This is a genomic window from Methyloversatilis sp. XJ19-49 (assembly GCF_024580145.1).
Classification (GTDB): Bacteria; Pseudomonadota; Gammaproteobacteria; order Burkholderiales; family Rhodocyclaceae; genus Methyloversatilis.
This window is the reverse complement of sequence record NZ_JANINI010000012.1, coordinates 65582-122362: the sequence shown is the minus strand read 5'-3', so window position 1 is coordinate 122362 and position 56781 is coordinate 65582. Positions and strand designations below refer to the sequence as shown.

The 56781-nt window shown below is 64.1% G+C and carries 52 protein-coding genes and 1 tRNA gene; 34 read left to right on the top strand and 19 right to left on the bottom strand.

Annotation, left to right across the window (positions count from 1 at the left end):
* The first annotated feature begins 67 nt into the window (after positions 1-67).
* The 4 genes from sugE (at position 68) to NMQ16_RS14915 (ending at position 6351) form a co-directional block, all read left to right on the top strand.
* Positions 68-385 (top strand): quaternary ammonium compound efflux SMR transporter SugE, encoded by a 318-nt coding sequence (gene sugE, locus NMQ16_RS14930; protein WP_257081639.1) that lies wholly within the window; start codon positions 68-70, stop codon positions 383-385.
* Positions 386-705: 320 nt separating this feature from the next.
* Positions 706-2205: a lysine--tRNA ligase gene (lysS, locus tag NMQ16_RS14925; protein WP_257081637.1), complete on the top strand. Its 1500-nt coding sequence runs from the start codon at positions 706-708 to the stop codon at positions 2203-2205.
* 527 nt (positions 2206-2732) lie between these two features.
* Entirely contained in the window at positions 2733-4604 is a 1872-nt protein-coding gene (gene mnmC / locus NMQ16_RS14920) for a bifunctional tRNA (5-methylaminomethyl-2-thiouridine)(34)-methyltransferase MnmD/FAD-dependent 5-carboxymethylaminomethyl-2-thiouridine(34) oxidoreductase MnmC (protein WP_257081636.1), read from the top strand.
* 157 nt (positions 4605-4761) lie between these two features.
* Positions 4762-6351 (top strand): PAS domain-containing methyl-accepting chemotaxis protein, encoded by a 1590-nt coding sequence (locus NMQ16_RS14915; protein ID WP_257081635.1) that lies wholly within the window; start codon positions 4762-4764, stop codon positions 6349-6351.
* 335 nt (positions 6352-6686) lie between these two features.
* Here NMQ16_RS14915 and NMQ16_RS19285 read toward each other — a convergent pair whose 3' ends face one another.
* Complete coding sequence (locus NMQ16_RS19285) at positions 6687-8720, bottom strand: methyl-accepting chemotaxis protein (RefSeq protein ID WP_306441846.1); 2034 nt, start codon at positions 8718-8720, stop codon at positions 6687-6689.
* Positions 8721-8898: 178 nt separating this feature from the next.
* Entirely contained in the window at positions 8899-9867 is a 969-nt protein-coding gene (locus NMQ16_RS14900) for an NAD(P)/FAD-dependent oxidoreductase (RefSeq protein ID WP_257081634.1), read from the bottom strand.
* Positions 9868-10091: 224 nt separating this feature from the next.
* On the opposite strand from NMQ16_RS14900, the gene NMQ16_RS14895 reads away from it, so the two are divergent.
* The 5 genes from NMQ16_RS14895 to pgi all read left to right on the top strand — a co-directional run bounded on the left by NMQ16_RS14895 (position 10092) and on the right by pgi (position 17287).
* Positions 10092-12545 (top strand): circularly permuted type 2 ATP-grasp protein, encoded by a 2454-nt coding sequence (locus NMQ16_RS14895; protein ID WP_257081633.1) that lies wholly within the window; start codon positions 10092-10094, stop codon positions 12543-12545.
* 2 nt (positions 12546-12547) lie between these two features.
* Entirely contained in the window at positions 12548-13474 is a 927-nt protein-coding gene (locus NMQ16_RS14890; RefSeq protein WP_257081632.1) for a transglutaminase family protein, read from the top strand.
* Positions 13475-13606: 132 nt separating this feature from the next.
* Positions 13607-13819, top strand: a complete 213-nt coding sequence (gene rpmE / locus NMQ16_RS14885; protein ID WP_069037752.1) for a 50S ribosomal protein L31 — start codon at positions 13607-13609, stop codon at positions 13817-13819.
* Between the two features lie 183 nt (positions 13820-14002).
* Positions 14003-15658: a hypothetical protein gene (locus tag NMQ16_RS14880; protein ID WP_257081631.1), complete on the top strand. Its 1656-nt coding sequence runs from the start codon at positions 14003-14005 to the stop codon at positions 15656-15658.
* A gap of 39 nt (positions 15659-15697) precedes the next feature.
* The gene (pgi, locus tag NMQ16_RS14875; protein ID WP_257081629.1) at positions 15698-17287 is read left to right on the top strand and encodes a glucose-6-phosphate isomerase; all 1590 of its coding nucleotides are present in this window, start codon (positions 15698-15700) and stop codon (positions 17285-17287) included.
* Positions 17288-17339: 52 nt separating this feature from the next.
* Here the strand turns inward: pgi and pdxH are convergent, their stop codons facing one another.
* From pdxH to aceK, 4 genes are read right to left on the bottom strand one after another with little or no spacing between them, the layout of a single operon-like run.
* Positions 17340-17978, bottom strand: coding sequence for a pyridoxamine 5'-phosphate oxidase (gene pdxH, locus NMQ16_RS14870; RefSeq protein WP_257081628.1), 639 nt, complete (start codon positions 17976-17978; stop codon positions 17340-17342).
* Positions 17979-17989: 11 nt separating this feature from the next.
* Entirely contained in the window at positions 17990-18424 is a 435-nt protein-coding gene (locus tag NMQ16_RS14865; protein WP_257081627.1) for a DUF192 domain-containing protein, read from the bottom strand.
* Between the two features lie 59 nt (positions 18425-18483).
* Positions 18484-19077: a pseudouridine synthase gene (locus NMQ16_RS14860; protein ID WP_257081625.1), complete on the bottom strand. Its 594-nt coding sequence runs from the start codon at positions 19075-19077 to the stop codon at positions 18484-18486.
* Positions 19074-20852: a bifunctional isocitrate dehydrogenase kinase/phosphatase gene (aceK, locus tag NMQ16_RS14855; protein ID WP_257081624.1), complete on the bottom strand. Its 1779-nt coding sequence runs from the start codon at positions 20850-20852 to the stop codon at positions 19074-19076. Before aceK ends, NMQ16_RS14860 begins: the two co-directional genes overlap by 4 nt.
* Positions 20853-21050: 198 nt before the next feature.
* On the opposite strand from aceK, the gene icd reads away from it, so the two are divergent.
* Positions 21051-22295, top strand: coding sequence for an NADP-dependent isocitrate dehydrogenase (gene icd, locus NMQ16_RS14850; protein ID WP_257081623.1), 1245 nt, complete (start codon positions 21051-21053; stop codon positions 22293-22295).
* A 107-nt stretch (positions 22296-22402) separates the two neighbouring features.
* Here icd and NMQ16_RS14845 read toward each other — a convergent pair whose 3' ends face one another.
* Entirely contained in the window at positions 22403-22606 is a 204-nt protein-coding gene (locus tag NMQ16_RS14845) for a cold-shock protein (RefSeq protein WP_069037760.1), read from the bottom strand.
* A gap of 385 nt (positions 22607-22991) precedes the next feature.
* On the opposite strand from NMQ16_RS14845, the gene clpS reads away from it, so the two are divergent.
* From clpS to aceA, 4 genes are all read left to right on the top strand, one after another.
* On the top strand, positions 22992-23300 hold the full coding sequence (clpS, locus tag NMQ16_RS14840; protein ID WP_069037761.1) for an ATP-dependent Clp protease adapter ClpS: 309 nt from the start codon (positions 22992-22994) through the stop codon (positions 23298-23300).
* Position 23301: 1 nt separating this feature from the next.
* Positions 23302-25572: an ATP-dependent Clp protease ATP-binding subunit ClpA gene (gene clpA / locus NMQ16_RS14835; RefSeq protein WP_257081622.1), complete on the top strand. Its 2271-nt coding sequence runs from the start codon at positions 23302-23304 to the stop codon at positions 25570-25572.
* Positions 25573-25687: 115 nt separating this feature from the next.
* Positions 25688-26167, top strand: a complete 480-nt coding sequence (gene rraA / locus NMQ16_RS14830; protein ID WP_257081621.1) for a ribonuclease E activity regulator RraA — start codon at positions 25688-25690, stop codon at positions 26165-26167.
* A 409-nt stretch (positions 26168-26576) separates the two neighbouring features.
* A complete protein-coding gene (gene aceA / locus NMQ16_RS14825) occupies positions 26577-27875 on the top strand; it encodes an isocitrate lyase (protein ID WP_257081620.1) in 1299 nt (432 codons plus the stop codon).
* Positions 27876-27961: 86 nt separating this feature from the next.
* On the opposite strand, the gene NMQ16_RS14820 is transcribed toward aceA, so the two are convergent.
* Complete coding sequence (locus NMQ16_RS14820; RefSeq protein WP_257081619.1) at positions 27962-28912, bottom strand: LysR family transcriptional regulator; 951 nt, start codon at positions 28910-28912, stop codon at positions 27962-27964.
* Positions 28913-29212: 300 nt separating this feature from the next.
* Between NMQ16_RS14820 and aceB the strand changes: the two genes are divergently transcribed.
* On the top strand, positions 29213-30838 hold the full coding sequence (gene aceB / locus NMQ16_RS14815; protein WP_257081618.1) for a malate synthase A: 1626 nt from the start codon (positions 29213-29215) through the stop codon (positions 30836-30838).
* 135 nt (positions 30839-30973) lie between these two features.
* On the opposite strand, the gene NMQ16_RS14810 is transcribed toward aceB, so the two are convergent.
* The 3 genes from NMQ16_RS14810 to coaBC all read right to left on the bottom strand — a co-directional run bounded on the left by NMQ16_RS14810 (position 30974) and on the right by coaBC (position 33200).
* The gene (locus tag NMQ16_RS14810) at positions 30974-31357 is read right to left on the bottom strand and encodes a cytochrome c (protein WP_257081617.1); all 384 of its coding nucleotides are present in this window, start codon (positions 31355-31357) and stop codon (positions 30974-30976) included.
* 183 nt (positions 31358-31540) lie between these two features.
* Positions 31541-31990 carry a dUTP diphosphatase gene (dut, locus tag NMQ16_RS14805; protein WP_257081616.1) on the bottom strand — a complete coding sequence of 150 codons (450 nt, stop codon included), beginning with the start codon at positions 31988-31990 and terminating at the stop codon, positions 31541-31543.
* 7 nt (positions 31991-31997) lie between these two features.
* The gene (coaBC, locus tag NMQ16_RS14800; RefSeq protein WP_257081614.1) at positions 31998-33200 is read right to left on the bottom strand and encodes a bifunctional phosphopantothenoylcysteine decarboxylase/phosphopantothenate--cysteine ligase CoaBC; all 1203 of its coding nucleotides are present in this window, start codon (positions 33198-33200) and stop codon (positions 31998-32000) included.
* Between the two features lie 45 nt (positions 33201-33245).
* Between coaBC and radC the strand changes: the two genes are divergently transcribed.
* The 3 genes from radC (at position 33246) to rpmG (ending at position 34443) form a co-directional block, all read left to right on the top strand.
* Positions 33246-33923 carry a DNA repair protein RadC gene (gene radC, locus NMQ16_RS14795; protein WP_257081613.1) on the top strand — a complete coding sequence of 226 codons (678 nt, stop codon included), beginning with the start codon at positions 33246-33248 and terminating at the stop codon, positions 33921-33923.
* Positions 33924-33988: 65 nt separating this feature from the next.
* Positions 33989-34225 (top strand): 50S ribosomal protein L28, encoded by a 237-nt coding sequence (gene rpmB, locus NMQ16_RS14790; RefSeq protein ID WP_069037770.1) that lies wholly within the window; start codon positions 33989-33991, stop codon positions 34223-34225.
* 50 nt (positions 34226-34275) lie between these two features.
* A complete protein-coding gene (rpmG, locus tag NMQ16_RS14785; RefSeq protein WP_069037771.1) occupies positions 34276-34443 on the top strand; it encodes a 50S ribosomal protein L33 in 168 nt (55 codons plus the stop codon).
* A 139-nt stretch (positions 34444-34582) separates the two neighbouring features.
* Here the strand turns inward: rpmG and purM are convergent, their stop codons facing one another.
* Entirely contained in the window at positions 34583-35638 is a 1056-nt protein-coding gene (gene purM, locus NMQ16_RS14780; protein ID WP_257081612.1) for a phosphoribosylformylglycinamidine cyclo-ligase, read from the bottom strand.
* Positions 35639-35811: 173 nt separating this feature from the next.
* On the opposite strand from purM, the gene NMQ16_RS14775 reads away from it, so the two are divergent.
* The 5 genes from NMQ16_RS14775 to NMQ16_RS14755 all read left to right on the top strand — a co-directional run bounded on the left by NMQ16_RS14775 (position 35812) and on the right by NMQ16_RS14755 (position 39891).
* Positions 35812-36897 (top strand): AI-2E family transporter, encoded by a 1086-nt coding sequence (locus NMQ16_RS14775; protein WP_257081611.1) that lies wholly within the window; start codon positions 35812-35814, stop codon positions 36895-36897.
* Positions 36897-37586 carry a DnaA regulatory inactivator Hda gene (gene hda, locus NMQ16_RS14770; RefSeq protein WP_257081610.1) on the top strand — a complete coding sequence of 230 codons (690 nt, stop codon included), beginning with the start codon at positions 36897-36899 and terminating at the stop codon, positions 37584-37586. The genes NMQ16_RS14775 and hda overlap by 1 nt, the downstream gene beginning before the upstream one ends.
* Positions 37587-37601: 15 nt before the next feature.
* Positions 37602-38303 carry an HAD family phosphatase gene (locus NMQ16_RS14765; RefSeq protein WP_257081609.1) on the top strand — a complete coding sequence of 234 codons (702 nt, stop codon included), beginning with the start codon at positions 37602-37604 and terminating at the stop codon, positions 38301-38303.
* Positions 38304-38367: 64 nt separating this feature from the next.
* Positions 38368-38610 (top strand): hypothetical protein, encoded by a 243-nt coding sequence (locus NMQ16_RS14760; RefSeq protein WP_257081608.1) that lies wholly within the window; start codon positions 38368-38370, stop codon positions 38608-38610.
* An 84-nt stretch (positions 38611-38694) separates the two neighbouring features.
* Positions 38695-39891 carry a GTP-binding protein gene (locus tag NMQ16_RS14755; protein ID WP_257081607.1) on the top strand — a complete coding sequence of 399 codons (1197 nt, stop codon included), beginning with the start codon at positions 38695-38697 and terminating at the stop codon, positions 39889-39891.
* 4 nt (positions 39892-39895) lie between these two features.
* Here NMQ16_RS14755 and NMQ16_RS14750 read toward each other — a convergent pair whose 3' ends face one another.
* The gene (locus tag NMQ16_RS14750) at positions 39896-40135 is read right to left on the bottom strand and encodes a hypothetical protein (RefSeq protein WP_257081605.1); all 240 of its coding nucleotides are present in this window, start codon (positions 40133-40135) and stop codon (positions 39896-39898) included.
* A 288-nt stretch (positions 40136-40423) separates the two neighbouring features.
* On the opposite strand from NMQ16_RS14750, the gene NMQ16_RS14745 reads away from it, so the two are divergent.
* On the top strand, positions 40424-42574 hold the full coding sequence (locus tag NMQ16_RS14745) for a PAS domain S-box protein (protein ID WP_257081604.1): 2151 nt from the start codon (positions 40424-40426) through the stop codon (positions 42572-42574).
* Positions 42575-42608: 34 nt separating this feature from the next.
* Here the strand turns inward: NMQ16_RS14745 and NMQ16_RS14740 are convergent, their stop codons facing one another.
* The 3 genes from NMQ16_RS14740 to serS form a co-directional block, all read right to left on the bottom strand.
* On the bottom strand, positions 42609-43565 hold the full coding sequence (locus tag NMQ16_RS14740; RefSeq protein WP_257081603.1) for a methyltransferase domain-containing protein: 957 nt from the start codon (positions 43563-43565) through the stop codon (positions 42609-42611).
* A gap of 362 nt (positions 43566-43927) precedes the next feature.
* A tRNA-Ser gene (locus tag NMQ16_RS14735) sits at positions 43928-44017 on the bottom strand.
* A gap of 100 nt (positions 44018-44117) precedes the next feature.
* Positions 44118-45398 carry a serine--tRNA ligase gene (serS, locus tag NMQ16_RS14730; RefSeq protein WP_257081602.1) on the bottom strand — a complete coding sequence of 427 codons (1281 nt, stop codon included), beginning with the start codon at positions 45396-45398 and terminating at the stop codon, positions 44118-44120.
* A gap of 178 nt (positions 45399-45576) precedes the next feature.
* Here serS and NMQ16_RS14725 point away from each other — a divergent pair, with 178 nt between their 5' ends.
* A complete protein-coding gene (locus tag NMQ16_RS14725; RefSeq protein WP_069037785.1) occupies positions 45577-45843 on the top strand; it encodes a hypothetical protein in 267 nt (88 codons plus the stop codon).
* A 1079-nt stretch (positions 45844-46922) separates the two neighbouring features.
* Here NMQ16_RS14725 and NMQ16_RS14720 read toward each other — a convergent pair.
* Positions 46923-47597: a PEP-CTERM sorting domain-containing protein gene (locus tag NMQ16_RS14720; RefSeq protein ID WP_257081600.1), complete on the bottom strand. Its 675-nt coding sequence runs from the start codon at positions 47595-47597 to the stop codon at positions 46923-46925.
* Positions 47598-47811: 214 nt separating this feature from the next.
* Between NMQ16_RS14720 and NMQ16_RS14715 the strand changes: the two genes are divergently transcribed.
* The 7 genes from NMQ16_RS14715 to NMQ16_RS14685 all read left to right on the top strand — a co-directional run bounded on the left by NMQ16_RS14715 (position 47812) and on the right by NMQ16_RS14685 (position 54586).
* Positions 47812-48606: a DJ-1/PfpI family protein gene (locus tag NMQ16_RS14715; RefSeq protein WP_257081598.1), complete on the top strand. Its 795-nt coding sequence runs from the start codon at positions 47812-47814 to the stop codon at positions 48604-48606.
* Between the two features lie 24 nt (positions 48607-48630).
* Positions 48631-49992, top strand: a complete 1362-nt coding sequence (locus NMQ16_RS14710) for a CmpA/NrtA family ABC transporter substrate-binding protein (protein WP_257081597.1) — start codon at positions 48631-48633, stop codon at positions 49990-49992.
* Positions 49989-50840 (top strand): nitrate ABC transporter permease, encoded by an 852-nt coding sequence (gene ntrB, locus NMQ16_RS14705; protein WP_257081596.1) that lies wholly within the window; start codon positions 49989-49991, stop codon positions 50838-50840. The genes NMQ16_RS14710 and ntrB overlap by 4 nt, the downstream gene beginning before the upstream one ends.
* 1 nt (position 50841) lies before the next feature.
* Positions 50842-51705 (top strand): ABC transporter ATP-binding protein, encoded by an 864-nt coding sequence (locus NMQ16_RS14700; RefSeq protein WP_257081595.1) that lies wholly within the window; start codon positions 50842-50844, stop codon positions 51703-51705.
* A 30-nt stretch (positions 51706-51735) separates the two neighbouring features.
* Positions 51736-52179 carry a cyanase gene (gene cynS, locus NMQ16_RS14695; protein WP_257081594.1) on the top strand — a complete coding sequence of 148 codons (444 nt, stop codon included), beginning with the start codon at positions 51736-51738 and terminating at the stop codon, positions 52177-52179.
* Between the two features lie 389 nt (positions 52180-52568).
* Positions 52569-53543 (top strand): hypothetical protein, encoded by a 975-nt coding sequence (locus tag NMQ16_RS14690; protein WP_257081593.1) that lies wholly within the window; start codon positions 52569-52571, stop codon positions 53541-53543.
* 296 nt (positions 53544-53839) lie between these two features.
* Positions 53840-54586 carry a transposase gene (locus NMQ16_RS14685; RefSeq protein WP_306441845.1) on the top strand — a complete coding sequence of 249 codons (747 nt, stop codon included), beginning with the start codon at positions 53840-53842 and terminating at the stop codon, positions 54584-54586.
* On the opposite strand, the gene NMQ16_RS14680 is transcribed toward NMQ16_RS14685, so the two are convergent.
* Entirely contained in the window at positions 54560-54994 is a 435-nt protein-coding gene (locus tag NMQ16_RS14680) for a DUF2938 domain-containing protein (RefSeq protein ID WP_257081591.1), read from the bottom strand. The two genes, NMQ16_RS14685 and NMQ16_RS14680, sit on opposite strands and share 27 nt — an antisense overlap.
* On the opposite strand from NMQ16_RS14680, the gene NMQ16_RS14675 reads away from it, so the two are divergent.
* Positions 54993-55421, top strand: coding sequence for a helix-turn-helix domain-containing protein (locus tag NMQ16_RS14675; protein WP_257081590.1), 429 nt, complete (start codon positions 54993-54995; stop codon positions 55419-55421). The genes NMQ16_RS14680 and NMQ16_RS14675 overlap by 2 nt on opposite strands.
* A gap of 86 nt (positions 55422-55507) precedes the next feature.
* Here NMQ16_RS14675 and NMQ16_RS14670 read toward each other — a convergent pair whose 3' ends face one another.
* The gene (locus NMQ16_RS14670) at positions 55508-56188 is read right to left on the bottom strand and encodes a hypothetical protein (protein WP_257081589.1); all 681 of its coding nucleotides are present in this window, start codon (positions 56186-56188) and stop codon (positions 55508-55510) included.
* A gap of 239 nt (positions 56189-56427) precedes the next feature.
* Between NMQ16_RS14670 and NMQ16_RS14665 the strand changes: the two genes are divergently transcribed.
* Positions 56428-56781 (top strand): cold-shock protein (locus NMQ16_RS14665; protein WP_257081588.1); only part of this gene is annotated, 354 nt, incomplete at its 3' end.

Here is a 56781-nt window from a genome sequence, read left to right as displayed (position 1 = left end):
AAGCACCGGGACGACCCGGTCGCCTTCATTCTTCCGGGGACGGCCCCGGATGTCCGGAGCATTCATCATGTCGTGGATCATCCTGTTCATCGCAGGTCTGTTCGAGGTCGCCTGGGCGATCGGTCTGAAATACACCGACGGTTTCAGCAAGCTGTGGCCGTCGGTCGGCACGGCGGCCGCCATGCTGATCAGCGTGGTGCTGCTCGGACTGGCCATGCGCACGCTGCCGGTCGGCACCGCCTACGCGGTGTGGACCGGCATCGGCGCAGTCGGCACCGTCATCCTGGGCATCGTGCTTTTCGGCGATCCGGCCAATGCGGCGCGTCTGGCCTGCGTTGCACTGATCGTCGCCGGCATCCTCGGACTGAAGCTCACGTCGGCCTGAGTACCGCGGCGGGAGCCTTCGCTGTGGGAGCTCTTGCTGTGGGAGCTCTTGCTGTGGGAGCTCTTGCTGTGGGAGCGGCGGCCTCGCCGCGATACGCACTCTGCACAACGATGGTCGCGGCACCATCGCGGCGAGCCCGCCGCTCCCACAGGGACAGCGCCTATCGCAGCGAGGCCGCCGCTCCCACAGGTGCCGCTCCCATGCGCGACCCCGGCCATCCGGTAAAGACCGCACTTGTGCCGCCTGCCAGCAATCGGCGAAAATCCATGGCTTTGGCTTGCGCGCGAATTGCGTGCAGGCTTCATCCCTCCGAGCCCGCCATGACCGATTCCGCTGCACTGCCGCCCGACGACGAAAACCACATCATCGCGGAGCGGCGAGAAAAACTGCGCCAGTGGCGCGAAGGCGGCGCGGCCTATCCGAACGATTTCAGCCGCACGCACTACGCTGGCGAGCTGACCGCGCAGCACGCATCGACCAGCGGCGAAGCACTTGAGGCGGCACCCGAACACGTGCAGCTGGCGGGCCGGATGATGCTCAAGCGCGTCATGGGCAAGGCGAGTTTCGCGACGCTGCAGGACATGTCGGGCCGCATCCAGCTCTACATCACGAACGACGGCGTGGGCGAAGCGGCGCATGGCGCGTTCAAGCACTGGGATCTGGGCGACATCGTCGGCTGTTCCGGCGTGCTGTTCCGCACCCGCACGGGTGAGCTGACGATCAAGTGCGACAGCGTGCGCCTGCTGTCGAAGGCGCTGCGCCCGCTGCCGGAAAAATTCCACGGCCTGGCCGATCAGGAAACGAAGTACCGCTTCCGTTACCTCGATCTGATCACAAATGACGCCTCGCGCAACACCTTCATCGCGCGTAGCCGCCTGATGAGTTCGCTGCGCGCCGAAATGACGCGTCAGGGCTTCCTCGAAGTCGAAACGCCGATGATGCACCCCATCCCCGGCGGCGCGGCGGCCAAGCCGTTCAAGACCCACCACAACGCGCTCGACATGGAATTGTTCCTGCGCATCGCGCCCGAGCTGTACCTGAAGCGGCTGGTGGTCGGCGGCTTCGAGAAGGTGTTCGAGGTGAACCGCAACTTCCGCAACGAAGGCATCAGCCCGCGCCACAACCCCGAATTCACGATGATGGAGTTCTACCAGGCCTATGCCGATTACCGGCAGCTGATGGATTTCACCGAATACCTGCTGCGCCACTGTGCCGAGCAGGCGCTGGGCACGACGAAGTTCATGTACCAGGGCCGCGAACTCGATCTCGGCCAGCCTTTCCACCGGCTGACCATCGTGCAGGCGATCCAGAAGTACAACCCTCAGTATTCCGATGCCGATCTGGCCGACGAAGCCTTCGTGAAGAAGGCGATCAATACGCACGGCGAAACGGTCAAGCCGGGCGGCCTCGGTTCGCTGCAGCTGCAGCTGTTCGAGGCCTGCGCCGAGGCGCAGCTGTGGGAGCCGACGTACATCATCGACTACCCGGCGGAAGTGAGCCCGCTGGCGCGCCGCTCCGACACCCAGCCGGACATCACCGAACGCTTCGAACTGTTCATCGTCGGGCGCGAGATCGCCAACGGTTTTTCCGAGCTGAACGATCCGGAAGACCAGGCGGCGCGCTTTCTCGACCAGGCAAAAGCCAAGGACGCCGGCGACGAGGAGGCGATGTTTTTCGACGCCGACTACATCCGCGCACTCGAACACGGGTTGCCGCCGACCGGTGGCTGCGGCATCGGCATCGACCGGCTGGTCATGCTGCTGACCGATTCGTCCAATATCCGCGACGTCATCCTGTTCCCGCAGATGCGCCGCGAGTAGCCGTATCCGCCTCGGGAGCTGTGGCTGTGGCAGTGTGGCTGTGGCTGTGGGAGCGGCTGTGGGAGCGGCTGTGGGAGCGGCGACGGTTTTGTGGGAGCGGCGGCCTCGCCGCGATCAGTGCGGCGATGGTCGCATTGCAGAGTGCGGATCGCGGCGAGGGCGGAGCGGGGATTTCGGCGAGCACTGCTCGCCGCCCGCGGAGCCGGCTGGCCATGCAGGGCCAGCCGTGGAACGGAGCGGGGATTTCGGCGAGCACTGCTCGCCGCCCGCGGAGCCGGCTGGCCATGCAGGGCCAGCCGTGGAACGGAGCGGGGATTTCGGCGAGCACTGCTCGCCGCCCGCGGAGCCGGCTGGCCATGCAGGGCCAGCAGTGGATCGCCGCACCCACAGGCCGCCGCCCCCACAGACCGCCGCTCACCCACGCCGCTGCTCACACGGAGCCGCACCCACAGGCCGCCACCGGAACTCCGGCGCGTCTGCATTCATCACAGGTGCCGCATCCGCATTCGGCAAAAAGAGGGTCCTGAATGTCCCGTCCGCTTCAACCCCTGCAGCCCGCCACGCTGACCTTCGATGATGAAGGCACGCCGCGCTCGTCGCTGTTCGACGACCGCTATCACTCCTGTGAAGGGCCGCTGGCCCAGGCGCAGTTCGTGTTTCTGGGCGGCAACGGCTTGCCGGGGCGCTGGGCCGGACGGGAACGCTTCGTCGTGCTGGAGACCGGATTCGGTCTCGGCCTGAACTTCCTCGCCACCTGGCGCGCGTGGCTCGACGACCCGGCGCGCTGCGAGCGGCTGCATTTCGTGTCGGTCGAAAAGCATCCGGTCGCCCAGTACGACCTCGCGACCTACTACCAGCGCGCCCTCCCGCAGGACATGAGCGACATGGCGCAGCGGCTGGTCGAACGCTGGCCGCTGCCGGTGTCGGGCGTTCATCGCATCGAATTCGACGGTGGACGTGTCGTGCTGACGCTGGCCTTCGGCGACGTCGACGCACTGCTGCCGCAACTCACGCTGCGTGCCAACGCGCTGTATCTCGACGGTTTTTCGCCGGCGCGCAACCCGGACATGTGGTCCGAGCACATCTGCCGGCACCTGAAGCGTCTGAGCGCGGACGACGTGACGCTGGCGACCTGGACCGTATCAGCGGCGCTGCGCCGGGCGCTGGCCGACCACAGTTTCGTCACCGAAAAGCGGCTCGGACTGAAGCCCAAACGCGACATGCTGACCGGCGCGCTGCATCCGCAGGCGCAGGCGGCCGCGCTGCGCCACCGACCGCAAGCCGGCACGCCCCGGTGCGTGGCGGTGATCGGCGCCGGGCTGGCCGGCTGCGCGGCGGCCGAGCGGCTGGCAGCGCGCGGCATCGAAGTGGTGCTGATCGAGCGCCACGCGGCGCCGGCGCAGGAGGCGTCGGGCAATCCGGCCGGCGTGCTGCGGCCCATGGTGGCGCGTGACGACAGCATCGCTGCACGCTTTTCGCGTGCCGCCTTCCTGCATGCCTCCAGCCATCTGCGGCGACTCGACGGCGAGGGGCGCCCACTGAAATGGGGCCCGACCGGCGTGATGCAGATCGCGCAGGACGCCGAACAGGAACAGATGCAGCACGCACTGTGGGCGTCGCACGCCCTGCCGGATGCACTCGTCCGTCACCTGTCCGACTGGGAGATGACACGACGCGTCGGCTACACGGTTCCGCGCGGCGGCTGGTGGTTTCCGCGCGGCGCCTGGGTCAATCCACCCAGCCTGTGCGAAGCCAATCTCGCACGGGCCGGCGACGCCGTGACCCGGTTGTTTTCGAGCGAGGCCATCGGTCTTGCACGAGACGGCGCCAGCTGGCGGGTGAGCGCCGGCGATCGCACGCTGGTGAGCGCCGACGCGGTGGTGCTGGCCAATGCGTCGGATGCGGCTGCGCTGTCGCCGCTGGCGCTGCCGCTGATCCGCATCCGTGGCCAGGTCACCCGCCTGCCGCGCGCGCTGCTGCCGCAGCTGCATGTCACGCTGTGCTGCGACGGCTATCTGTGCCCGACGCCGGACGGCGACCTGAATCTGGGCGCCAGCTTCGACGTCGGCGACGAAGACTGCAGCGTGCGCAGCGACAGCCATGCCGGCAATCTGGCCCGGCTCGAGCGGCTGCTGCCGGACACGGTGCTGCTGCCCGACGTGCGCAAGCTCGCCGGTCGGGTCGCTTTCCGCACCGCGACCCCCGACCGCATGCCACTGATCGGCGAACTGCCTGGACAGCCCGGCCTGTACGCCTTCACCGGACTGGGTTCGCGCGGGCTGGTGTGGTCGCCTCTGGGTGCCGAGGTCCTCGGGGCCCGACTGTGTGGCGACCCGATACCTGTCGAGAATGAACTCGCATCCGCAATCGACCCGCGGCGTTTTTTCGTTCAAGGCTGATCTGGATCAAGCTTTCACGCGGGCCAGGAAAGATTCCTGAAGATTACTTTGTGCGCGCCGTAGATCACACAGCGGCAAAAAAAGTGTGGAACAAGGTCACGAACCGTGAGGATCCTGCGTTCCGGCACAGCCGAAGCTCACACATAGGAGAGATGTCGTGAAAACAAACTTGCCGGTCACCCAGAACGAAGTTTTCCTTGAACCCGGCAAACCGATTGTCACCAAGACCGATCTGAAGGGCCGCATCACCTACGCGAACGAATCGTTCGTCGCCATCAGCGGCTTCAGCCGGGAAGAGTTGATCGGCGAGAGCCACAATGTGGTGCGTCATCCTGACATGCCTCCGGAAGCATTCGAAGACATGTGGAACACGATCAAGGCCGGCCAGCCATGGCGCGGCCTCGTGAAGAACCGCGCCAGGAACGGCGACCACTACTGGGTCGAGGCCTTCGTCACACCGATGACGCTGGACGGCCGTACCGTCGGCTACCAGTCGGTACGCAACATTCCGAAGCGCGAAGACGTGGCCAGCGCCGAGGCGCTGTACCGCGCGGTACGCGACAAGAGCGCGAAATTCCCGACCACTCCCCGTCACAAGGATAGGCTCGGACTCGCTGCCCGCATCTGGCTGAGCGCCGGCCTCAGCAGCCTGCTGGCCATCGGTGGCGCTGCGCTCGGCGGGCTGTGGGGCATGCTGATGGCGGCTCTTGCGGCTGTGACCGCACTGGGCGGCGCGTGGTATCTGAGCAGCGGCGTCGTATCGCGACTGAACAGCTTGCATTCGACCATCGTTGCACTCGACGAAGGCAAGCTGGCGACCCGGATCGACGCGCCGAAAGGCCCGCTGCGCGAGCTGTTCGTCGGCATGGAAGTGATGCGCATCCATCTGCGCGCGATGTTCGCCGACGTGCTCATCAGTGCGCGCGAGGTCGATGAACGGTCGCAGGAACTCGACGATGCGATGCGCGTGCTCGTCACCTCGACGGGTGCCCAGGGCGAGAACGTCATGCAGGTCGCCGCGGCGATGGAGGAAATGAGCGTGTCGATCAACGAGGTGTCGAACAATACCGACCGCAGCCTCGAAGCCGTGCGGCGTACCGAAACCAGCGCCCACGATGCCATGCAGACGATGGAAGCGGGCATTGCCAGCAGCCATCGCGTCGTCGGCGTGGTGACCCAGTCGCAGACGCGTATTTCGGAAGTGAATGCATCGGTCGAAAAAATCAGCGCAGTGTCGCAGGTGATCAACGACATTGCCGAACAGACCAATCTGCTGGCGCTCAATGCCGCGATCGAGGCGGCACGTGCCGGCGAACAGGGCCGTGGCTTCGCGGTGGTCGCCGACGAGGTGCGCAAGCTGGCCGAACGCACGCGCACCAGCACGAAGGACATTGCGCTGGCCGTGACCGACATCATCCAGCTGGCCAGTTCGGCTGTCGATACCATGAGTGCGACAGCCGGTGAGGTCGCCCGCTCGACCGGCGACATCGAAGCCAGCAGCACCGGCCTGCAGGCCATCTGGGACGCCAGCCGCGAAGCGGCCAACTACTCGGAAGAAATCACTCAGATGCTGCGCCAGCAATCACTCGCGTCGCATGAGGTCGCATCCAGCATGGAGCGCATTTCGGGTTCGGTCGAACAGACCACCTCCAGCGTGCAGTCGGTCGGCGATGCCGCGAGCCGGCTGCATTTGACGTCGAAGGAATTGCGCGAACTGGTGAAGCACCTGGAACAGGCGCTGCACTGATGGCACCCCACTGAGTCGACGTGTCCGCCCCGAAACGGGCGCGCACCTTCCGGCATGCACCCCCAGGCGACCGTCCCGCACAACGTGGGGCGGTCGCTTTTTCTTGTTCCGAGAATCTCGGTCGATCGGCATTGCGTGCAGAGTTGGCAGGGTGCCCGGCAAGGCGCGAGGACCGCCCCGCCCGTAGGTTGGGCTGAGCGCAGCGATGCCCAACGACACCCCGCAACGAAGGCTCCCGCGGGCGCAAAAGGCGATGTTGGGCATCGCTGCGCTCAGCCCAACCTACGAAGACCCGTCACCACACCGCAGGTCGGGACGGACGCAGCCCACGGCAATCACGCACGGATCGACGTCTGCGCACCGGTCAGGCCCTGCAGCACATCGGCCACACCCCTTGCGTGGCCGGCTACCGTTGCGGTTCCGGTGCTGTAGGACTCTATCGTTTCCAGCACGCCGGTCAGGCTCGACACCGCCTTCGACTGGCTTTCGAACATCTGCGCCACGCGAACGATCTCGATCGCCAGCGCGGAAATGTCCTTGCCGATCTCACCCGCGCTGTTGCGCGACTTCTCGGCCAGCATGCGCACCTCGTCGGCCACCACCGCGAAGCCGCGGCCGGCCTCGCCGGCGCGTGCCGCCTCGATCGCCGCATTGAGCGCCAGCAGGTTGGTCTGATCGGCGATCTGCTGGATCATTTCGACCACGTGCTGGATGCGATCGCTGGCCTGCGACAGGTCGCGCGCACTGCCCCCGACTTCGCCGGCCTGGCCGGCCAGGGTGTCCACGGTATCCACCGCCTGCCTGATCACTGCCTGCTGATCGGACAGACGCGTAGTCAGGTCGCCGACCGACGCGTACAGATCGGTCGAACAGGCTTCGAGTTGCCGCGCCGTCGCGTCGCGCGTCTGTTCGGCGGCGAGCATGATTTCGCCCAGCTGGTTGAGGTCGCGCACCACCGGCACCATGCTGACATCGACGTTGGCGGGATCGAGCCGGCTGGTGAAGTTGCCGGAACGGTAGTCGGAAATCTGCTGCACCATCACGCGCGACATGCCTGCCAGCTTGGCATTGTGCCGACGCAGGAAGAAGGCCTTGAACTCGCCGTAGTGGGCGATGAAGTTGTCCACGTATTCGTCGCGGAACGTGTCGGCCGGCTGTGTGCGGAAGAAGAACACGGCGGTCAGCGTCTGGTTAAGGTTCAGGCCGAGAATTTCGCCGAAGGTCGAGAAACCGGCGATGTTGCCGCCGCCGAAAATCCGCTCCAGCCCCGACGATTCGGCGCTGTTGTAGAGGCGGCGCAGCACGCAGTCGTTGAACATGCCGGCCAGCGGTTCGCCCGGCTTGTCCGCCATGAAGGCGCGGTAGTCGCGTTCGGTCGTGCTGGCGAAGGGGGTGCGCCGCACCAGCACCAGTTCTTCGCCCGGCGCGACGTCGCAGTAGAAGTCGACGCGGTCGTTGTCGACATCGAGCCGCGCCACCGAGCGCACGTACAGTTCGTTGTTGACCCGGATGGCGAAGGAGTGACTGTCGAGCCGGGCGGACAGCTGTTTGCGGTCGCAGCCGAAAGTCTTGCACAGCGCCTCGATCAGCGACACCACGCGCCCTTCGCCATTGATCACCAGACTGACCTGCCGGCGCTCGACCGAAGCACTGAATATCTGGAAGCTGGTACCGGCCGGTTCGAAGTTCTGGCTCTTGAACACGCCGAAACGCACTTGCGGCGCCATCTTCAGGAAGGCGACCAGCACGTGGTTGTTGTAGCGGCGCGAACCGTCGTGCAGCCAGGTGTCCTTGAAATCTAGCTTGCCGCCGGCCGAGCCGCCGACGAACAGGCAGGGGAAGCGCCCCGACTCGTACAGCGCCTCCATGAAGAAGGATTCGGAATTCGACAAGCCGTCGAACAGCACGTAGGCGAAGGTGTCGCGATGATCGATGTCGAGATCGACCTGGGTGGCCTGGATGCTGTCCACCAGCCGATCGATGCGCTCGCGATAGTCCATCACCCGGCCGCTCTGCCGCAGATCTTCGCTGGACAACGGAATGGCGACCACACGCGCCTCGCCGATCACGCTGCGATCGAAGCACTGCAGCACGACGCGGTCGCGCCCTTCGGTCGCCTCGCAATACAGCGATCCGCCGCCGCTGCACAGTTCGCCCGCCGTCGTGGTCAAGGTCAGGGCGACATCCGGGAAGCGGGCGCGCACGCTGCGCGCCACCTGCTCGATGTCGACATCGGGGGCCACGTAACCGCTGATGAAGGACGGCGTGCCGACGACCGCGGCAAGCCGGGACTCAAGCTCCGCAACCCGAATCTGGAGGGTGTCTACGCCCCTTTTCCCGGAAACCGCCCTGCGTCCGAAAAGCTTCATTTCCTGTCTCCCTGTAAGTCCCGGCACCCCGCCGTGTTGCCGGATACGAAGCGGTCTTACGGGAGGGCGTCAGCGCACTTTAGAGTGCGTCAGGCAAACATTTCGTCCGATGTCCAGATTTTGGACAGTCTGTTTTTTCTTTAAACACATGGACTTGGATGTGACACTTTATCCGTCTTCAGCAGTCGGCGCCGTCCTGCAATACCCGATCGGCAAGCGCACTGGCGCTGTTGAAGGCGTCCTCGACCCGTTCTCCAAGACAACCGTCCGACGCATAGCCGAGCTTGCTGCCCGCGTCCCACAGACATTCACGTCCCAATGCCTCGACCACCCTCGCAAAGCGCCAGCGATGCGCGCGGCAAAGCGACGGTACCGCCGTCGCGCCGACCGCCGACAGGAAGGCCTCGAGCAGCAGACGCTCGACCTGCTCGACGCTCAGTTCAAGGTGCTGCTGCGACCACTGAGGGGAGGCATGGATCACCCAGCAGTCTTGCGCACTGTCGCGCTGGGATTTGCTGCTGTCGCGCGCCGCCCAGCCGAGCACCCCACCGGCGGCCGGGCGCAGGCAGTCGGCGGCATCGAGTCGTGTGTCGAACGACAGCATCAAGGCCCAGCACGGCGCATAGCGGATGCGCGGCATTGCGTCGGCAAAGACCGTGACGTCCACGTCCGTGCAGCGCCCGAACAGCGCCGCCGCCTGCGGCGCGGGCAGCGTCACCAGCACCGCATCGAAGCAGGCCGGCAGGCGGCCCTGCCCTGTTTCCAGCCACCAGCCGAGATGGTCGCGGCCGAAGCCGGTGATCGCGGTTTCCATATGCACCTCGGCGCCCCAAAGCATGCGGGGTGCGATGGCATTCATGCCGGGGACGCCGACCCAGCGCGGCGATGCGTCGAGCCCGCCAGGCGCCCAGGCGGCCGCGACACCGGCGCGCCGCCAGTCGGCGAGCTGCGCCGCCATGGCTTCGCCGCGCACCGTCATGTACTGCACGCCGTGGTCGAACTGAGACCGGTCGGCACGCCGCGTTGCCAGGCGTCCGCCGGCTGCGCGTCCCTTGTCGAAAACCTGCACGTTCAGGCCGGCGTCGATCAGGCGGCGGGCCAGCGTGCAGCCGGCCATGCCGGCCCCCACCACTGCGATGTCACGCATTTTTGCACTCTCCCGTTCCGGTGATATCCGGTCATTCACTGCTGTCGACATCGAATCGTGACCGGCGTTTGCGGCGCACCGACGCCGGACGGGACAGGCGACGCGCCTATCGCGTCCGGCTGTCACCGAAGCCGGCGCGCGCGCGCACTGTGCTAGGGTGCGATTGAAACAGAATAAGTGCGACGGCGAGTGATGATGGCCGCGCACGCACACACGCTCTGCCCATGCCCCGCCAACTGCTCGCCCACTACCCGCAAACCGGCACGCGCTACGACGAACTGCTGTCCGGACCGTGGGCCCTTCGTCCGCACTGGCGCAGCCTGTTCGACACACTCGTGCGCGCCCGTCCGGAACAGATGCAGGAGCGGCTGAGCTCGATGCGTCGGCAGATCCGCGAGAACGGCGTCACGTACAACGTCTATGCCGATCCGCGCGGCGTCGAACGACCGTGGGAACTTGATGCCCTGCCGCTGATCATCCCGCCGGACGAGTGGGAACAGATATCGAGCGCCATCGCGCAGCGCGCCGAACTGCTGAACCGCATCCTGCTCGACGTCTACGGCCCGCAGCAGATGCTGGAGGAAGGCCTGCTGCCGCCGGCACTGATCTACGGACACTCGGGGTTCCTGCGGCCGTGTCACGGCATGGCGGTGCCGGGCAATATCCACCTGCACCTGTACGCGGCGGATCTTGCACGCTCGCCGGATGGCCGCTGGTGGGTGCTGAACGACCGCACACAGGCGCCGTCGGGCGCCGGCTATTCGCTGGAAAACCGACTGGTCATTTCACGCATCTTTTCGGAGCAGTTCCGCGACCTGCGCGTCGAGCACCTGGCCAGCTTCTTCGCCACGCTTCGCGACACGCTGGCGCAGCACGCGCCGCAGAGCGATGGCCCGCCGCTCATCGTGCTGCTGACCCCGGGGCCCTACAACGAAACCTATTTCGAGCACGCGTATCTGGCGCGCTACCTGGGTTTTCCGCTGGTCGAAGGCTCCGACCTGATGGTGCGCGACGGCTGTGTCTGGCTGAAGAACCTGTCGGGCCTGCGTCGGGTGCACGTGATCCTGCGCCGGCTCGACGACGACTTCTGCGACCCGCTGGAACTGGATGGCGAATCGGCGATCGGCGTACCGGGCCTGGTCGAAGCGGCCCGTCAGGGCAATGTGCTGATCGCCAATTCTCTCGGCTCCAACCTGCTCGAGTCGGGCGCCCTGCTCGGCTTTCTGCCCCGTCTGTGCCGACGCCTGCTGGGCGAGGAACTGGCAATGCCATCGCTCGCCACCTGGTGGTGCGGCGAGGAGGCGGCGCTCGAGGACGCGATCGAGAAGCTCGACAAGCTGGTGATCAAGCCGGCCTTTCCGCAGTTGCGCATCCAGTCGGTGTTCGGCCAGGATCTGGACCGGCGCGAGCGTGCCGCACTGATCGCCCGCATGCGCGCGCGACCGCACCACTACGTGGCGCAGGAACTTGTGCAACTGTCGCAGGCACCGGTGTGGGACACCCAGCATCCGCGCCGGCTCGCGGCACGCGCAGTCGGCCTGCGGGTGTTTGCCTGCGCCTCGCCGGACGGCTACGTCGTGATGCCGGGCGGCCTGACCCGCGTCGCCTCGGAGCGCGACGCCCGCGTGATCGCGATGCAGCGCGGTGGTTCGAGCAAGGACACCTGGGTGCTGACCCACGGTACCGTGAATACCTTCAGCCTGCTGCGCCGGTCGGTCGGTCCGTCGGAACTGGTCCGGGCGGGCACCAAACTGTCGAGCCGAGTGGTCGAAAACCTTTTCTGGTTCGGCCGCTATTGTGAACGCTGCGACAACACGGCGCGCCTGCTGCGCGCATTGATCGCACAGCACATCGAACACGGAGACATCGAGGGCCACGCGCTGACCCGGCTGTGCCAGCACAAGGGCATCCTGCCGAAAGACCTCGAAGACGCGTCGATCAGCGATCTCGAGGAGGCGCTGCGCGGGGCCGCACTCGATGCCGCGCAGCCGGGGTCACTGGCGTCCGGCCTGCACCAGCTTTCCAATGTGGCCTTCAGCCTGCGCGAGCGGCTGTCGATCGACAACTGGCGCATCATCAGCCGGCTGGCCGATGACCTGACCGACGTGCCGACGGAGCTGGGCGAAGTACTCGAGCGGCTGGACCGCAGCGTACTGGCGATGATGACGCTGTCCGGCTTTGCGCTCGACGGCATGACGCGCGACCAGGGCTGGCGCTTCCTGTCGGTCGGCCGGCGCATCGAACGTCTGCAGTTCATGAGCCAGGTGCTGCGCGAGGCGCTTGCCGATGACGGAGACACGCCCGACTGGTTGCTCGAACTGGCGGACAGCACAATCACCTATCGCTCGCGCTACATGACCCGGCCGCAGTGGCTGCCGGTCATCGACCTGCTGGTCGCCGACGAAACCAATCCGCGTTCCATCGCCTATCAGGCACTCGGGCTGACCGACTATCTTGCGCGCCTGGCCGCGCATTTCGGCACCATCGAATCGGCGGCGCTGTCGGATGCCGTGGCCGACATGCTCGCGCTGCGTGCAGACACCGACTTCCGCGCCGGCTCGCCACGCCTGCTCGCGGTCCTCGAAGCGCTGGGTACGGCGGCCTATACCCTGTCGGAACAGCTCGGGCGCCGCTTCTTCAGCCACGCCGCGACGCCGTGGCCGGGCAGCAACAGCTGATCATGAAGCGCGTCCGCTACAACGTGCTGCACGAAACCCGCTACGCCTATGCGCGTCCGGTTTCGCTGTCGCGCCAGATGCTGCATCTGACGCCGCGCGAAACACCGCGCCAGATCACGCTCGAACACGCCGTCGACATCGATCCGGTGCCCGCCGAGAGGCGCGCCCGGCGGGACTACTTCGGCAATCTGGTGGACAGTTTCACGGTCAGCGCCGCACACGACGAACTGGTCGTGGTGGCCGATTCAACGGTCGAAGTGACCGGTCGCGAAGCGGCCGACAGCCCCGCGTCACCTTCGTGGGAACATGTGCGGGATCGCCTGCATCAGGTCGGTCCGGCACCGCTGCTCGAACCTTGCCAGTTTCTTTATGCCAGCCCGCACATCGAACCTTTGCCCGTCCTCGGCCGCTATGCACGGCTCGATTTTCATCGGGGCCGGCCGCTGTTCGAAGCGGCAAGCGCATTGATGCAACGGATTCACCGCGACTTCGAGTTCGATCCGGAGGCGACGACGGTCAGCACGCCGCTGGAAACCCTGCTGAAGGAAAGGCGCGGCGTGTGTCAGGACTTCGCGCACTTCATGATCGGCTGTCTGCGCGCACTCGGTCTGCCGGCGCGATATGTCAGCGGCTATCTGCTGACCCTTCCGCCACCCGGCAAACCCCGGCTCATCGGTGCCGACGCATCGCACGCATGGGTGTCGGTGTTCTGTCCGGGCACCGGCTGGATCGACTTCGACCCGACCAACTGCGTGCAGCCGGACGATCAGCACATCACCGTCGGCTGGGGACGTGACTTCAGCGATGTGACGCCGATGCGCGGCGTCATCCTCGGCGGCGGCGAACACACCATCGAGGTGTGCGTCACCGTCACGCCCGAGGCGCCGGCCGATCGGGCGCCAATAGCGGGGGCGCTTGAACCGGATTGAATTCCCATCCATAATGCTGGTTTTTCCTCCGCGGGCACCGTCTGCATGGGCCGAACATGGCGCAGCCGACCCGGGGTTCGATGTCCAGCAGTTGCGGCCGACCGGCGGCACTGCATCAGTGAAAGTACAGGCATGAAACAAGATATCCACCCTAATTACGTTGCCGTCGCCGTCACCTGCTCGTGCGGCAATACCTTCGAAACACGTTCGACGCTCGGCAAACCGCTGCATGTTGAAGTGTGCTCGCAGTGCCACCCGTTCTACACCGGCAAGCAGAAGATCATCGACACCGCAGGTCGCGTCGAGCGCTTCCGTCAGAAATACGCCAACGTGCCGCGCAGCTGATCAGGCTGCACGTTTGCTGAAAGGCAGCCAATGGCTGCCTTTTTTCATTTCCGGCCGCACTTTTCGAAGAGGCCGCCCTACCCGGACGCCGGATCCAGTCAAGCGCCCGCGCACCGTATGGTGACAAACACGGCCGGCCCGACTGCCCCTAAAATCCGCCCGCCACCCTGACTGATCGTTCCGATGACGCTCCCGCCGTTGCTGCGCCAGACCCCGCGAAACTTCCTGATCGGTGATCCGCCGCAAACTGCCTTCGTCCTGGCTGTCGTGCTGGTTTACCTGTTCACCGGACTGTTCGGCCGCGACCCGTGGAAGGGCGACGATGCGCTGCACATCGGCATCGCGCTGGCCTTCGCACGCGAAGGCGAATGGCTGCTGCCGCGCCTGGCCGGACAGGTCTGGCTGGACAGCCCACCGCTGTTCCACTGGGTGGCCGCCCTCACCGGGCAGATCGGCAGCTGGCTCGGCTCGAGCTTTGCCGACAGCGCACGCGTGGCCAGCGCGTTCTTCGCTGCGTTATGGGTGTGGGGCAGCGCCGGTGCGGCACGCGAACTGTACGGACCGCCGGCGGCGCGAATCGCACCCCTTCTGGCGCTCGCCAACATCGGCGTCGTGGTGCATCTGCACGATGCGCAACCGGCCACCACCATGCTGGCAGCGCTCGGCATCGGCATGTGGGCGCTGGCGCTGGTGGCGCGCAAACCCTGGCATGGCGGTGCCGCACTGGTGCTCGCCCTTGCCGTCGCCGGACTGGGTACCGGGCTGTGGCTGGCCGCCATCCTGCTGATTGCAGCAGCGGCGATGCCGCTGCTGCCGGTGTGGCGCAGCGTCGCCGGCACCGCTTCACGCATGGTTGCGCTGCCGCTTGCGATGGCGATCGGTGCGCTGCTCGCGGCCAGCTGGGTACTGCTGCTCGACCCGGCTCATGCAGCCCGCGTCTGGCAGCATGATTTCGACCGCCTGATTCCCGATGGCCCCCGGATCGCCGCCGATGCTGCGGAATGGATCAAGGTGCTCGCCTGGTTTGCCTGGCCGGCACTGCCGCTGGCCGGCTGGGCGCTTTGGAAGCGAAGGCATCAGTGGCGGTCGCCGGTGTTTTCGCTGCCGCTGCTGCTGTTCGTGCTGCTGTTCGTGCAGGTCAGCGGCGACGGCATCGTGCGCAACCAGCGCGCACTGCCATTGCTGGCGCCACTGGTCGTACTGGGCAGCGCAGGCCTTCCGGCCCTGCGGCGCGGCGCGGCGAACGCGCTGGACTGGTTCGGGGTGATGACCTTTTCGCTGCTCGGCTTTGTCATCTGGCTGGGCTGGGTCGCCATGCTGACCGGCTGGCCGGAACGTTTCGCGCGTACCTTCTCGAAGCTTGAACCGGGTTTCGTCATGGCGCTGTCGTGGGGGCCGTTCATTCTCGCCACCATCGTGTCACTGGCCTGGCTTTGGATGCTGTTGCGCTCCCCCAGAACGCCGACACGCGGAGCGGTCACCTGGGGATGCGGCGTATTGCTGATATGGTTCCTGCTGAGCAGCCTGTGGTTGCCCTGGATCGACTACGGTCGCAGCTATCGCGACGTCGCCGGCCAGATCGCACGGGCGTTGCCGGCGGGCGGCGGGTGCATTGCGTTCAGCGGGTTGCAGGACAGCCACCGGGCTGCGTTCTATTATTTCGTTGGTCTGAAGCCGGTCAATGCGATGAGCACAGCCGGCCGACAATGTGACACCCTGCTTGCGTACCATGGACGGGGCGGCCAGCGCCCCGTGCTCGACGCAAGCTGGTCGATCGTGTGGGAAGGTCGGCGACCGGGCGACCGGCACGAGCGATTCATGCTGTACAGGCGAAGCTGAACCGACGCATTCACTGACAGAAGAAAGAAAGCGGAACACATGAACCTGCTGATGCAGACATCCGCATGGCCGGCCCTGAGGTCCAAGGCGATCCAGCTGTCGCGCGTGCACCTGCGGAATTTCTTCGAACAGGACAGCGAGCGATTCGCGCGCTTTTCGCTCGCGCACGACGGCTGGCTGATGGATTACTCGAAGCAGCGCGTCGACGATGAAACCCTGTCGCTGCTGATGGAACTGGTGCATGCGCTCGACCTTCCGCGCGGCATCCGTGCGCTGGCTGCCGGAGACCAGGTGAATTTCACCGAGCGCCGCGCCGCGCTGCACATGGCGCTGCGCGCGCGCGACGGCGCTCACGCCGAACTGGTGCGCGATTGCCTCGGCGCACTCGAACACTGGGTGGGTCTGATCCGTCGACGCGAATTGCTCGGAGCAACCGGCCAGACCATCACTCACGTGATCAATCTGGGCATCGGTGGCTCTGACCTCGGTCCGCGGCTCGCGATGGAAACGCTCGAACCGCAGTGCGACGGCCCGGTGGTCAAGTTGGTGGCAAACCTCGATCCGGTAGCGCTTGACATGGCCTTGCGAGACTGCAAGCCAGCGCACACCGCGTTTGTGTTGTCTTCGAAAAGTTTCACCACGCAGGAAACGCTGGCCAACGCAAAGGTGGCGATGAAGTGGCTGGCCGACGGGCTGGGCAGCGCGGGGGTCGGCCAACATCTGTTTGCCGTGACCAACCGTCCCGCGGCGGCGCAGGAACTCGGGGTACCGGCTGAACGCTGCCTTTTCCTGCCGGAATGGGTCGGTGGCCGCTACTCGGTATGGTCCTCGATCGCGCTGCCGCTGGCCTGCGCGATCGGCATGCCGGCCTTCCGCGAAATGCTGGATGGCGCTCGCTCCATGGACGAGCATTTCACCCAGGCGCCGATGAGCAGCAACCTGCCGGTCATGATGGGCCTGATCGATTTCTGGAACGCCAGCGGCATGGGTCTGGAAACGCTGGCCGTGCTGCCCTACAGCCATCTTCTGCGAAGCCTGCCGACCTACTTGCAGCAACTGGAGATGGAAAGCAACGGCAAGCGCTGCACATCGACCGGTGAGCTGAGCCGGGCGCCGAGCGCACCGGTCGTGTGGGGTGGTTCGGGCATCGTCGGTCAGCACGCCTACCACCAGCAGTTCTATCAGGGCACGCGCATGATGCCCATGCATTTCATTGTGCCGCGTCATGCGCCCGACGAGCGCACGCGCATGGTGCAGTTGAATGCGCTTGCGCAAAGTGCCGCGCTGATGCGCGGCAAGACGCGCGACGAGGCACTTGACGAGCTGCGGCGCAGCGGGCTGTCGGAGCAGGAAGCCACCCGGCTGTCACCGCATGTCGCCTGCCCGGGCAACCAGCCCAGCACCACGCTGCTGATGCCGCAACTGAACCCGCGTACGCTGGGTCAGCTGCTTGCAATGTATGAACACAAGGTGTTCGTGCAGGGCTGGCTGCTGGGCATCAACAGCTTCGACCAGTACGGCGTCGAATACGGCAAGCAGATGGCGCGCGCCCTTGCCAGCGGAAACCTGCCGGCAGATGCCGATGCATCGACCCGCGGTCTGCATGCCGCGCTGGGCAAGCCGGGCTGACGTCTGACGCCGGCCTGATTGCCGGCGTGGCCGGTGTTTCCACGGAATCTCCTTACGGCGCAAGCCTGACGCGCGACCATGCCGTTCCAGGCTGGCTGCGCCGGTACAGCAACCGATCGTGCAGGCGATCCGACCTGCCCTGCCAGAATTCGATCGCATCCGGCTGCAGACGATAGCCACCCCAGTTCTCGGGACGCGGCGGCGCCGAGCCGAATTTCGCCTCGAACTGCCGGACCCGTTCGGCCAGCGACTCGCGACTCGGAATCTCGCGGCTCTGTGGTGATGCCCAGGCGCCCAACCGGTTGCCGAGCGGGCGCAGCGAAAAATAGGCGTCCGACTCCTCCGCGCTGACCCGGCTCACCCTGCCCTCGATACGGATCTGCCGTTCCAGCGCCGCCCAGAACAGCAGCAGACTGGCGTGCGGGTTGCCGGCAAGCTCGTCGCCCTTGCGACTGTCGTAGTTCGTGAAGAAGACGAATCCGTCGTCGCCATAGCCGCGCAGCAGCACGATGCGGGCACTGGGACGACCATCGGCGCCGACGGTGGCCAGCGTCATCGCATTCGGATCGCGCTCGACCACGCGACCTGCGTCCTCGAACCAGCTGCGGAACTGCACGATCGGATCATCGGATGCGGCCGTCTCGTCGAGGCTGCCGAGGGTGTAGTCGATGCGGTGCTGAGTCGGATCCATCAAAGTCTCCTTCATTCGGGTGCAGGAATGCGTTCGAGCCCGGCGACTTTTGCGCCAGCGGTGAGCTTGCGGGACGCAAACCAGCCCGCGTTCGTTTCAAGCGCGTAGCGCGCCGGCCGGGTCGCGCAGTGCGATGTTTCGTCGTGCGGCGTCATGTCGGCAATGTTGATGACCACGCCCTGCGCGTCGATGAAGGCGACGCTGAGCGGAATCAGCGTGTTGCGCATCCACATGCAGTGCGTCTGTACCTGCGGGAACACGAACAGCATGCCCGCATCGGCCGGCATTTCGGTGCGGTGCATCAGGCCGGTCATGCGCGCCGACTGCGTGCGCGCGACTTCAGCCTTGACGCGGTACATGCCGACTGCCAGATCCACTGCAGGCGGCGCGGCATGAGTGCCGGTGCTCAGTGCAATCCACAGCAGGCAAAACAGTCTTCTGATCATGACAGGCGGTCAGGTGGCAAGGATGGTGACGGAAACGAAGCGGTACGTATTGATCGACGTCAGTCTGCGCTAGATCGGACGGGGCTGCGCAGGGCGGATGGCACAAAGCTGGCGGCCTCCGTTTCATGCCATTGACCCGGTTGCAGGCCACCAAGTTGCCACGGGCCGATGGCGATACGGATCAGACGCAGCGTCGGATGGCCGATCGCTGCCGTCATCCGGCGGACCTGGCGGTTGCGCCCCTCGCTGATGTCGAGTTCGAGCCAGCAGGTGGGTACCGCGACGCGGTGGCGCACCGGCGGATCGCGCGGCCACAGACCGGCCGGTTCGTCGATGCGGCGCACGGCGCACGGGCGTGTCGGACCGTCCTTCAGCGTCACACCGGCACGCAGACGATCCAGCGCAGCTTCGTCCGGCACCCGTTCGACCTGCACCCGGTAGCGCTTGACCATCTTGTGCTTAGGATCGGTGATGCGATGCTGCAGCGCGCCGTCGTCCGTCAGCAGCAGCAGCCCTTCGCTGTCGGTGTCCAGGCGACCGGCCGGATAGACCCCGGGTACGTCGACCCAGTCCGCCAGCGTCGGGTGCAGACCGTCGGCGGAAAACTGGCAGATCACGCCGAACGGCTTGTTCAGCAGCAGGAGACGGCTCACGCAGGCACGCCGGACGGCGCATCGGCATGTCCGAAACGGCGCGAAAAACGCAGCTGCTCCGGATACGGAAAGAAGTCCTGTATGTGACCTTCGCGGATGCGCTGCTGCGTTTCCTGCCAGAACTTAACGTCCAGCAGGTCGCGGTGATACTTCAGGAAAGCGGCCCGCACCTTGGGCGTCGACAGCAGGAAGGTGGCGAACTCTTCCGGAAAGATGTCGTTGCGCGCCACCGAATACCAGACCTCGCCCGACATTTCATGCTCGAAACTGGGCGCCGGCGGTATGCGGCGGAAATTGCAGTCGGTCAGGAATTCGATCTCGTCGTAGTCGTAGAACACGACCCGGCCGTAACGGGTGACGCCGAAGTTCTTCCACAGCAGGTCGCCCGGGAAGATGTTGGCGACCGCCAGTTCGCGGATCGCATTGCCGTACTCGTACACCGCGTGATCGATCTGTTCCTCGCTGGCGGTTTCGAGGTAGATGTTCAGCGGGATCATGCGCCGCTCGATATAGCAGTGGCGGATCACCAGCGTGTCGCCGTCGCGTTCGATCATCGACGGCGCCAGCTCTTCGAGCTGCTCCAGCAACTCGGGCGTGAAGCGGTGCGCCGGCAGCGCGATGTCGGAAAACTCGATGGTGTCAGCCATGCGGCCGACGCGGTCGACCTGCTTCACCATCAGGAACTTGCGCTTCACCGTTGCCCGGTCGGTGTCCTTCGAGCTGCCGAACTTGTCCTTGATGATCTTGAAGACATAAGGGTAGGACGGAAGCATGAACACCAGCATGACCAGTCCGCGGATGCCGGGTGCCTCGACGAAATTGTCGTTCGAGTGGCGCAAATGATTGATCAGGTCGCGGAAGAACATGGTCTTCCCCTGCTTGCCCAGCCCGAGCATCGTATAGATCTCCGAGCGCGGCTTCTTCGGCATCAGGGCGCGCAGGAAATGCACGTTGGCCGACGGCACCTGCATGTCGGCCATGAAGTAGGCGCGCGACAGCGAGAACATCACGCTGACCCGCCAGGGTTCGAGCAGGATGGCGTCGAGAAACAGCCCGCCCTTGCGGTCATGCAGCACCGACACCATGAAGGGGTATTCCTGGTGGCCGTTGATCGCCTTGCCGATCACATAGGCCGCCTTGTTGCGGTAGAACGCCGAACTGAGCACCTGCAGCTGGAAGTTCGCTTCCCGTTGCGGCCACTCGCCGCCCAGGTGCGCCTGCACGGCACGCATCACGTAGTCGACATCCCGGTCGAGGTCGGTGTAGGGCCGCTTCCAGCCGAAATCGCTGAAGATGGTTTTCATCGCCACCCGCAGCCCTGACTGGTTCGGGTAGTAACTGCGCCAGGTCGGCGGCGAACTTTCGATCAGCTCGGTCGAAATGGCCGGCCGGACGAAGATGAAGTCGTTGTGGAAATACTGCCGGTGCAGGATCTTTGTCGTGACCGAATTGAAGAAGGTTTCCGCCAGTTCCGGCTGCTGATGATTCACGAGCAGACCGATGTACAGCAGCTTGGCCTGCTGCCAGGTGTTGTCGTCCAGCGAATCGGCATGAAACTCGTTGTGCAGCCGATCGACGCACTCGCGCACACGGTCGTCGTAATACTGGATGCGCTCGCGGATGCAGCGGTGCTGGCCCTGCCAGTCCGCCTGCTCGAAACGTTCCTTGGCATTGCCGCTGACCATGCGGAAAAGGCGATAGTGCTTGTCGAAGCCGTCGATCAGCGCCTGCGCGATGGCATGGGCGACCCGGTTCTGGCCTGCCGGAAGATTCATGTGCTGTCCGCCCTGTCTGTGGAGATCGGGATTCTATTGCGGGAGATCGCCTGACGGGCATCGGTGCCGCGCAATCGCGCTTCGCGGGTGCAGCAGGTGTCGCATCAAATCGCGATTGGGGGATAATCGCGCTGGCCTGCTGGCGGCAACCCCGCCGCAGGGACTATAACCAGACAACACACCAAGGAGCTGGATGGCATGAGTACAACTCACATCAAGATTCCCGCCGAGGGGACAAAGATCGTCGCAGGACAACCTGTCCCGGACAACCCCATCATCCCGTTCATCGAAGGCGACGGCATCGGCGTGGACATCACGCCGGTCATGAAGGACGTCGTCGATGCAGCGGTGGCCAAGGCCTACGGCGGCAAGCGCAAGATCACCTGGATGGAGGTGTATGCAGGCGAGAAGGCCACCCGGATGTACGGCCCGGACGTATGGCTGCCCGAAGATACGCTGGCAGCGCTGAAGGAATACGTGGTGTCGATCAAGGGCCCGATGACGACGCCGGTCGGCGGTGGTATCCGCTCGCTGAACGTCGCGCTGCGTCAGGAGCTTGATCTGTATGTATGCCTGCGCCCCGTGTGCTATTTCCAGGGCGTACCCAGCCCGGTCAAGCACCCGGAGCAGATCAACATGGTGATCTTCCGCGAGAACACGGAAGACATCTACGCCGGCATCGAGTGGCAGGCCGAGTCGGACGGCGCACGCAAGGTGATCAAGTTCCTGCGCGATGAAATGGGTGTCAAGAAGATCCGCTTCCCCGAAACATCGGCGATCGGCATCAAGCCGGTGTCGCGCGAAGGCTCGGAACGTCTGATCCGCAAGGCGCTGCAGTACGCGGTGGACAACGATCGCAAGTCGGTCACCTTCGTGCACAAGGGCAACATCATGAAGTTCACGGAAGGCGGCTTCCGCGACTTCGGCTACGGGCTGGCGCAGAACGAATTCGGTGCCGAGCCGATCGATGGCGGCCCGTGGTGCAAGTTCAAGAACCCGAAGACCGGACGCGACATCATCGTCAAGGATGCGATCGCCGACGCCTTCCTGCAGCAGATCCTGCTGCGCCCGGCTGATTACGACGTGATCGCCACGCTGAATCTGAATGGCGACTACATCTCCGACGCGCTGGCCGCACAGGTCGGCGGCATCGGCATTGCACCGGGCGCCAACATTTCCGATCAGTACGCGGTATTCGAAGCCACGCATGGCACCGCGCCGAAGTACGCCGGGCTGGACAAGGTGAATCCGGGTTCGCTGATCCTGTCGGCCGAAATGATGCTGCGCCACATGGGTTGGATCGAAGCGGCCGACCTGATCATCGCGTCGATGGAACGAGCGATCGGCGATCGGCAGGTGACCTACGACTTTGCCCGTCTGATGGACGGTGCGAATGAAGTGTCGTGCTCGGAATTCGGTCGCGCAATGATCGCGCGCATGTAGTCCGGCACATCCCGTGCGTCCGAAGCGAAGTATCTGGCGCACGGCAGTGAAAAACAAAAAACCCGGTCCTGGACCGGGTTTTTTGTTTTGTACCGCGTGTATCGCGATCAGGCCGCCTGAATGTTCGCCGCCTGTTTGCCCTTCGGGCCTTGCGTCACTTCGAAACTTACCTTCTGACCTTCCTTGAGCGTCTTGAAGCCTCCCATCTGGATCGCGGAGAAATGCGCGAACAGATCCTCGCTGCCGTCGTCAGGAGTGATGAAGCCGTAACCTTTGGAATCGTTGAACCACTTCACAGTGCCAGTTGCCATTGTTGTCTTCCTCTCAGCTGCTCGAATGACCCGAAATCCCCGTTTTGTGTGTGCACTTCAAGTTCTGATGCTCTGACTCCGGGAACTACCGACCCTGCGGGAACTCCGCAACGGACTGAGAATCCGATCACGCAAGAGCTTGAACCAAGTACAAATCGGCTTTTAGCCCAGATGTCCTGAACGGTCAAGCCGTTTTCGTTGTGCAGTACGGCACATCATCAAGCCACCAACCGGGCCCGGTTCGCGACGGAGGTGTCGCTCGGGTTCCGTCCGGAATGAGTACCAGCCGGGCGGATAAGGGGGCATGTCGACGCTCCGGAAAAGACCCCTGAAAGCCGTAGAATTCCCGTGTTGCAGAGCGGTTGATTGTGATTAGAATGAGGCCATGGTTACACGCAAGCAGGAAGAAACACTTCTTGAGCTTGAAAAGAACAGGGCTGAGCCCCCACCTCTCTTCAAGGTCATGGTGTTGAATGACGATTACACCCCGATGGACTTCGTGGTTGGAGTGCTCCAGAGGTTTTTTGCCATGAGCAGGGAACAGGCTACCCGCGTGATGCTCAAGGTACATACGGAGGGCGCCGGAGTTTGCGGCATTTACCCCAGGGACGTAGCAGCGTCCAAGGTCGAACAGGTGTGTACCTTTGCCCGCCAGCATCAACATCCGCTGGCGTGTGTCATGGAGGAAAATTGAAATGATCGCGCAGGAGTTGGAAGTCAGTCTTCACATGGCATTCGTCGAAGCCCGGCAGAAGCGCCATGAATTCATCACGGTCGAGCACCTGCTGCTCGCGCTGCTCGACAATCCTTCAGCCGCCGAAGTACTGCGTGCCTGCGCCGTCAACATCGACGACTTGCGCAAGGAGTTGTCCGCCTTCATCAACGAGCACACGCCCGTGGTCGATGGCAGCGAAGAGATCGACACACAGCCGACGCTCGGATTCCAGCGCGTGATCCAGCGCGCCATCCTGCACGTCCAGTCGTCGGGCAAGAAGGAAGTCACCGGCGCAAATGTGCTGGTCGCGATCTTCGGCGAAAAGGATTCGCATGCGGTGTATTTCCTGCAGCGCCAGGGCGTGACGCGACTGGATATCGTCAATTTCATTTCGCACGGCATCACCAAGTCGGCGCAACCCGCGGCAGCGAGCAAGCCCGAGGCCGAGCAGTCCGAGCAGGAGCCGGAAGGCAGCCAGGCAGGTGGCGCGCTCGACAGCTTTACGCAGAACCTGAACGCGCAGGCGCTTATGGGCAAGATCGATCCGCTGATCGGTCGCGATGACGAACTCGAACGCGTCATCCAGACGCTGTGCCGCCGTCGCAAGAACAACCCGCTGCTGGTGGGCGAAGCCGGCGTTGGCAAGACCGCCATTGCCGAAGGTCTCGCGCGCCGCATCATCGAAGGTCGAGTGCCCGACATCCTTGCCGATGCGACGATCTACGCGCTCGACATGGGTGCGCTGCTCGCCGGCACGAAGTATCGCGGCGACTTCGAGCAGCGTCTGAAGTCGGTGCTGAAACAACTGCTCGACAACGCGAACGCGATTCTTTTCATCGACGAAATCCACACGCTGATCGGCGCAGGTGCTGCATCCGGCGGCACGCTAGACGCGTCCAACCTGTTGAAGCCGGCGCTGTCCTCCGGCCAGCTGAAGTGCATCGGTGCGACGACCTATACCGAATATCGCGGCGTGTTCGAGAAGGATCACGCACTGTCACGCCGGTTCCAGAAGATCGACGTCAATGAACCGAGCGTCCAGGAAACCGTGTCGATCCTGAAGGGCCTGAAATCACGCTTCGAACAGCATCACGGCGTCAAGTACTCGTCGACCGCATTGTCCTCGGCGGCGGAACTTTCGGCGCGCTACATCAATGACCGTCACCTGCCCGACAAGGCGATCGACGTGATCGATGAAGCCGGTGCAGCCCAGCGCGTGTTGCCCAAGTCGAAGCAGAAGAAGGTGATCGGCAAGACCGAGATCGAAGAGATCGTCGCGAAGATCGCGCGTGTTCCTTCGCAACACGTGTCCAACGATGATCGCTCTGCGCTGCGCAACCTCGACCGCGATCTGAGGAACGTGGTGTTCGGTCAGGACAAGGCCATCGACGCGCTGGCAACTGCGATCAAGATGTCGAGATCCGGTCTGGGCAATCCGCAGAAGCCGATTGGCAGTTTCCTGTTCAGCGGCCCGACCGGCGTCGGCAAGACGGAAGTCGCCCGTCAGCTTGCCTACTGCATGGGCATCGAACTGGTCCGTTTCGACATGTCCGAATACATGGAACGCCACGCAGTCAGCCGGCTGATCGGCGCACCGCCGGGCTATGTCGGCTTTGACCAGGGCGGCCTGCTGACCGAAGCCGTCACGAAAAAGCCGCATTGCGTGCTGCTGCTCGACGAGATCGAGAAGGCACACCCGGACATCTACAACATCCTGCTGCAGGTGATGGACCACGGCACCCTGACCGACAACAACGGGCGTCAGGCCGACTTCCGCAATGTGGTCATCATCATGACGACCAACGCCGGCCAGGAAACATTGCAGAAATCGGTGATCGGCTTCACCGACGACCGCAAGCCGGGCGACGAGATGGTCGACATCAAGCGGCTGTTCACGCCGGAGTTCCGCAACCGTCTCGATGCCATCATTTCCTTCAAGCCGCTCGATCGCGAGATCATCCTTCGCGTGGTCGACAAGTTCCTGATGCAACTGGAAGGGCAGTTGCAGGAGAAGAAGGTCGAGGTGGTTTTCTCGGACACGCTGCGCGCCTGGCTCGCCGAGTCCGGATTCGATCCGCTGATGGGTGCGCGCCCGATGTCGCGTCTTATCCAGGACACGATCCGCTCGGCACTGGCCGACGAGTTGCTGTTTGGTCGCCTGACCAATGGCGGCAAGGTGACCATCGACATCGATGCCGACAAGAAGGTGAAGCTGGTTTTCGACGAAGAGGAAGCTGTCGCACCGGCGTGATGCCGGCAATGACAGCAGAGGCGGCCCACGGGCCGCCTCTTTTTTTGCCCCGGCGCTTTCACCCCGTTTTTCTTGCCCCGACTTCTACCGTGTTTCCATTGGGAAAGGACACATCATGACGATACAAACAGCAGATCTGTGCGACCAATTCGAAGCCGAACTGCAGGTCTGCGCGCCCATGTTCCGCAGTTTCGGCGGGCACTGCGCCTTCGGCGGTCCGATCAGCACCTTGAAGCTGTTCGAAGACAACGGGTTGGTGCGCAAGGCACTCGAGACGCCTGGCAACGGCAAGGTGCTGGTAGTCGATGGCGGCGGATCGATGCGCCGGGCGCTGGTCGGCGACCAGATTGCCGCGCTGGCAGTGAAAAACGGCTGGGCAGGTATCGTCGTCTATGGCTGCATCCGCGACTCGGCCGCCATTTCGCAGATGAACATCGGGGTGATGGCGCTCGGCACCCATCCGCTCAAAACGGTCAAACGCAATGAAGGCCAGAGCGACATCACGATCAGCTTCGGCGGCATCGACTTCGTTCCCGGACATTATCTGTATGCGGATGGCGACGGCGTCATAGTGAGCAAGCGCGCACTGATCTGAAGTAAATCCGGGTATCGCAGCGCACCAAAATCTGTGCATTTTCCGGATTTATTTCACACCTTGTGGATCGAACAAACATCAAGCCATTGTTTTTAAACAATTAGATATTTCTTATATCTTATAGAAGACCTCTTGTTGCTTTGCCCAAGGGTCTTTATACTTCGTCTGTCACGATCGTCGCCTGACGCTGCTGTCAGTCGGTTTCCGGACGCCCGGCCTGCATGTCACCACCCATGACTTCATGCCAACGCGGATTTCGTGGTTCGGCCCGCATCAGCACTCGATGGCCGAAAGGATGTCCGGACATCGCAACCGGACAGGGGCGTCAAGCCGCTTCAGATTCAGATGCAGGCCGCGCAGCGCGCAATAGCTGAGCGACCGTTTTTTGTTTTTTCTCCGAGGATGAGCAATGAGCACGAAAGATCAGGAAATCGCCAAGATTCAGAAGGACTGGGACGAGAACCCCCGCTGGAAGGGCATCAAGCGCGGCTACACCGCAGCCGACGTTTATCGCCTGCGCGGTTCGTTCCCGGTCGAGTATTCGCTGGCCCGCCGCGGCGCCGAAAAGCTGTGGGATCTGGTCAACAACGAGCCGTTCATCAACTGCCTCGGCGCACTGACCGGCGGTCAGGCCATGCAGCAGGTTAAGGCCGGCGTGAAGGCGATCTACCTGTCGGGATGGCAAGTTGCCGCTGACAACAACTCGTACGAAGCGATGTACCCCGACCAGTCGCTGTACCCGGTTGATTCGGTGCCGACGGTCGTGAGCCGCATCAACAACAGCTTCAAGCGCGCCGACGAAATCCAGCACGCCAAGGGCATCTACGAAGGCGACAAGGGCTACATCGACTACTTCGCCCCGATCGTGGCGGACGCGGAAGCCGGTTTCGGTGGCGTGCTCAACGCCCACGAACTGATGAAGGCGATGATCCGCGCCGGCGCCGGTGGCGTGCATTTCGAAGACCAGCTGGCGTCCGTGAAGAAGTGTGGTCACATGGGCGGCAAGGTGCTCGTGCCGACGCAGGAAGCCGTGCAGAAGCTGATCGCTGCCCGTCTGGCTGCCGACGTCTACGGCGTGCCGACGCTGATCCTGGCCCGTACCGATGCGGAAGCCGCTGACCTGCTGACCAGCGATTGCGACGCCAATGACAAGCCCTTCGTCACCGGCGAGCGCACGGCCGAAGGCTTCTACAAGACCAACAAGGGTCTGGACCAGGCCATCTCGCGCGGCCTCGCCTACGCACCGTATGCGGACCTGATCTGGTGCGAAACCGGCACGCCGGACCTGGCATTTGCCAAGGCTTTCGCTGATGCGATCCACGCCAAGTTCCCGGGCAAGCTGCTGGCCTACAACTGCTCGCCGTCGTTCAACTGGAAGAAGAACCTGGACGATGCGACCATCGCCAAGTTCCAGCGCGAACTGGGCGCCATGGGCTACAAGTACCAGTTCATCACGCTCGCCGGCATCCACAACATGTGGTACCACATGTTCGATCTGGCGCAGGACTACGTCGCCCGCGGCATGTCGGCCTACGTCGAGAAGGTGCAGGAGCCGGAATTCGCTGCGCGCGACCGCGGCTACACCTTCGTGTCGCACCAGCAGGAAGTCGGTACCGGCTACTTCGACGACGTGACCACCACGATTCAGGGTGGTGCTTCGTCGGTGACCGCGCTGACCGGTTCGACCGAAGAAGAACAGTTCCACTGAGTTCGGCCCCGCGCAAGCGGAAACAAAAAGCCGCCGGGTGCAGATCCGGCGGCTTTTTTCATGCGTTCGCCAAAGTTTGCCCGCGACTACTCATCGTCACCCGACTGAGGCAATTCCGGCATGTGGGTGCCGCCGGACTCCCAGTAAGCCAGGTCTCCATACGTCAGTTTCAGCAGATCCACGAACAGCCGGACTCGCAGCGGCAGGTGGCGGCGCTGTGGAAACAGCGCAAAGATGCCCATCGGCGGCGCGGCGAAGTCGTGCAGCACTTCCATCAGCGCGCCCGAAGCCAGGTCCTCACGCACCTCCCAGTAAGAACGCCAGGCCAGCCCGAGTCCGCTGACCGCCCAGTCGCGCAGCACGGCGCCATCATTGCATTCGACCAGATGCGTGATGCGCAAGGTCAGCGGCTCGCCATGCGCCATGAAATTCCAGCCGCGCGACTGCGCGCGGTTCGGTCCGAGTCCCAGACAACGGTGCTGCAGAAGGTCGTAGGGATGACCCGGCTTGCCGAAGCGCTGAAGGTATTCCGGGCTCGCGACGACGACGCGACGCGTCTCGCCCAATTTGATACTGATCATGCTGGAATCCGGAAGGCTGCCTATCCGGACTGCGCAGTCCACGTTCTCGTTCACCAGATCGACCATGCGATCGGTCAGATCCAGCGAAATCTTGACCTCCGGATTGAGGCCCATGAAGCGCTTCACCAGCGGCGCAACATGACGGCGACCGAAGCCGGCAGGTGCGCTGACGCGCAGCAGACCCGTGGCGCGCGCCCCGCCGGCACCCACAGCCGCGTCGGCGCTGGCCATCTCGTTCAGGATGCGCTGGCAGTCTTCAAGGTAGGCCGTGCCTTCATGGGTCAGTGTGAGCTTGCGGGTCGTGCGCAGCATCAATTTCACGCCCAGCCGCTCTTCCAGCGAGTCAATGCGTCTCCCGATCACCGCTGGCTGCACCCCTTCGAGCTTGGCTACTGCCGACAGGCTGCCCTGCGCGGCAACCGAAACGAAGGATTCGATCTCTTTGAAGCGGTCCATTTTGTACTTTTAGTAAAAGATAAATGTACTTAAGCGGAGCTTAACTATTACATAAGGAAAGTCTAGTATTTGTGCAGATGCAGCAATTCACGCCGGGCACAAGCCGGTCTGATGCATCGGACGTTAGACCTCGGTCCTCCCGTCTGCAGATGGCGCAACCCGACTTCTGCGGCACATCCTTCCGGCGACGGCACCACCGCTGATCGGCTGGATGTGAGGGACGGCCACCTCTGGTCCGGAGCACGTAGCACTTCCGCTCACGTCACACCGGCTCGCGAACTGCCATCGGAGCGCACGCTTATGACTATTGCTGAATCGACCCAGAAGCTCGACCGCACAGCGGAACTGCCGGAAGGCGTGATCATCACCGCGCCGGTCAGTGCCGAGTACCGCACCATCCTGACGCATGAAGCCCTTGCGCTGCTCGCCGAGCTCCACCGTCAGTTCGAGCCCCGTCGTCGTGAAGCGCTCGCCGCCCGTGTCAAGCGCGCGGCCGAACTTGACGCCGGCACGCCGATGGACTTCCTGCCCGACACGCTGCACATCCGCGAAGGCAACTGGAAGATCGCACCGCTGCCCCCGGCGCTTCAGCGCCGGCGCATCGAAATCACCGGGCCGACCGAACGCAAGATGGTGATCAACGCGCTGAATGCCGGCGCCGACAGCTACATGAGCGATTTCGAAGATTCGAATTCGCCGTCGTGGGACAACCAGATCACCGGCCAGATCAACCTGCGTGACGCGATCCGCCGCACCATCAGCGTCGAGAAGGACGGCAAGACCTATGCGCTGAACGATGAAGTGGCCGTGCTCCAGGTGCGTCCGCGCGGCTGGCATCTCGACGAGAAGCATGTGCTGATCGATGGTCAGCGCGTGTCCGGCGGCCTGTTCGATTTCACGCTCTACTTCTTCCACAACGCGAAGGAATTGATCGCGCGTGGCGCCGGCCCGTTCTTCTATCTTCCGAAGCTGCAGAGCCATCGCGAAGCGCGGCTGTGGAACGACGTGTTCGTCGCCGCCCAGGACGCACTCGGCATTCCGCGTGGCACGATCAAGGCCACGGTGCTGATCGAAACGTTGCATGCCGCGTTCGAAATGGACGAAATCCTGTACGAACTGCGCGATCACAGTGCGGGCCTGAATGCCGGACGCTGGGATTACATCTTTTCCTGCATCAAGGCGATGCGCAACAACCGTGATTTCTGTCTGGCTGACCGCAGCAAGATCCTGATGACCGTGCCGTTCATGCGTGCGTATGCGTTGTCGCTGATCAAGACCTGCCACAAGCGCGGCGCACCGGCGATCGGCGGCATGAGCGCGCTGATTCCGAACAAGAAGGATCCGGAAGCCAACGAAAAGGCACTTGCCGGCATCTGCGCCGACAAGCATCGCGACGTGACCGACGGTTACGACGGCGGCTGGGTGGCCCACCCGGGTCTCGTCGCACCGGCGCTGGCGGAATTCGTTGCCGTGCTGGGCGACCGGCCGAACCAGTTCGACAAGCAGTTGCCGGATGTCAATTACGGTGCAGCGGACCTGCTCGACTTCCGTCCCGAAGGCCCGATCACGGAAGCCGGCCTGCGTACCAACATCAACGTCGGCATCCACTATCTAGGCGCCTGGATGGACGGCAACGGATGTGTGCCCATCCACGGCCTGATGGAAGATGCCGCGACGGCCGAAATCAGCCGGGCACAAGTGTGGTCCTGGATCCGCAGCCCCAAGGGCATCCTGGACGACGGCCGCAAGGTCACGGCAGACATGGTGCGCGCGCTGATCCCGCAGGAACTGGACAAGATCAAGGCGCTGCTTGGCGCCGGCTACAAGGACACCTACATGCGCGCCGCCAACCTGTTCGGCGACATGTGCGTGGCCACGGAACTGGCCGACTTTCTGACGCTGCCGGCTTACGAACGCATGGAGTGAGCCTTACCCACCGCAGCATCACTGACGGCACCCCACAAGGGTGCCGTTTTTCTTTTCAGCTCCAGACACCGGGAGCGGAAACAAAAAGGCCCGGAAACCGGGCCTTTGACATTCCTGCAGTGCGTCTATACGCACTTACTCCATCGGGAAAACCTTGCCCGGAGCGATCTTGCCGTCGGAACGGCCCTTGAGATAGGCATACAGGCCGTCGGCCTTCTCGCCCTTCAGGAAGGGATGCGGGGGCATGCCGCGATCGGCGTGCGATCCATCGACCACGATGCCGATGAATTCCGCCTTCGTGTACTTCTTCAGTCCTTCGATCAGCGACGGACCGACCATGCCTTCCTGGTTGGCACCGTGACAGCGCTCACACGCCGCGGCACGCCAGGTACGCCAGCCGGTCATCGTCTTGGCGTCCACCTTGTTGCCTTCGGCAACGGTATAGGGGGCAGCGTCCTGCGCCATGGCTGTAGTCGCCATTGCAGCGAGCACGATACCTACCAGATGTTTGCGAATCACGATCAACTCTCCTCGAATAATATGTGATGGTGCAGTTGGGGAAAACGAATGTTCGGGTCAAAAGGATTACATGACCTGCGATAAACAAGGGATAAGTATCTGCTTATGGCTTTAACCCATCTAACTCATAATACTATCGTGTGACTCCCGTGAAAAAAAGGGATGGCACAAACTTTCAAGTAATCAAAGGCTTCCGGTCGAACCGAAGCCGCCTTCACCGCGCAACGACGCGTCAAACGTCTCGACGCGGCGCAGCTCGACCTGCACGACCGGTACAACTACAAGCTGTGCAATGCGTTCCATCGGTTGAAGGACAAACGGCGTGCCACCCCGGTTCCACAGCGACACGAAAATCTGCCCCTGGTAGTCCGAATCGATCAGCCCGACCAGATTGCCCAGCACGATGCCGTGCTTGTGACCCAGACCGGAACGCGGCAGCACGATCGCCGCCAGGCCGGGATCGGCCAGATGAATGGCGATGCCGCTCGGCACGAGCAGCGTGTCACCCGGATGGACGGTGGTCGTCGCCTCGATGCAGGCACGCAGGTCGAGGCCGGCCGAGCCAGGCGTCGCATAAGCCGGCAGAACGTCGTTCAGGCGTGGGTCAAGGATCTTGTAGTCGAGCACGGACATTGCGGTTTCAGCCCTTCAGCAGTCGGGAAATGTGTTCGAGGATGGCGCGCGCCACCGCCGCTTTGGACGCGCGTTCCAGCGGATGGCGGCCTTCGTCGTCATACAGGACAACCAGATTGTCTTCACTGCCGAGGCCGTCCGACACCAGATTGCCGACGACGAGCGGCAACCGCTTGCTGCGCCGCTTGTCCTGCGCGTAGCTGTCGAGTTCGTGGCTCTCCGCGGCGAAGCCGACGCAGAACGGCGCATCTGCGCGCGCCGCCACCTCGGCGAGGATGTCGGGATTGCGCACCAGTTCCAGTGACATCGAATCGGCCGACTTCTTGATCTTGCGCCCGCTCGGGCTGGCCGGCCGGTAATCGGCCACCGCAGCCACCGAAACGAAAACGTCCGTGCCGGACAGGTTGTTCATCACCGCGTCGCGCATGTCACGGGCACTCGCGACATCGATGCGACGAACGCCACGGGGCAAGGCGAGCGCCGTCGGGCCACTGACCAGCGTGACACGGGCCCCCGCCCGCACGGCCGCCTGCGCCAGCGCATAACCCATGCGCCCGGAACTCAGGTTGGTGATGACACGCACCGGATCGATCGCCTCGGACGTCGGTCCCGCGGTGATCAGCACCTGCCTGCCGGCGAGTGACTTTGGCGTGAAATGCGACAGCACGGCCTCCAGCAGATCGGCCGGCTCGACCATGCGCCCGGCACCGACTTCGCCACAGGCCTGTTCGCCGGCCGCCGGGCCCTCCATATATGTACCGTCGTCCACCAGCGTTGCAACATTGCGGCGGGTCGCCGGGTGTTCCCACATCTGACGGTTCATTGCGGGTGCAACCATCAGCGCACAGCCTTCGTCACGGGCGAGACACAAGGTGCTCAGCAGATCGTCCGCCCTGCCCTGCGCCAGTCGTGCGATGCAGTCGGCCGTCGCAGGCGCAATCAAGATGAGCTGCGCGTCGCGCGTCAGATCGATGTGCGCCATGCCGTTGGGCATGCGCGCGTCCCACGGATCGGACCATACGGCCTGGCCGGTGATGGCCTGGAAGGTGGCAGGTCCGACGAAATGCTGGGCGGACTCGGTCATCACGACACGCACGTCCGCACCGGCCTTTACAAGCAGCCGCGCCAGCTCGGCCGACTTGTAGGCCGCCACACCACCGCTGACGCCGAGCACCACGGTACGCCCGGACAGTTCGGAGACGGGTTTCATGACGATGTAGTATCCTGATCCGGTTGAACTCAGGATTGTAACGCGATGGCGATCAAGGACTGGAGCGAGGACCAGCGTCCGCGCGAGCGCCTGCTGGCACACGGCGCGGAATCACTGTCGCCGGCCGAACTGCTGGCCATCTTCCTGCGCGTCGGCGTGGCCGGCAAGTCGGCGGTCGATCTGGCGCGCGATCTGCTCGATCACTTCGACAACAGCGTGCTCGCGCTGAGCGCCGCACCACTCGAAGAGCTGTGCCGCGTCAAGGGCATTGGCCCGGCGAAGTCGGTGCAATTCAAGGCCACACTCGAACTGGCGCGCCGCGCGCTGTCCGAACAGATGAAGGCGCGCGACGCGCTGAATTCGCCTGATGCCGTGCGCAACTGGCTGAAGCTGCGCCTCGGTGGGCTTGGCCACGAAGTGTTCATGGTTCTGCTGCTCGATGCACAGAACCGTCTGGTGCAGGCCGTCGAACTGTTCCGCGGCACGCTGACGCAAACCAGCGTGTATCCACGCGAAGTGGTCAAACTGGCACTGGCGCACAACGCAGCCGGCGTCATCCTTGCTCACAATCATCCGTCCGGCGTTGCCGAACCATCCCGTGCCGATGACTTTCTGACGCAATCGCTCAAACAGGCGCTGGCGCTCGTAGACGTGCGTGTGCTGGACCATGTGATCATCGGCGGCGGCGCAACCTGCTCGTTCGCGGAACGCGGGATGCTGTGAAATACTTGAGCAGGAATTGAACAGTCCGCTATAATCGCGAGCTTTTCCGCTTCTGGAGCCAGAACATGTCCCGCGTTTGCCAAGTTACCGGGAAGTCGCCGATGGTGGGTAACCACGTTTCCCATGCCAACAACAGAACCAAGCGCCGCTTCCTGCCCAATCTCCAGCAACGCCGTTTCTGGCTGGAGTCCGAAGGTCGTTTCGTCAGCCTGCGTGTAAGCACGAAAGGTCTCAGGACGATAGACAAGAAGGGCATCGAAACCGTACTCGCCGAAATCCGCGCACGCGGCGAGAAAATCTAACCACGCATTCAGTTCCGGCCGCGCCGGACTCGACACGAAGGGAATACGTCATGGCCAAGGGCGGACGCGACAAGATCAAGCTGGAATCCACTGCCGGCACCGGTCATTTCTACACGACCACGAAGAACAAGCGCACCAAGCCGGAGAAGATGGAAATCATGAAGTTCGATCCGAAGGCGCGCAAGCACGTGATCTACAAGGAAACAAAGCTGAAGTAAGGCTTGGGTCGGCGCGAGGCCATTGCAGCCAGCGCCAGTCCGAACACAATAAAAAACCCGCTTCAAGCGGGTTTTTTATTGTGTGTCGTGTGCTGACGGACATTCGGACACCGAAGGCCGAAGCCGCCGACAGTCGAAATCAGCTCACAACTGTCTGCGCTTGACCGTCGCCGCAGCGCGCGATGTGGCCGATGCGATACACGGTTTCACCGGCGCCGGACAGCGATGCCGCGGCACGGTCGGCGTCGGCCGCGGCCACGATGACCACCATGCCGATGCCGCAGTTGAACACGCGATACATTTCCTGTTCGGCCACGTTGCCGGCCTCGCGCAACCAGGCGAACAGCGGCGGCAGCGTCCAGGACGACGCGTCGATGTGCGCCGACAGCCCGGCCGGCAGCACGCGCGGCACATTGTCGAGCAGGCCGCCACCGGTGATGTGGGCCATGCCCTTCACCAGGCCGGGCGCCTCCTTCATCAGCGCCAGCAGCGGCTTCACATAGATGCGCGTCGGTTCGAGCACGGTATCGCGCAGGCTGCGCCCGTGGAAGTCGGCGTCCAGATCCGGTGCATCGCGCTCGAGAATCTTGCGCAGCAGCGAATAACCATTCGAATGCGCGCCGCTGGACGCCAACCCGAGCACCACGTCGCCCTCGCCAATGGTTTCGCCGGTGATCAGCGCCGACTTTTCGGCGATGCCGACCGCGAAACCTGCCAGATCGTATTCGCCGGCCGGGTACATGCCCGGCATTTCGGCGGTTTCGCCACCGATCAGTGCGCAGCCCGCCAGTTCGCAGCCGCGTGCGATGCCGCCGACGACGCGCGCCGCGGTATCGACATCAAGCTTGCCGCAGGCGAAATAGTCGAGGAAGAACACCGGTTCGGCGCCCTGCACCAGGATGTCGTTCACGCTCATCGCCACCAGGTCCTGGCCCACCGTGTCGTGACCGTCGAGCTGGAACGCAAGCCTGAGCTTGGTACCGACGCCATCGGTGCCGGACACCAGCACCGGTTCCTTGTAGCTCTTCGACACTTCGAACAGCGCACCGAAGCCGCCGATGCCGCCCAGTACTTCGGGTCGCATCGTGCGTCGGGCCAGCGGCTTGATGCGTTCAACCAGCGCATCACCTGCGTCGATATCCACACCGGCGGCGGCGTAGCTCAGAGGGGGGCGGGAATCCTTGGAAGCTGTCATGACATGCGGGGCGCACAGCGCCGGAAAAGATGAGGACGGGACGGGACGTAAAGCGAAACTTGCTACACTCATGGCCGATTTCGTCGCGAATCGAAAGTTTTTTCGACAGCGTTCGTTCTGCGTCGGCGCACGCTCTTCAAGGGTGCGCATTCTACCCCTGACCGCACCACCTCATGACCTCTCCTGGCATCGACCGCAAACAAACCCTGCTGTGGGCCGGCGTGGGCCTGTCCATCGTCGCGCTGCTGTGGCTGCTCGGCCCGGTACTGTCGCCATTCATGCTGGGCCTCGTGCTGGCCTACATCTTCGAACCGCTGGTCGAGCGGCTGTGCCGGCGCGGCGTGCCGCGCACGCTGGCCGTGGTGCTGGTCATCCTGTTGGTGATCGGTCTGGTGATCGGCCTCATCCTCATCCTGATACCGGTCATCCAGCAGGAAGTGCGCATGCTGTTGGAACGTCTGCCCACCTACCTGACGGCCGCGCATGACCAGCTGGTGCCGTGGGTGAAGGAGCATCTCGGCATTACGCTTCAGCTCGATGTGAAAAGCCTGCGCAGTTTCATCACGAAGAACTGGACGAGCGCACAGGATTTCGCGATGGTGGCGCTCGAATACGTCACCAGCCAGGGCGCAGTCATCGTCGGCGTACTCGCCAACGTGCTGCTGACACCGGTCGTCATGTTCTACCTGATGCGCGACTGGTACAGCCTGCGCGAGCGCGTCAGCAGCTTCATCCCTCGCCCGTGGCTGGAGCGCACGTTGCGGATGGCCGACGAAATCGATGTCGTGCTGGCCGAATTCCTGCGCGGCCAGTTGTCGGTGATGGCCGCGCTGGCCGCCTTTTACTGCATCGGTCTGTGGCTGGCCGGCGTCGACTACGCGCTGCCGCTCGGCTTGCTGTCGGGCCTGCTCGGCTTCATTCCATACGTCGGCTTCTCGACCGGGCTGCTGCTGTCGCTGATGGTCGCCGCATTGCAGTTCCAGGGCTGGCCACCGGTGATCGGCGTAGCCATCGTCTATGGCGTCGGCCAGGTGCTGGAAAGCTTCCTGCTGACGCCCTGGCTGGTCGGCGAACGCATCGGCCTGCATCCGCTGGCCGTCATCTTCGCGCTGATGGCCTTCGGCCAGTTGTTCGGCTTCGTCGGCGTACTGGTGGCGCTGCCGGCATCGGCTGCGCTGCTGGTCGGACTGCGCGAGGTACGCCGGCACTACCTGGCCAGCCAGCTCTACCAGGGCGAATCGCCGAAAATCATCGAGTGATGCGCCAGCTTCTGCTCGACATCCGCCCGATCGCCGCGCCCAGCCTGAACAACTTCGTCGCGGGGGCCAATCGCGAACTGCTGGCCCGGCTGCGTGGCACGGCCGCCGGCGAGCCGGGGCCGTCGATCTATCTGTGGGGCGAAACCGGCAGCGGCCGCACCCACCTGCTGCGCGCGCTGGCCGCCGAAGCCTCGGCGCGCGGTCTGTACCTCGATGCCGACCAGGTGAACAACACCGCAGCCGACACGCTTATTGCGGCACTGCAGGCCACCCGCGCCGGCGTGTGGCTGTTCGACGACATCCGGCTGCTGGAGCCTCTGGCCCAGGGCGCGCTGTTCCGGGCGATCAATCTGGCCGCAGCGCGCGGCATCACCGTGGTGGCCTCAGCAGACAGCGCGCCGCGCGATTTGCCGCTGCGCGAAGACCTGCGCACCCGAATCGGCCAAATGCTGGCCTTCCGCATCCAGCCGCTGCAGGATGAGGAACGCCTCGAACTGCTGCAGGCGCATGCCGCGGCACGCGGCATGAAAGTCGATGTCGACGTATTCGACTACCTGATGCGCCACGGCCGACGCGACATTCGCTCGCTGCTGGGCATACTCGACCTGCTGGACGAACATTCGCTGACCCGCCAGCGGCCGGTGACTTTGCCGCTGCTGCGCGAAATCATGCAGACCCGACTTCTCTGAACCGGACCTACCGCCATGGAACTGGTGCTATTCGACCTCGACAACACATTGCTCGCCGGAGATTCCGACTTCGAGTGGGCGCAATTCCTGATCTCCAGAGGCGTGCTCGACCGCGAGCTGTACGAAGCGCGCAATGCCACATTCTTCGAACAGTACAAGGCCGGCACGCTGGACATCCACGAATTCCTGAACTTCCAGCTGGCCCCGCTGGCACGCCACCGGCGAGAGGAACTCGACGCCTGGCACGTGGAATTCATGGCGCAGCAGATTCGCCCTCGCCTGACCGACGGCGCGCGCGGCCTGGTCAACGGACATCTCGAAACCGGTGCGCTGTGCGCCATCGTCACCGCGACGAACAGTTTCATCACCGGGCCGATCGCGCGCGAACTCGACATCCCGCACCTGATTGCCACCGTGCCGGCGCAGGTGAATGGTGAATTCACCGGTCAGCCACGCGGCACGCCGGCTTTCCGCGAAGGCAAGGTCGAGCGCGTCGAGCGCTGGCTGGAAGAACTGGGGCTCTACATGGGCAGTTTCCGTCGCACCGTCTTCTACAGCGATTCGCTGAACGACCTGCCGTTGCTGAGCCGCGTCAACCACCCGGTTGCAGTCGATCCGGACCCGACACTGGAAGCCCACGCACGCGCAAACGGCTGGCCGATCATGCATCTGCACACGGCGGGCGCCACGGATGGCAGCACCGAGAATGATCACTGAGTGATCACTGAGCGAGCGTTGAAGCGTAAGCCCGGCTTCAGGCTGCACGACCCGGACCCTTGCGATGGAATGCGAAAGGCGCCTCGGGCTGCGTCATGCCGGACTTAATCGAAACCGCCGCGTGACCGCTGACGAGGATCTACATTCGGCGCTTGGACGAGCCAGCGGACGTCGCAAGGTCGGCATTCCGGGGGCCAGACTACCGGGCAATGCCGGCCATGGCGTGATCCACCGCTCGCTGGCGCTGACACCGGCGCAACCGCTGCGTATCATCGCGGCGCTCGACGCGCTCTTCCCCGTGTCCTGACATCGCATAGCGGTCTGCCCGACAGACCCCGAATGTCCGGACAGGGCCGGCGCCATCACCCGACCTACTGCCCGGACGACCGACATGCCTGCCATCCTTCCCGTCACCCTGCTGTCCGGCCTGCCCGGCGCCGGCAAGACCACGCTGCTCAGGCGGCTTCGCGCACAGTCCGACGGCCGGCGCATCGGCCTCATCGTCAATGAACTTCGCAGCGCGGACATCGACGCGGCAACCGGCGCGGCAACCGACGACGTACGTGTCTGCCTGTCGCCGTCAGACATGCAGGCGGCAGCGGCGTACTTTTCACAGGCCGGCTTCGACGCGCTGATCATCGAGCCTTCGGGTTTATCCGAACCGACCGGCATGGTCGAAACCTTCCGCGCAGGACCGGGCGAGCACGCCCGCTTTGACACGCTGGTCACGGTGATCGACGCGTGGAACTTCTACCGCGACTATTTCAGCCGCGACACCGTGGCGCAGCGGGTCGCCGGCCACGGCGCACCGGTCGGAGACGATCGGCGCGCCGTGGTTGACGTACTGCTCGACCAGGTCGAATTCGCCGACGTGATCGTGCTCAACAAGTGTGATCTGGTAAATGATCAGCAGCGCGGCATCCTGCTGGGCATGCTGCGCGCACTCAATCCGCGGGCGGACCTGATCGAGGCTACGCACGGCGAAGTCGCTTCGGCAAGCGTGCTCCGCACCGGGCGTTTCAACCCCGACGCCACAGCCCGCGCCGCCGGCTGGATGCAGCTGATGCGAGGCACCCCCGTTCCCGAAACGACCGCCTTCGGCATCCGCAGCTTCATCTGGCAGGCGCGCAGGCCCTTTCATCCGATGCGCTTTGCGCAGCTGATACACGAAAAGTGGCGCGGCGTGCTGCGCAGCAAGGGCTATTTCTGGCTGGCCAGCCGCAACGGTCACATCGGCGAGTGGGAACAGGGCGGCGCGATCAGCCGCCTGCGCTCGGGCGGGCACTGGTGGTGTTTCACGCGCGAGGAGGAGTGGCCGAAGGACGCGGGCCACCTCGCCCACATCCGCTCACGCTGGGACGAAAGATGGGGCGATCGCCGGCAGGACCTGGTGTTCATCGGCATGGGCATGGACGAGGCCGCACTCAGGCGCCGCTTCGAAGAATGCCTGCTGACCGACGAGGAGATGGCCTTTGGCGAAGACGCTTGGGCAAACCTGACCGATCCGCTGCCGGCGTGGCACGAAGATCACGATGAAGGCGGGCACGGCGACCACCCGGGCGACGCCCCCGGGCCGGGCCGCCATTGACGGGTCAGCCGCCGGGCACGCCCGTGCGATTGACCTGGCTGTAGAAGATCTTCTGGTTGTGCAGGCTGCCGAGCAGTTCGTTCAGATCGCGGATCTGGTCATCGTTGGCGCGGCTCTCTTCGCTGTTGGCGTCACCGCTCGCCAGCACGACATGGGCCAGGATGCCGATCCGCTCGCGCACGGCCTCTTCGATCAGATCGATCTGTTGGATCGTCAGCTGGAACGACTTCTGGTGTTTCGACATGGTCCGACTCCCGGGAATTGCACAATGCCGCAAGCGTAGCGCGAATCGCCCGCGCATGTGTTCCGTGCGGTACGCAGCAAATCGTGATTGCCGTCAGATCCGCTTGCCAACGAGCCCGATCGCCTTTGCGGCCCTTGTGTTTGCAGCGCATCCGGATGCACCATGAGGCTGCAACGTGGTGCCGTATCGGCAGATGCATTGTCCCGGTACGTATGCCACCTGACACATGCAGTGTCCGCAGTAACCTGAACGCGGCCGCTGCACGACGACCAGAGGACACCGGACGCCGTGGCTACGAAGCTTCGCAAGGGCACAGTAGACAATCCCCCGGTCGGCTCGAACGATCCGGATCAGGACGGCTTGCTGTTCCGTACCCTGCTCGACAAGATGCCCGACGGCGTATTCGTCGCGCAGGATTACCGCTTCGTCTTTGCCAACGCCGCCCTGCCCCGCATGCTGGGCTATACGCATGACGAATTCGTCGGCCTGCCCTTCTCGGCAGTGATCCCGCCCGAGATACTCGAACTCTGGAACGAACGCTTCCGCGCCCGCATCGGTGAAGGCGATGAGCCGCCGAACACCTACGAAGTCCGCTTCCTGTGCAAGGGCGGCCAGCGAAAGCTGCCGATCGAACTGAACGCCAACCGCCTGATGTTCGGCGGTCAGCGCAGCGTACTGGGCATCGTGCGCGACATTTCGAACCGCAAGCGCACGCTGGAGGCCCTGCGTGAAAGTGAGGATCGCTTTCGCGGCAGTTTCGAACAGGCCGCGGTCGGCATGGCAATGGTGGATCTCGACGGACACTTCCTCAGCGTGAATCCCAAGCTGTGCGCCATCCTCGGCTACCCGGCCACCGCGCTGCACGAACTCACCTTTCAGCAGATTACGCATCCGGACGACCTGGAGGCCGATGTCGACCTGATGAAGGGCGTGCTGCGCGGCGACCACCCCACCTACACGATGGAAAAACGCTACCTTCGCAGCGACGGCAGTGCCCGCTGGGCAAGGCTGACGGTATCGCTGATGCGCGAGGCGGATGGCACACCGTCACACTTCATTTCCGTGGTCGAGGACATTCACGAACAGCGCACGGCGCAGGCGGCGCTGGCCGACAGCGAATTGCGTCATCGCCTGCTGATGCACAACCTGCACGCCGGGTTGCTGATCTGCGCACCCGACGCACGCATCACCTACGGCAACCCGGAAGTCTCACGCATGCTGCGCGCCGACCCGAAGGCACTGATCGGCAAGTCCGTACCGGAACTGGGCTGTACCTTCCGCGACGAGCACGGCAGCCCGATGTCACTCGAGAACGACCTGATCCAGCGCGTGCGGCATTCCGGCCGCGAACTGACCGATCTGGTGATGAGCATCCAGTGTTCCGACGATGTCCCGCCAGTCTGGGCACTGGTACATGCCTACCCCGAATTCGACACCTCACGCCGCTTCTCGCGCATCGTGCTGATGTTCATCGACATCACGGATCGCAAGCGACTCGAAGCGGAACTGCTGGCCGACCGGCAGATGAAGGCGGCGGCCCTCGATGCCATGACTTCGCATGTCGCGGTGCTCGACCGGAAGGGCGTCATCGTCGAAACCAACGCCAGCTGGGGGCGGTTTGCCGAGCGGGGCGGCTACGCCCACGGCAAGTCGTTCAATGGCGTGAATTACCTCAACGTGCTCGCGCATGTGACCGGACCGGACGAGGCCTATGCCAAAGCCGCGAGCGACGGCATCGAAGCCGTCGTGGCCGGGCGCAGCCCGCTGTTCCAGATGGACTACCCCTGCCACTGCCCGAGTGAGCGGCAGTGGTTCACGATGAAGGTGACCCCGATGGACGCGCAGCGCGAGCGCGTGCTGGTCAGCCACGAAAACATCACCAGCATCAAGCTGGCCGAAGAAGCGATCCGCATCCTGGCCAACACCGATGCATTGACCGGCCTCGCAAACCGGCGCCACTTCCTCGAAATCGCCGAAGAGGAATTCGCGCGTGCGCAGCGCTACAACACACCGCTCGCGGTGCTGATGGCCGACCTCGACTTCTTCAAGGCGATCAATGACCGTTACGGTCACGCCGGCGGCGACACCGTGCTGCGCCATTTCGCGATCACCTTGTCCAGCCTGCTGCGCGATTCCGATTCGGCCGGGCGCGTCGGCGGCGAGGAATTTGCCGTACTGCTTCCGCATACCTCGCTTGATGGCGCACAGGCCTTTGCCGAACGGCTGATGGAATGCATCGCCGCCACGCCACCCGAGTTCGACGGCGCACTTGCGCCCTACACGGTGAGCATCGGCATCAGTGAAATCGGTGCCGACAGCAAGGATTTTTCCGCCCTTCTGCGCTGTGCCGACGATGCGCTGTACCGCGCCAAGCACAATGGCCGCAACCGCTATGAGGTTCTGATCGCGCAGGATCGCAGCCCGCCCGCCCGCGGCTGAGCCGCGTCCGGGCCGAACGGCGACGGGCACGCGATCACGCCACCTGCCGGGCCGCGCGGCAGGCCACCGAGGCACGCAGCGTGCGCGCCAGCGATTGCAGCGAACCGCCCGCCTGATAACTGAAACTCACGTCGAGCACTTCACCAGCCTTCAGGCTGATCGGTGCATCAAGCGGCAGCACGAGATAGTCATTGAGCCAGTCCACCGTGTCGCCTTCGACGGCGCGGATCGCAAGGACGTTCTTGGTGACGAAGCGCAGCGCATTCACCGTGCCGTCCTGCTCCATCGTGAAGCAGCCGGTCCAGCGGATGTCGGGCGACACGCTGTCGTCGAAGTCGAGCACGCTGTAGACCTGCGGATCGGCCAGTTCCAGCGACCCTTCATGCACCGCGCCGACGCGCTGGAACTGCATGATCGGCGCCTGGAAACCGAAGAAATCATAGGTCTGCTGCAGCGGCTGGACCGCCATCACGGCCGCAGTCGGAATGAACACCGGCAGGCGGTCGCCGAAGCGCGCGCGGTAGCGCGCCTTGAACGCATTGATCACCTCGACCTGCTTCTCGCGCAGCATGCCGACGTGGATCATTTCGCAGATCACGACATCGACCGGCTCCGGCGGCAGGTACTCGAAGGCATCGCCATGCACCACTTCGACCTTGTGGCCGTTGGCGTTGTACGCCAGCAGTCGGCGCGCCTCGGTCACCATGTCCGGGTTGTATTCGACACACCACACCTTGCTCGCGTGCGCCGCCGCAAAGCAAGACAGCACGCCGGTGCCGCCGCCCAGTTCGAGCACGCGCGCCCCCGGGAACACCACGTGGTCGATGGCCGCCTTGAAATTGGCCATGCGGTTGGCGTCCATCAGCATGTTGTGGTGGTAGTGCAGCGGAATGAACTGGCCCAGGTAATGCGGCTCGGCTATCTCCTCGCGCAGCACGGCCTCTGACGAGGAATCGGCCTGCGGGCGCAGGAATCGGACTGCGGGTTCCATCAAAGACATGTCGAGCCCCTTCACGAAATCGTTGGTTCGGCCTGGATCGGCGCGCCCTTGCCGGTCGAGGCTGCCGTCGGATCAGGTTTGCCGGCAACATCTGCCGGAAACTGGCCGCCGGAGACCGGAGCGCCGCCACCGGCGGCCGTTGCGACCGGTGACGGACTCTCCTTTGCAGCAACTGTGCCAGCTGCGTTTGCCGTGTCAGCGCTGCGCGCTCGGTGCGGGGATCGAACAGCGATGATCAGCCGAGCGCGCAAGGCGCGCGGCTTGATTCGGGGAAAAGCGTCGGGGAATGCGAGTCACGGACACTGCAGGGGCAACAAAAAAGCGCCCCGCAGGGCGCTTGATTGCTTGATGTCTGGCGGAGAGGGTGGGATTCGAACCCACGGTAGACTTGCGCCTACGCCTGATTTCGAGTCAGGTACATTCGACCACTCTGCCACCTCTCCGGGGTACTGCGGCACTTCATGGTCGTGAAGCGGCGCGCAGTGTAGCACAGGGTGCGCGGCGCCGGAAAAGCGGGCGCGCGCATTTGTGCCGGATCGGCGCTCAGGTGCCGATGCGTTCCACACCGCCCATCCACGGACGCAGCGCGGGCGGGACGACGACCGAGCCGTCCGCCTGCTGATAGTTCTCCAGGATCGCCACCAGCGTGCGGCCGACTGCCAGGCCGGAGCCATTGAGCGTGTGCAGGATTTCGTTCTTGCCCTGTTCGTTCTTGAAGCGCGCCTGCATGCGGCGGGCCTGGAAGGTTTCGAAGTTGGAGCACGACGAAATCTCGCGGTAGGTGTTCTGCGCCGGCAGCCACACTTCGAGGTCGTAGGTCTTGGCCGCGCCGAACCCCATGTCGCCGGTGCACAGCGCGATCTTGCGGTAAGGCAGCTCGAGCCGCTGCAGGATGGTTTCCGCGTGGCCGGTCAGCGCTTCGAGCGCCGCCCACGACTGGTCGGGCGTGACGATCTGCACCAGCTCGACCTTGTCGAACTGGTGCTGGCGGATCATGCCGCGCGTGTCGCGCCCGTAGGAGCCGGCTTCGGAGCGGAAGCACGGCGTGTGGCAGACGAACTTCAGCGGCAGGCTGGCGGCAGACTGCACCGTGTCGCGCACGATGTTGGTCACCGGCACTTCGGCGGTCGGGATCAGGTAGAACTTGCTGCCGTCGCCACGCGGTATGGCGAAAAGATCCTCTTCGAACTTCGGCAGCTGTCCGGTCCCGAACATGCTCTCCGCGTTGACCATATAGGGCGCGTACAGCTCGGTGTAGCCATGTTCCAGCGTGTGCGTGTCGAGCATGAACTGGGCGAGCGCGCGGTGCAGGCGGGCGATGCCGCCGCGCAGCAGCGTGAAGCGCGCACCGCTGATCTTGGTCGCGGTTTCGAAGTCGAGGCCGCCGAGCGCCGTGCCGACGTCGACATGGTCCTTCACCTCGAAATCGAAGCTGCGCGGCGTGCCCCAGCGCAGCACCTCGACGTTGTCCGCCTCGGACTTGCCGACCGGCACAGACTCGTGCGGCAGATTGGGCAGCGAGGCCACGAAGGCCTGCATGTCGGCCAGCACCACGGCCAGGCGCTCTTCGCCGGCTTTGAGCGCATCGCCCAGCCCGGCCACTTCGGCCATCACCGGCGACGTGTCCTCGCCCTTCGCCTTCAGCTGGCCGATCTGCTTCGACGCGGCATTGCGCTTGGCCTGCAGGTCCTGGGTATCGGTCTGGATGCGCTTGCGTTCCTCTTCCAGCGACTGGAAGCGGGCGGCGTCGAGCGTGTAACCGCGCGTGGCGAGGCGTTCCTGAACGAAAGCGAGCTGGCTGCGCAGCAGTTGGGCGTCTAGCATGAATGTGAACCTGTAGCGGTGGAGTCGGAGCGCGGGCACGCGGGCCGGGCCCTCACACACCGCGTGCGCAGGGCGTTCCGGCACGATCATCGTGCACACGTTGCAACACAAAATTCTAACAGCGACCACCGCCTGCAACGGTATAGTAAAGAAGCCTTCCCCTTCTCACGCAATCGTCATGCTTTCACTTCGAGACTGTCTCGACCACAGCAATCTGAGCGAACTGGAAGTCGGCGTGCTCGCCGACTACACCGGTCTGCCGACCATGCTCGCCGCCACGCTGGCGGGCGCCATGCTGCAAAGCGAAGGCGGTGCCGATCTGATGCTGCGCATCCTGCAGGACGCCGACAAGCAGGCGTCCGAGCACCTTGACCTCGATCAGCGCAAACGCACCAAGGCCGCGATCGAACGCTTCTGCACCGTGCATCGTCCCGAGCTGCACTGAGGCCACAAAAGCCCGCGCGAGCGGCGGCCGGCCTGTGGACGCGACTGACCTGTCGAGGCGACCCACTATGGCAGCGACCGGACTGTGGGAGCGGCGGCCTCGCCGCGATCCGCACTTCGCCCAGGTGACGGCGCACGTTCTACGTGCGGAATCGCGAGCGGCGCTCACTCCCGCAGAAACCGCGGCCGCCTGTGGACGTGACTGAACGGTGGACGCGGCTGACGTGTCGAGGCAACCCGCCGTTGAGGCGACCCACTGTGGCAGCGACCGAACTGTAGGAGCGGCGGCCTCGCCGCGATCCGCACTTCGCCCAGGTGACGGCGCACGTTCTGCGTGCGGAATCGCGAGCGGCGCTCGCCCCCACAAGAACCGCGGCCGCCTGTGGACGTGACTGAACGGTGGACGCGGCTGACGTGTCGAGGCAACCCGCCGTTGAGGCGACCCACTGTGGCAGCGACCGAACTGTAGGAGCGGCGGCCTCGCCGCGATCCGCACTTCGCCCAGGTGACGGCGCACGTTCTGCGTGCGGAATCGCGAGCGGCGCTCGCCCCCACAAGAACCGCGGCCGCCTGTGGACGTGACTGAACGGTGGACGCGGCTGACGTGTCGAGGCAACCCGCCGTTGAGGCGACCCACTGTGGCAGCGACCGAACTGTAGGAGCGGCGGCCTCGCCGCGATCCGCACTCCGCCCAGGTGACGGCGCACGTTCTACGTGCGGAATCGCGAGCGGCGCTCGCTCCCACAGAAACCGCGGCCGCCTGTGGACGTGACTGAACGGTGGACGCGGCTGACCTGTCGAGGCAACCCGCCGTTGAGGCGACCCACTGTGGCAGCGACCGAACTGTAGGAGCGGCGGCCTCGCCGCGATCCACACTTCGCCCAGGTGACGGCGCATGTTCTACGCGCGGAATCGCGAGCGGCGCTCGCTCCCACAAAAACCGCGGCCGCCTGTGGACGTGACTGAACGGTGGGCGCGACTGACGTGTCGAGGCGACCCGCCGTTGAGGCGCCCCCCTGTGACAGCGACCGAACTGTGGGAGCGGCGGCCTCGCCGCGATCGGCACTTCGCCCCGAATGGTTACCCGCGCGAACGCCGGCGGCTCAGCCCGCCGACCAGGGCGAGCCCGGCTGCGAACAGGGCCCAGACGCCCGGTTCGGGCACCGCGGAGACGGTCAGCGAAATGTTGTCGATGCCGGTATTGAAGCTGTCGGGGCCGAAGCGCAGCACGAGTCCGTTGGCGCTCGACACGCCGGGCATGAAGCTGATCGGCGTCAGACCGGCGTCGAAGGCGCCGGAACTCCACAATGTGGCGCCGGTGAGCAGATCGAGCACGACGGCGGATGAGCCGTCATCGCGGTTCAGGTAATCGCCGAAATCCATCGAGTTCAGCGTGACGACGCGCCCGCTCCCCGGCGTGAAGGTGAATTCGGCGCTGTACTGCGAAGAATTCAAGCCACCCCACGCGACATCCACCAGACCACTGTAGCCCTCCGCCCAGAAATTCAGGCTCGGTGCAGACGTCTGGCCGGTGCTCGCCAGCAGTGTTCGATGAGACACGTCGAGCACGCCGGCGATGTCGCCGTAGCCCTGGCCGATGACCAGGCCGCTCGTGCAGACCTGATTACCGTCGTTGCCGCAGATGTTGCCGGAAAAATCGAGCAGCACGCCTGTTGCGGCCGCCGCCGGTGCAGATGCCAGCAGCGCGGTCAGTCCGAGCGTGGCAAGCAGGGGCGGAATCCGGTGACACGTCATGAAGCACTCCTTGTGGGCCTGAAGGTGCGACATGACAGCAAAAAGCAGGCCGCAGCCCGCAAGTGATTGAAATAAATACGGTTCAATCGCCATGCTGCGCGCGAACTGTAAAACGGGGCGACACGCTTCCCGCATGCACTGTAGTGCACGCACTACACGACAATCACATCTGTCGTGATACCGGGTCAGTGCATGGCTGCCTAGCATGGGCACCATGAACCGACCGGCAAACCTTCCGATGATGTCGCAACGCAAGCGCGGCTTCCGGCTTGGCGTCTATGTGTTCAAGGACGCCGAGATCGTCGACTTCACGGCGCCGCACGGGGTGTTTTCGGTGGCGCGGCGCTTCGACCCGGAACTGGACGTGTTCCTGATCGCCGATGCGATGCGGCCGGTGCAGGCGCAGGCGGGTTTCACCGTGCTGCCCAATTACAGCTTCGCCGACCAGCCGGCGATGGACGCCTTCCTGATTCCGGGTGGCGCCGGCACGCGGCAGGAAACCTGGAATACACGTCTCCACGACTACATCGACGCCCTGCCGGCGACCTGCCTTTTGACCAGCGTGTGCACCGGCTCTTGGATCTACGGCCACATGGGCCTGCTCGACGGCATTCCGGCGACCAACCGCAAGGAGCCGGACCGGCTCGAAGCGTCGCACCTGGGCAAGGTGCCGATCGACCGACTGGCCGAAATTGCGCCCGCCTGCCGCATTTCGCGCGCCCGTGTGGTGGACGCCGGCCGCATCGTCACCGCCGGCGGCATCGCCTCGGGCATGGAACTGGGCTTTCACCTGCTGCGCCGCGCCGGCTATGACGAAGGCTTCATCCGCGAGGTGGCGCGCTGCATGGAATACACCGCCGCCTACGACACCTACGCACACGACATCGAATACGCACCCAATCCGGTTCCGTGCCACGCGAAGCCGGAGTCGCCTTCGCCGCAATCAACGCTTTCGCAGTCAGTACCGCAGCCCGTCCCACTTTCCCAGCCCGCCCCTCTTTCCCAGTAAGCCCCCCTTCCGAGGAGATCGTCCATGAGCACATTCAGAAATCCGTTCGACGCCAACGTGAAACTCAGCGGCTGCTCGTGCGGGCGTCACCACAGCCAGGCCGAACACGAACAGGCGGAACTGCTGTCGGAAGAAGCCATGCTTGACCGCGTGGTCGAAGGCGCGGTGATGCGTGCGCTGTTCCCGCACGACGAAACGCGCCGCAACTTCATCCGCGCCGTCGGCACCAGCACCGCGATGGCGGCGATCTCCACCTTCCTGCCGCTGGGCACCGTGAAGGACGCCTTCGCCTCGCCCGGCCCGCTGGAAAAGACCAAGCTCAAGGTCGGCTTCATCCCCATCACCTGCGCCACGCCCATCATCATGGCGCACCCGCTGGGTTACTACTCGAAGCAGGGTCTCGACGTGGAAGTCGTGAAGACCGCCGGCTGGGCGGTCATCCGCGACAAGTCGCTGGCGAAGGAATACGACGCCGCCCACATGCTGTCGCCGATGCCGCTGGCGATTTCGGTCGGCGCCGGCTCCAACCCCATCCCCTGGACGATGCCGGCGGTCGAGAACATCAACGGCCAGGCGATCACGCTGGCGGTGAAGCACAAGGACAAGCGCGACCCGAAGACCTGGAAGGGCTTCAAGTTCGCCGTGCCGTTCGACTACTCGATGCACAACTACCTGCTGCGCTATTACCTGGCCGAGCACGGCATCGACCCGGACGCCGACGTGCAGATCCGTTCGGTGCCGCCGCCGGAAATGGTGGCCAACCTGCGCGCCGGCAACATCGACGGCTTCCTCGCGCCTGACCCGGTGAACCAGCGCGCGGTATATGACGGCGTGGGCTTCATCCACGTGCTGACCAAGGACATCTGGGAAGGCCACCCGTGCTGCGCCTTTGCGGCCAGCAAGGAGTTCGTCACCACGATGCCGAACACCTACAAGGCCCTGCTGCGCGCCGTCATCAGCGCCACCGCCACGGCCAGCAACCCGGCCAACCGCAAGCAGATCGCCGAAGCCATCGCGCCGGCCAACTACCTGAACCAGCCGGTCACCGTGGTCGAACAGGTGCTCACCGGCACCTACGCCGACGGTCTCGGCGGCATCCAGAAGGTGCCGGGGCGCATCGGCTTCGAGCCCTTCCCGTGGGAATCCTTCGCCGTGTGGATCCTGACGCAGATGAAGCGCTGGGGCCAGATCAAGGGCGACATCGACTACCAGAAGATCGCCAAGGAGGTGTTCCTCGCCACCGACGCCGCGGCGCTGATGAAGGAAGTCGGCCTGCCGGTGCCCGCCAGCACGACCAAGAAGTTCACGGTCATGAAGAAGGAATTCGACCCGGCCAAGCCGGAGGAATACCTGAACAGCTTCAAGATCCGGAAGGTATCTGCATGACGCGCAACAAGCCCTGGCTGGCACCGCTGTTGTCGGTGCTGTTCTTCGCGCTGTTCGTCGGCGTGTGGTACCTCGCGACCTCGACCACGGCGGCGCCCACCGCCGGGCCGGCGGTCGACCCCGAGTACGCCGCGCTGCTCGGCGCGGAAGCGGCCACCGGTGGGCAGTCGGCCATGCCCGGCCCGGGCGAGGTGGCGGCCAAGATCTGGGAACACGTGCTGGACCCGTTCTACGACCGCGGCACCAACGACAAGGGGTTGGGCATCCAGATCGGCTACTCGATCGCCCGCGTGCTCGGCGGTTACCTGCTGGCCGCGCTGGTGGCGATCCCGCTCGGTTTCCTGATCGGCATGTCGCCGCTGGTCTACAAGGCGCTCGACCCCTTCATCCAGATCCTGAAGCCCATTTCGCCGCTGGCCTGGATGCCGCTCGCGCTCTACACCATCAAGGACTCGGGCATTTCCGCCATCTTCGTCATCTTCATCTGCTCGCTGTGGCCGATGCTGGTGAATACCGCGTTCGGCGTCGCCTCCGTCCGCCGCGAGTGGCTGAACGTGGCGCGCACGCTCGAAGTGAAACCGATCCGCCGCGCCTTCCTGGTCATCTTGCCGGCGGCCGCACCGACCATTCTGACCGGCATGCGCATTTCGATCGGCATCGCCTGGCTGGTCATCGTCGCAGCCGAAATGCTGGTTGGCGGCACCGGCATCGGCTACTTCGTGTGGAACGAGTGGAACAACCTCTCCATCACCAACATCATCACCGCCATCCTGCTGATCGGGCTGGTCGGCATGCTGCTCGACCACCTGCTGGCCTGGGTCGCGCGCGCCATTTCCTGGAGAGAGTGAAATGACCCAGCCCTTCCTGAAGATCGAAGGCCTGAAACGGCAGTTTCCGCAGGCCGGCAACCCGGATCCCGATCCGGTGTTCGAAGACGTGCATTTCGGCATCGAACGCGGCCAGTTCGTCTGCGTGCTCGGCCACTCCGGCTGCGGCAAGACCACCATCCTGAACATCCTCGCCGGTCTGGATGAAGCCACCGCCGGCCACGTCATCATGGACGGCCGCGAAGTGCGCGGCCCGTCGCTCGACCGTGGCGTGGTGTTTCAGAGCCATGCATTGATGCCCTGGCTCAGCGCGCTGAAGAACGTTGAATTCGCCGTGCGCAGCCGCCACCCCGAATGGAGCCGCGAACAGGTGCGCGCGCACGCGGTGAAGTACCTCGAAATGGTGCATCTGGGCCACGCCATCGACAAGAAGCCGGCCGAACTGTCCGGCGGCATGAAGCAGCGCGTCGGCATCGCGCGCGCGTTTTCGATCGAGCCCAAGATGCTGCTGCTCGACGAACCCTTCGGCGCGCTCGACGCGCTCACCCGCGGCAGCATCCAGAGCGAGCTGATCGGCATCGTCGAAGCCACGAAGCAGACGGTGTTCATGATCACCCACGACGTGGACGAAGCCATCCTGCTGGCCGACCGCATCGTGCTGATGACCAACGGCCCGCGCGCCAAGATCGCTGAAATCGTCGTCAACCCGATGCCGCGCCCGCGCGACCGCGAAACCCTGCACCAGCAGCCCGAGTTTTACCCGCTGCGCAACCACCTTGTCGACTTCCTCGTGAAGCGCTCGCGCGCCTTCGCGCCAGGCGCCGACTGGGACCCGAAAAACCCGCCCCTCGTGTACCCCGGCGCCCCCGCCCGCGCGGCCGCCTGACCCACCCTCAACCATCCAAAGGAGAAGCACATGAAACGCGAAGACGTCACCGACCTCATCGTCGAAGCCAAGGTTGCCAAGGGCCTGAAGTGGGCCGACATCGCCAGCGCCATCGGCCTCAGCAAGGAATGGGTCACCGCCGGCCTGCTCGGCCAGATGACCTTCACCGCCGAACAGGCCGGCATCATCGGCAAGATGCTCGATCTGCCGGCCGACGCCGTCACCCAACTGCAGGTCGTGCCCTACAAGGGCTCGCTGCCCACGTCCGTCCCGACCGACCCGCTGATCTACCGCTTCTACGAACTGATCAATGTGTACGGCACCACCTTCAAGGCACTCATCCACGAAGAATTCGGCGACGGCATCATGAGCGCCATCGACTTCAAGATGGACCTGGCACGGGAAGCCAACCCGGCGGGGGATCGGGTGAGCATTACGATGAGCGGGAAGTTTTTGCCGTACAAGACGTATTGATCCTCACGATGCGGCTGCTCCAGCCGCATCCTGCCGACAGCGATCAAAAGCCGCAGGCCCCCGAGCGGGTCATGCGGCTTTGTCGTTCACGTTGGGCAGGTATGCGCGAAAACACGGGTACAACTTTTTTTCGGTATTTTGGGGGTAGTCATGAAGCATCGAAAGGGAAAGGATTGCGTGGGGCAGGCACCCTCAAGCAGCCGATGACAACCCTTATGAATATGCGGCAGAAAATTCGGGGGCGAAGAAGGTCAGGGAACAGGCCGCGATTCTCTATCTGCTTTCCACTATCGTGAACCCTCCCCTTTTGTTCCCCAAGCAAAGATTGGTGGCACACGGAGATCCGGAATCCAATGTCAGTCGACATACATTATGTCCGGCCAAGCCCCATGGGCGCGCACAGGCGGCATGGCTACTATCTGACACCCATTGTTCTGCTGACCGCACTTGCGTTCATCGGCGCAATCATCGTGACCCTGGTTCTTTTCAATCTCGGGGACGCCCGGTTTTACATCTTCCTTGGGCTCATATTTGCATTTCTGAGCTGCTTGCTCGTCAGCAACCTCCGCCCTCACTGGTTCGGCTCGAGACTGGCGACCCGGCGCAGAGACAAGCTTGCCGAGGAAGTCTGCGCGGGCGAGAACGCGTTCTTCCTTCTTCTTCGACCATTTGAGCTTGACGCGCTCATTTCTGTGTTGCCATCAGGTTCGCGAAATATCGAAGGTCATGAAGAGCAGTTCGAGAGGATGTTCGAGAACTACGATCCGGCGGACCTGCGCGAGCCGGTGGAGCTTTTCGACCTGCTCGCGAGTACGCTGGGCACGCGTGGAATTCTGGTGTCGGTTGGCGACAGGCTGGACACGCATCTCGGCGGCGGCGGAATGATCCGTGTGCCTGACGATGAATGGCAATCGAAGGTTGCCGACCTGATGGCGCGCGCCACGAATATCTTTGTCATGCCCTGGCCGACCCCGGGAACCCTTTGGGAAGTGAAAGAAATTCTCGATCGAGGCCTGTTGGCAAAGACAATATTCTTGATGCCACCCACCTACGGCACGATGGCCGTTACGAAAACTACGGGGGGCACCTGGGACGATGAGGTCGTCCGGGACTTTTTCTACAAGGTGGCGAATGAACGCCTTTCAGATGCGCATCCGATGAAGGCCGTCATGCGTGGATATCGGAAAGGCTGCGCCCCCCTGGCGGAGAGCGGCATGCGTCTTCCTGGCGAGCAATCCGATGGAAGCATGTTCTTCTACGTTTCGAACCAGTTGCAATGCTGCGCAATCCCGTTTTCAACGACCGAGATGGGAAGCCTGCTGGTCAGGAACAATAGGGGGCAGACCACGTTTTCCCCGCCGTAGGCAGCGTTCATGCTCTCGCCGGCGCGCTGTTGATGGCGTCGGACACGCGTTCCGAGTATGCTTTAGGCATTTCCATACCAAGCCAAGGCAATGCCTCGCCGTGCCCGTCTACGTCTACGTCTACGTCTACGTCTATAAGCAACAATAGGGGACAGACCAATAGGGGACAGACCACGATAATAATAATAGGGGACAATAGGGGACACGATAGGGGACAGACCACGTTTTCCCCGCCGTAGGCAGCGTTCATGCTCTGATTGGCGCGCTGTCGATGGCGTCGGATACGCTGTCCGCGTATGCTTTGGGAATTTACGTACCAGACCAAGGCAATGCCTCGCCGTGCCCGTCTATCACTCCCTGGCGTTCCACTGCACCTGATCCAGCGCGGTAACAACCGCCAGGCCTGCTTCTACTCACCAGACGACTGTCGCTTCTACCTGGATTGGCTTGAGGATCATGCGCGACGGCAGGGCTGTCGCGTTCATGCCTTCGTGTTGATGACCAATCACGTTCATCTGCTCATCACCGCGGATGAAGCGAAGGCACCCGGACGGATGATGAAGGCGCTCGGACAGCGTTACGTTCAATACGTGAATCGTACGTATCGCCGCACCGGCACCTTGTGGGAAGGACGCTTCCGCTCCTGCCCGGTGCAGACCTCGAGCTACTTCCTGGCTTGCCAGCGATACATCGAACTGAATCCGGTGCGGGCGCGCATGGTCGAACAACCCGCTGACTACCGATGGTCCAGCTACGCACACCATGCTCACGGCGTGGCGGATACCCTGCTGACGCCTCACCCGACTTACCTTGCCCTCGGCGACACGACGGAATCGCGGCAGGCCGCGTATCGCGCGCTTTTCAGCGAACCACTCGGGCAGGAAATGACCGACACCATCCGTACGGCGACGAACGGCAACTTCGCTCTCGGCAACGACCGCTTTGCCGCCGAAGTAGCCAGCGCACTCGGGCGGCGCGCCTCTCCCGGGACACCCGGACGACCTCCGCGCCGCGATTCACCTCCGTCGGGTGACCTGCTCTGAAAGGAGGTCAGTCGAAACCGTGGTCTGTCCCCGATTTACCAGCCAGGCAGCGCCCTGTACGGCGACCAGCAACCCCGCGTAGGCAATGCCGATGAGGTAGTGGGTCAGCCAGCCCAGACCGAGTTCGAACTCGACCGGCTCGGCTTTCGAGATCGCTGCGTGCGCAAAGCGGCCACGGCGAAGGTGGCCGACCCAGCGGCCGACGAGGGCGAAGCTGGTGGTCGGAACACCCAGGCGCGCGAGCAGGTGCAGCCAGGCATCCATCACTGCGGTAGCGCCGATTCCGACGAGTGCGATGTGGCCGATGACATGGGAGGAAAGCATCGAAGACTCCTTGATTTCATTGACATCCGAACGTGTCAAACCCATGATAAAAGTTGAAGTCGACTTCAAGTCAAGGGGTTTCATGGACATTTCGGAAGTCGCCCGGAAATCGGGTGTGGCCGCATCCGCGCTGCGCTACTACGAACGCAAGGGCCTCATCCGCTCGCTGGAGCGCGATGGCGCCCGACGCAAGTTCTCGCCGGCGGTGCTCGACCAGCTCGCGCTCATCGCACTGGGACGGGCGGCCGGATTCTCGCTGGACGAGATCCGCGTGATGTTCACGCCCGGCGGCGAGCCGAACATCGACCGCGCCCTGCTCTCTTCCAAGGCCGACGAGCTCGAACGCATGGTCAGGCGTCTGAAGGCCATGATCGAGGGGCTGCGGCACGCTGCGGCCTGCCCCGCGACGAGCCATGCCGAGTGCCCTTCATTCCAGCGGCTGCTGAAGGCCGCGTCCGCCGGTGCACTGGAGACAAAACAGCGGCGGCTCGCTCCCCGCGGAGGCGCGTAAGTCTTGCCGCTCTCTTCAGACAAACGGTGGCGGACCATGTCATCACAAAACAACGGCGGGCAGACCCTGAGCATCGGATTCCCTCCTCAGTCGCCGCCACCGCAACCGCCACCGCAACCGCCTCCGTCCGAACCGCCATCACCGTCGCCGAAGCCATCGGTGCTGCCGTCAACGCCGTCGCTGCCGAAGTCGCTGCCGCAATACGGTGTGCTGCCGCCGCTGTCTGCGCCCGCACGCCGCACCCCGCCGCAGTCCGGCACGTAGCTGAAGCCGCCGGCAATGTTCAGCTTGGCGTCAAGCGCGAACAGCAGCGGCAGACGGCTCGGCGCGCGCGGGTCGATGTTCTCTTCGCGGCAGGCGGACCACCAGCAGCGGCGCAGGCCTGCGTTCTTCATCCGGTCGTCGGTCAGCACCACCGCCGGCGTGTGGTGCAGGAAGCGGCCGAAGCCCTGGCGGCAGAAGGTGTCGTAATTCTTCGTGCACAAAATGAATTCGTGCCACAGGTCATCCACCACCTGACTGGGCATGGCAACGAATTTGCGGCCGCTCTTCAGATGCGCGAGGAAGAACTGCCGCAGTCCGTTCGCCACCAGCTGGCAGTCCTTCGGCGACAGTTGCGGGTGACGCGCACGCAGCTTCTCGAACAGGCCCTTGGGCAGTTCGGCATGGCGGATATGCGCTTCCCGGCGCAGCGCGACGTAGCGGAAGCGGAACACCAGCGCCACGCCCAGGAGGGCGACGGCAAGGACGATCAGCAATGGATGCATGGCAGGTTCGATCTCGGAGCGAGGCGGGCGCCGCAGATGATGCCCGAAGGGCAGGCGGTGCGCAGCGCTGCAGCAGCACGGCATGCCGGGCAGAACCTGCGGGAGCGGCCCCTGTGCCCGCTCTTGCAGAAACGCCGCCCGCGACAGCTGGGCAGAACGGCTCAGGCGCACAGGCCGATCCGTGAAGCATAATTCCGATCTCATGCATTCAGCGGCGCACGGACACCCGGCGGATCGTTATGACACGAATCGAAGGCAGGCTCGCGAAGTGGAACGACGACCGTGGGTTCGGGTTCATCGAACCGACCCATGGCGGCGGCGAAGTGTTCGTGCATATTTCCGCCCTCCCGCGCGACGGGCGCCGGCCGATGAACGGTGAAACACTGCTGTTCGAGGTGCAGACCGACGCGCAGGGCCACTGCACCGTCGGACTATCGGATCGTCGCCTTGTGAGCGAGGCCTCGTTAGACTGGTATCGCGTGCGGAGCAGAACCTGTGGGAGCGGCGGCCTCGCCGCGATCTTCACTTTGATCAGCGACCATCGCCGCACGATCGCGGCGAGGCCGCCGCTCCCACAAGAACACGCGCGGCGC

Coding starts and splice junctions, on each gene's coding strand:
- sugE (WP_257081639.1), top strand. CDS start 68: ATGTCGTGGATCATCCTGTTCATCGCAGGTCTGTTCGAGGTCGCCTGG.
- lysS (WP_257081637.1), top strand. CDS start 706: ATGACCGATTCCGCTGCACTGCCGCCCGACGACGAAAACCACATCATC.
- mnmC (WP_257081636.1), top strand. CDS start 2,733: ATGTCCCGTCCGCTTCAACCCCTGCAGCCCGCCACGCTGACCTTCGAT.
- NMQ16_RS19285 (WP_306441846.1), bottom strand. CDS start 8,720: ATGAAGCTTTTCGGACGCAGGGCGGTTTCCGGGAAAAGGGGCGTAGAC.
- NMQ16_RS14900 (WP_257081634.1), bottom strand. CDS start 9,867: ATGCGTGACATCGCAGTGGTGGGGGCCGGCATGGCCGGCTGCACGCTG.
- NMQ16_RS14895 (WP_257081633.1), top strand. CDS start 10,092: ATGCCCCGCCAACTGCTCGCCCACTACCCGCAAACCGGCACGCGCTAC.
- NMQ16_RS14890 (WP_257081632.1), top strand. CDS start 12,548: ATGAAGCGCGTCCGCTACAACGTGCTGCACGAAACCCGCTACGCCTAT.
- rpmE (WP_069037752.1), top strand. CDS start 13,607: ATGAAACAAGATATCCACCCTAATTACGTTGCCGTCGCCGTCACCTGC.
- NMQ16_RS14880 (WP_257081631.1), top strand. CDS start 14,003: ATGACGCTCCCGCCGTTGCTGCGCCAGACCCCGCGAAACTTCCTGATC.
- pgi (WP_257081629.1), top strand. CDS start 15,698: ATGAACCTGCTGATGCAGACATCCGCATGGCCGGCCCTGAGGTCCAAG.
- pdxH (WP_257081628.1), bottom strand. CDS start 17,978: ATGGATCCGACTCAGCACCGCATCGACTACACCCTCGGCAGCCTCGAC.
- NMQ16_RS14865 (WP_257081627.1), bottom strand. CDS start 18,424: ATGATCAGAAGACTGTTTTGCCTGCTGTGGATTGCACTGAGCACCGGC.
- aceK (WP_257081624.1), bottom strand. CDS start 20,852: ATGAATCTTCCGGCAGGCCAGAACCGGGTCGCCCATGCCATCGCGCAG.
- icd (WP_257081623.1), top strand. CDS start 21,051: ATGAGTACAACTCACATCAAGATTCCCGCCGAGGGGACAAAGATCGTC.
- NMQ16_RS14845 (WP_069037760.1), bottom strand. CDS start 22,606: ATGGCAACTGGCACTGTGAAGTGGTTCAACGATTCCAAAGGTTACGGC.
- clpS (WP_069037761.1), top strand. CDS start 22,992: ATGGTTACACGCAAGCAGGAAGAAACACTTCTTGAGCTTGAAAAGAAC.
- clpA (WP_257081622.1), top strand. CDS start 23,302: ATGATCGCGCAGGAGTTGGAAGTCAGTCTTCACATGGCATTCGTCGAA.
- rraA (WP_257081621.1), top strand. CDS start 25,688: ATGACGATACAAACAGCAGATCTGTGCGACCAATTCGAAGCCGAACTG.
- aceA (WP_257081620.1), top strand. CDS start 26,577: ATGAGCACGAAAGATCAGGAAATCGCCAAGATTCAGAAGGACTGGGAC.
- NMQ16_RS14820 (WP_257081619.1), bottom strand. CDS start 28,912: ATGGACCGCTTCAAAGAGATCGAATCCTTCGTTTCGGTTGCCGCGCAG.
- aceB (WP_257081618.1), top strand. CDS start 29,213: ATGACTATTGCTGAATCGACCCAGAAGCTCGACCGCACAGCGGAACTG.
- dut (WP_257081616.1), bottom strand. CDS start 31,990: ATGTCCGTGCTCGACTACAAGATCCTTGACCCACGCCTGAACGACGTT.
- coaBC (WP_257081614.1), bottom strand. CDS start 33,200: ATGAAACCCGTCTCCGAACTGTCCGGGCGTACCGTGGTGCTCGGCGTC.
- radC (WP_257081613.1), top strand. CDS start 33,246: ATGGCGATCAAGGACTGGAGCGAGGACCAGCGTCCGCGCGAGCGCCTG.
- rpmB (WP_069037770.1), top strand. CDS start 33,989: ATGTCCCGCGTTTGCCAAGTTACCGGGAAGTCGCCGATGGTGGGTAAC.
- rpmG (WP_069037771.1), top strand. CDS start 34,276: ATGGCCAAGGGCGGACGCGACAAGATCAAGCTGGAATCCACTGCCGGC.
- purM (WP_257081612.1), bottom strand. CDS start 35,638: ATGACAGCTTCCAAGGATTCCCGCCCCCCTCTGAGCTACGCCGCCGCC.
- NMQ16_RS14775 (WP_257081611.1), top strand. CDS start 35,812: ATGACCTCTCCTGGCATCGACCGCAAACAAACCCTGCTGTGGGCCGGC.
- hda (WP_257081610.1), top strand. CDS start 36,897: ATGCGCCAGCTTCTGCTCGACATCCGCCCGATCGCCGCGCCCAGCCTG.
- NMQ16_RS14765 (WP_257081609.1), top strand. CDS start 37,602: ATGGAACTGGTGCTATTCGACCTCGACAACACATTGCTCGCCGGAGAT.
- NMQ16_RS14760 (WP_257081608.1), top strand. CDS start 38,368: ATGGAATGCGAAAGGCGCCTCGGGCTGCGTCATGCCGGACTTAATCGA.
- NMQ16_RS14755 (WP_257081607.1), top strand. CDS start 38,695: ATGCCTGCCATCCTTCCCGTCACCCTGCTGTCCGGCCTGCCCGGCGCC.
- NMQ16_RS14750 (WP_257081605.1), bottom strand. CDS start 40,135: ATGTCGAAACACCAGAAGTCGTTCCAGCTGACGATCCAACAGATCGAT.
- NMQ16_RS14740 (WP_257081603.1), bottom strand. CDS start 43,565: ATGGAACCCGCAGTCCGATTCCTGCGCCCGCAGGCCGATTCCTCGTCA.
- serS (WP_257081602.1), bottom strand. CDS start 45,398: ATGCTAGACGCCCAACTGCTGCGCAGCCAGCTCGCTTTCGTTCAGGAA.
- NMQ16_RS14725 (WP_069037785.1), top strand. CDS start 45,577: ATGCTTTCACTTCGAGACTGTCTCGACCACAGCAATCTGAGCGAACTG.
- NMQ16_RS14720 (WP_257081600.1), bottom strand. CDS start 47,597: ATGACGTGTCACCGGATTCCGCCCCTGCTTGCCACGCTCGGACTGACC.
- NMQ16_RS14715 (WP_257081598.1), top strand. CDS start 47,812: ATGAACCGACCGGCAAACCTTCCGATGATGTCGCAACGCAAGCGCGGC.
- NMQ16_RS14710 (WP_257081597.1), top strand. CDS start 48,631: ATGAGCACATTCAGAAATCCGTTCGACGCCAACGTGAAACTCAGCGGC.
- ntrB (WP_257081596.1), top strand. CDS start 49,989: ATGACGCGCAACAAGCCCTGGCTGGCACCGCTGTTGTCGGTGCTGTTC.
- NMQ16_RS14700 (WP_257081595.1), top strand. CDS start 50,842: ATGACCCAGCCCTTCCTGAAGATCGAAGGCCTGAAACGGCAGTTTCCG.
- cynS (WP_257081594.1), top strand. CDS start 51,736: ATGAAACGCGAAGACGTCACCGACCTCATCGTCGAAGCCAAGGTTGCC.
- NMQ16_RS14690 (WP_257081593.1), top strand. CDS start 52,569: ATGGGCGCGCACAGGCGGCATGGCTACTATCTGACACCCATTGTTCTG.
- NMQ16_RS14685 (WP_306441845.1), top strand. CDS start 53,840: ATGCTTTGGGAATTTACGTACCAGACCAAGGCAATGCCTCGCCGTGCC.
- NMQ16_RS14675 (WP_257081590.1), top strand. CDS start 54,993: ATGGACATTTCGGAAGTCGCCCGGAAATCGGGTGTGGCCGCATCCGCG.
- NMQ16_RS14680 (WP_257081591.1), bottom strand. CDS start 54,994: ATGAAACCCCTTGACTTGAAGTCGACTTCAACTTTTATCATGGGTTTG.
- NMQ16_RS14670 (WP_257081589.1), bottom strand. CDS start 56,188: ATGCATCCATTGCTGATCGTCCTTGCCGTCGCCCTCCTGGGCGTGGCG.